Genomic DNA, 57,671 nt, shown 5'->3' with positions numbered 1-57,671 from the left:
CGTCAACTAATACTACTAAGCAAGCTGAGTCTTTATCATTGGCTTCTTTTTTTAGTATTTTTTGGGTATGAGTTTTTGGTAAATAATCAGTTAGTTTAATATTCATCTATTATTGTCCTTATTAGAATGTTTGATTTTTATGCTAGTTAAGCAATTACGGCAGTGTAGCATATCAAAACAGCAGTGCGCAGTCAGCAAGGGTTAGGTAATGATTTTGAACGTCTCTGTTGCACACTGCGACCATTATGGCGAGTCACATCCTAGTTATTAACCAAGTCATCAGTGGCTACTAAGGCTGCAAACCGATCTTGTAGCGCCGCCATAGCGGTATCGTGGACGATATTGGCAGCGATAGTTTCTCCTCTAACATTAGGCAAGTCGCGAGTGGCACAAGCATCATGACAAACAAAACTTTCAAAACCTAAGTCAAAAGCGGCTCTTACACTAGAGCTGATGCACATATGACTCATAAAGCCGGCAAAGATAATCTGTTGCTTACCAGTAGCTTCAATAAGGCTCTGTAGCGCAGTATCATAAAAAGCATTAGGGTGCTGCTTAGTAATAGTTTTTTCACTATCTAGTGGCTGCAAACTATCAACAATAGCTACGTTCGCGGATAAAGGGTCAAAAACATTGCCGTTAGCTGCGCCGTGATGGGCAATATGAAAAATAGGCACAGCATGGTCTCTAGCTTTGTGCAGTAGCAAACGTGCATTAGCAGTAGCAGCAGCGCCTAGCTCTCCTAGAGGCATGGCACCGTCCACATATTCATTCTGAAAATCGATCAATACTAGAGCACAGTTTGACCAGTCTAGTTTATTAAACTGACCGCCAGCCAATTCAAGTAGGGTGGCAGGGGCGAGGTTAGACATAATATTCTCCAGCAGTTAATAAGTGTTATGAAGCTAAATTCTAACAACTATTTATCAGCTTATCAGAGCTCGATACTAAGCATACACAAACCTTTTAAATGAACTACAGTACAAGCATTAGTAATGTTATTGAACATCTTTTACCGTCATATTTTTATAAAAATATGCTAGCATTAGCAGTCGCCGTTATTACTTATAATTGAAACGGTTTAATTTATACAAAATTCATTCTTGCTGGCTCTTAAATAAATATCCGTAACAATCAATATACACCCTATTATATATAGGTATGCTTTCTTATAATGGCATTATTGGTGCTATCCATTTACATTTTCTGAGCCTAGATCTCTGTTTATTCCTATTATTAATAGATAAGCAATTCACCGTACGACTGCCAACTATTAAGAGTAACTATTGTGATATTACGCCGCTACATGACTAATCAGGTTGCCTCAACCACCGCTTTAGTATTGGGGTTTTTGATAGTGATGATGCTGGGTGGACGTTTGATACGTTATTTCGGTATTGCTGCTGAAGGCCGCTTAGATATCAGTCTGTTATTTAGCATTATTGGCTATAATCTGCCTTATTTCTTAGAGCTTATCCTACCATTAGCCTTCTTTATTGCCTTGATGTTGGTATTCGGCCGACTCTATGTCGATCAAGAGATGGCCGTTATCAATGGTAGTGGTGTCTCACGTGGTAAGCTGGCGCGCTTGATGACCCCGCTTATTTTGGTATTATTTGTTGTTGAAGCAGGCTTATCAGTAGTAGGTAAGCCTTGGGGCGTGCGCTCCTCTGAGAGTGTCTGGCAGCAGCAAGCCTTGACTAGTGCCTTTGACTTAATCCGTCCTAAAGAGTTTATCAGCAGCGGTAATTATCATCTGTATGTAGGCAGTCTTAGCGATGATAAAAAACAGTTGCAAGATGTGGTGCTAATTCAAAGTAAAGACGATACTCAAGCTAGTGGTAAAACGGCTATATATGACAGTGCTGAGTTGGCAGATTCGCTTACTACTGAGGGGGCAGCGCAAGCGGCTGTCAGAGCGGTTAACAGCAACCAAGCTATCAGAAAGGATACGATCACCCTCGCCAAACGTGCTGAACAAGTCGATAATGGTGCTGACGGAATCACCCAATTGGACTTGTTCCAAGGGCGACGTTACGAAGTAGGTGCTGGCAGTCTCAAGTATAACCAAGTGGGCTTTGATCGTTATCGCATTACTTTGACTGAGTCATCGAAAGAAGTAGTGACCGAAAAAAATATTGAGACTCAAACGCTGCGCCCTTTATGGCAAGCAGCAACGGCTAGTGCGCAGGTTAACAGTACTAGCGCTATGTACGCCGCACAAGGCGAGTTGGGCTATCGATTTGCATTGCCTTGGTTGATGATAATTGCCCCTATGTTGGCAGTACCTTTGGCGCAAGTACGGCCACGACAAGGGCGCTGGCTACGCTTATTCCCCGCAGTGCTATTGTTTGTCAGCTGTGCTCTAGGTATCATTTCGCTAAAGAATCCGGTGAGTCAAGGTAGCATCAGTGTATGGTCTTATGCGTGGCTGATAGTAGGGTTTATAGCACTAGCGCTGTATATGAATTGGGGTAGTCGTATTCAACACCGATTGCGGGTCCGCCGAGAAGACAGTGATTCGATATCTAATAATCCTAATCAACAGGCCAATAGTAGTAATGGCTCAAATAGAGGGCAGTACTAATGCGCTCTTTGTTTAGCAACAGCGCCGCTAACGCGAATAAGTCTAACAGCTCGTATAGTAATCTAAAAGTGCTGAGTCGCTACGTCAAGCTCAATGCCTTATTAGCTATTATTGCCGCTATCATAGGATTGTGGGCACTACAAATAGTCTTCTCCTACTTATCTGAGCTTGACTCACTAAATGACAGCTATACGATGGCGGAGGCGCTCAAGTATATTCTGTATCGCTCACCTTATTTTTTAGAGGAGTTTATCCCGACTGGGGCGCTGCTAGGAGCAGTAGTAGGTTTAGGACTGTTAGCTAATAAGAGCGAGCTGGTGGTGATGCGCGCCTCAGGAGTCAGCGTCTATCGTATCGTTAGTTGGGTATTGCAGCCTGCCTTAGTATTTGTGCTGTTAGCCTTAATGATCAATCAGTTCATACTGCCTACCAGCAATCAGTTGGCCCACGAGATTAATAATAAAGACCATGACGTGTCGATTACTACTGTGCGTGGCTATTGGACAGTGCAGCCGCGATTTGCCACTAGTGATAGTAGCAGCGAAGACCGTAATTCGGACACTACAGACGCTCAGCCAGATGGCAGCGATATTCTATATATTGACTATGCTGATGCAAAAGGTAACATCGGTGAGGTCAAGCGTTGGCATCTAGATAATAATGGCAACCTACAAACCGCTATTCGTGCTGAAGGCGGCAAATATATTGGTCGTAAGCCTATCGATTCGAACAGCGATTCCCCTAAGAAGTACAATTATGAGTGGCAGCTGAATAATATGACTAAGCTGAATATCAGCCAAGGTTTTGAGGCTAGTCAAGCTAAGTCACCATCGGATACTCTAAGCTTACCTTTTGCCCCAGAGTCGGTTTATTTGCTGACTCGTGAGGCTGAAGATTTATCATTGACTCAGCTATATGAGCATAAGCAATTTATGCGTGGGCAAGGGCAGCGCTCATTAAATCATGAGCTAGCATTTTGGCAAAAGCTGCTATCACCGTTATCTATCTTATCTTTAGTGATTGTCGCTTGCTCATTTGTATTCGGTTCGCTACGTACTCATAGCTTAGGCTTGCGCATTGTCGTGGCCTTATTATTTGGCTTATTATTTAGCTACCTGCAAGACTTAGTCGGTTTTGTGTCTTTGGCTACTGGTTTCTCACCACTATTAATGGTGCTGTCACCGATCATCGCTAGTGCCTTGTTAGGGCTTTATTTGCTTAAACGCCAGATGTAGAGAGCTAGGTTGTACTAGAGTTAGACATAGAAAAGCACGCTAAGACTGAATTGTTTTAGCGTGCTTTTTTTGACTTAAAGTCACTCTTTTTACTACTCTATGGTTAGCAATTAGTCTTTGGTCGCCATAGTAATAGTATAAGTTTTGCCTTGCTTGATCTTTTCGCTGTTCCCGAATACTTCCGTGAATGAACGCTTCATAAATTGACGCAAGCCATTGATAGTTACTACATAAAAACGGCCGCCTTTATGCATGCGTGCATGGGCATCGAGAAAATACAGATAATGCTGCTCTTTACCTACTTTAGCCGGCAAGTTCGACATCACTAAGCTGAAGTTTTTATCTTTAGCCACATGATTAAAACCATTAGATAAATGTACATCGACGTTGTCTAAACCATTCTTCTCACAGTTAATACGAGCATATTCTACTGCCATAAAGTCTTTATCGATTAGCGTATGCTGACCATTCGGGCACTCGCGCGCTGCTGCCATACCTAGTACGCCATAACCACAGCCTAGATCTATCGAGTCATCATCCGCTTCAAAATCAATATAATCCAGCAGCATTAAGCTACCATCATCAATCTTTTGCGGTGAAAAAATACCCCAAGTAGTGGCAAAGTCAAAAGGCTTACCCAATACGTCTTGGCGAAAGTTAATATCTTCGCGCCAGTGTTTGGCTTTTTCTAACAGTTCAGCAGGAGGTCTATGGCTCATTGTATTCTCGGATATTGGCTATAAAAAGGGAGGCGTGCTGAGCTCATTATCATTAATAAACAACCAGCTCACAAGTTATGACCGCTATTGTAACGATAAAAAGGCAGTTTTGCAGCTACGTATTAAGAGAATTGCGTGGATAGAAGTTAATCTCGTCTAGCAGTGAGGTGAGTTAAAAGCTGGCAGTATGCTTAGTTATAAGTTATATAGCAGCTAATCGCGCCTTTCGCTTATATCTGCACCCCTAGGCAGGGCGGTCACTAGTGGCTGATGGCATTCCTGTATTCTCGATACTACCTTCAGCCAAGTGTCCGCAACCTGCCTAGAGGCACAGGATACCGCTGCAGTCACGGCTAAAATGCTCTTTAAGGCAGCGGTTATTTTATTTGCTTAAGCTTTAAATCTATAACTGAATATTCTGTTAGTGCTATAACCACGCTACCTACTGCATATCAAGTTAATTTTGATGTAGGCTGGGTTTTTAACCCAGCAAGATCTACGGATTAAACTTAAAGTCTTGATTAAAGCAGAATTTCCGCTCAGTGTCGTATGGGGTGATTTTTTTAGCTTAATTATTAATTCGCTGGGTTAAAAACCCAGCCTACGCGCTAATTCAATTCTCGGTAAGCCTCGCATCCGCGCTCTTCTTGATTCTCACAAGCTTTACCAAACCACTCTATAGCCTTGGTCTTATCCTGATCTAAACCCTTTCCATCATAGTACATTTTGCCAAGCCTAAATTGCGCAATTCCTTCTTGCATACCAGCTGCTTCTGTATACCATTCAAACGCCTTCTTATAATTCTGCTTAACACCACGACCCTCTTCATACATAGACCCGACAGTATATTGCGAAAATGTATTGCCTTGCTCGGCTGCTTTTTCATACCATTCAAATGCTTTTTTGTCGTCTTTAAGCACACCTTTTCCTTCATCATAAATTATACCAAGAGCTTTTTGAGAATTAAGGTCGCCTTGCTCAGCAGCTTTTCGATACCATTCAACTGCTTGATTGAAATCTTGAGAAACGCCTAAACCGCTAGCGTACATCCAACCAACAAAATATTGAGAATCTTCATTGCCTTGATAACCTGCTCTCTTGAACCATATAAGTGCATTGGTATAACTTTGAGTGACACCTTCACCAAAATAATAAGCTAAACCGACGCTTTTTTGTGCATCACTAAAACCTTGGTTAGCGGCGGTCTGATACCATTTAAATGCTTTAGCCTTATCCTTAGATACACTTATACCTTTATCATATGCTTCTGCAAGCTTGTACTGAGCCTCTACAAGCCCTTGATTAGCTGCTTTTTCAAACCACTCAAATGCCTTTTTATCATCCCTAGGAATACCTTCATTATCAAAATCGTCTCCAACATAGTTGTCTAACCCTTCAAGCTTGTTAGCCATTCTAATCATATCTCGTCTATTACCCTGACCTTCATAGTACATAGTTGCAAGACCAAGTTGAGCATAAGCATTACCTTGCTTTGCTAAAGATTCAACTGTTTGAAAGTATGTTGCCATGGAAGGAAGCGTAACTCCCAATGAGAAAACTATGACTAAAATTCTGTAAAAGGAAATATTTTTTAAAATTTTCATTATAGTTTCTCGTCCTTAGAAGCATTATTATGATGAAATATTTAATAAAATAAGAACCCTAACCCCGCGGATGATGTTCAGCATGCAACTTCTGCAATCTAGCGGTCGCCACATGAGTATAAATCTGGGTAGTCGATAAATCACTATGCCCTAGTAATAACTGGACGCTACGCAGATCTGCACCATGGTTTAATAAATGAGTTGCAAAGGCGTGGCGTAAAGTATGCGGAGACAAATCTTTATCGATACTGGCAATTTTGGCGTACTTCTTAATCAAATACCAAAAGTTTTGCCGGGTCATATAGCCCCCTTGAGCCGTCAAAAACACTGCTTGGCAATTGCCTGCTTTTAAATGAGCGATTAGGTCGCTACGACCATGAGTTAAATAATCCTCAAGGGCATCCGCCGCATATTCACCTAACGGTACTAAACGGGTTTTATTACCTTTACCAGTGATTTGTAGCCAGCCGGCATTTAAGTTGACTTGTTCTATTGATAAATTGACCAGTTCGCTAACTCGTAGACCACAAGCATAAAGCACCTCTAACATAGCCTTATCGCGCAGTCCCAGTGAAGTGCTGCTATCAGGCGCAGCCAGTAAGTTGTCGACATTAGCTTCCGACAAGTCTTTGGGTAGGGGACGGCCAATCTTCGGGGTTTTTATACGCTCGCAGGGATTATCTTCACGCAAGTTACTAGCAATCATCCATAGATAGAACTGACGTAGGCTGGAGAGCATACGGGCTTGAGTGCGTGGGGTTTTGCCCTCGACGGCCAGCACAGATAAGCAATGCAGCACTTCATCAGACTGCCAGCGAGTCAGGGCGCTATGACTAGTTTGTTCACAAGAGCGCAGATCACGGACATAAGCATTACGGGTGCGTGTCGCTAAACCACGCGCTAGCATCGCTTGACGAAATTCGGTGATATAAGTCGGTTCATCCTCTACGGCTAGCGCTTTTGGTTGGCGCTGCTGTACAGCGCGATCACGGCTCATAAGACAATACTCAGTGGGTGTAAAGACAGAATAGCATAGCTAAGGGCTTTAGAAGATTATCACTTAGCTATGCTAATAACACTAATGATGCATCGATGCTCAGCATGTTAATAGAGAATTGATAGCGTACTTATCATACTTTAGGAAAATTTTGTTAGATAGTATTTGCTAGATAGTATTTATGTTTTTTATAGTTTGTCACTGAGACTCTACGCAGGTTGCAAGCACCATAGTGAAGTAACTTCGCTACTGCGTGCAGCAAATAATGGATCAGTGTCGTCTTGACTACGGCCATGCTTAGGACGAGTATCGAGACGATACTTCACTGCTAAACCGGCAGCTGCAAACCAGCCTAATAACTCATCACGTGTTCGCAATTGCAAATGCTCCGCTAAGTCCGACAGAATCAGCCAAACCTCTCCTTGCGCAGCTAAGTGCTGTTTTGCACCCTGCAAAAACCCACGCAACATCGCACTATTAGCATCATAGACTGCATATTCTAATGGTGAGCTTGGCTTAGCGGGTAACCAAGGGGGATTACAGACAATCAGATTGGCCAAAGGTGCCGCAGTAGGGAACAAATCTGCTTGTTGTAACTGCACATTAGATAACCCTAAGCGCGTAAAGTTCTCACTGGCACAAGCCATAGCGCGCGGATTTAAGTCCGTCGCAATCACTTGCTTTAGTCCACGCTGCGCTAAGATAATAGCTAGTAAGCCTGTGCCGCTACCAATGTCAAAGGCCACATTACAACTAGCTGGCAGTGGGGCGTCGAGTAATAGCTGCACATACTCATGACGGGTTGGGGCAAAGACCCCATAATGCGGAAAAATCGATAAGTCCAAGCCCTTAATCGGGACTCCTTTGGCACGCCACTGTGCTGCCCCCAAAGCACCTTGCAGGTCACGAAACGATAATAAGCAAGGTTCATCTAGCTCACCAAAAGCAGCGGTACAAGCAGCCGTCAGATCAGGGGCCCGACGTAGCTGGCTGCTATAACCTGGAGCAAGCTCTAATAGCAAACGGCTTAATATTCGTGAGCGCTGGGCTTGTGCTTGGCGTTGCTGATGAAACAAGTTGGGTATCTGTTTTGCTGTTGCTAAGGATTGGTTTGTAGTGTCATCAGCATTATCAGCCGCAGTAGCTGCTTTTGCTTTGCTAGTTTTGCGCTGTTCAGAACGTTTATTAGTACGCTCAATACGCCGAGTGAGTGCTTGTAGTAATTGTCGGGCATTATGAAAGTCACCATTCCATAGCAGTGAAGTGCCTTCGCAAGCTAAACGGTAAGCCTGATCTGCGGTAGTCTTATCATCAACCAACACAATACGTGCAGGCGGTAGCTGATTGCTCTCAGATAACCAGCAAGCACTGCGTGAGTTTTGGTTTTGTTGCCAATGCACATACTGCTTTTCTGTTGCTAACACGCGGCCTACCTTTAACTGGTGAATGATTTATTGTCTATAGCACAAAGCTAGCTTGCTTCTATATGTGGCGCCGTAATTCAAGCGCGCCATAGCTAGCATTTATTACCTTAAATATCGGCAAGTTAATAAGCGCTAAATAGTAACTATTAAGCGCTCTTTTTCTTTACTAGATAGCGATAAGTTGGTGTGGTATCTAAGGTTTCTTGATGAACAAGGGTATGACCCAAATGGCGACAAAAATTAGGAATATCGCGAGTGGTTGCCGGATCAGTGGCGAGTATTTCGATAATATCACCAGCATCAGCTTTACGGATAGTTTTATGCAGCATCATCACCGGCTCAGGGCATATCAGCCCTTGAGTGTCCAAATGATGGTCAATAGCAGTGTCGGGGCTTAGAGTTGTCATAGTTTTAGTATTACAAATTAATTAGAATAAATAAGTTTAGAAAGTATTTTATAGCTGAGTTTTTTCAACCAATAGCATTATTAACTAGTATTTTATAGCACTTCTTCGGTATCTTCGAGCTCATCTTGCAAGGCTAAAAAATCAAAAAATCGCTTAAAGTTAGACTTGAATAAAAACGCAACGCCAAGCCAGCAAGACAGTCCTAACCAAGCAGTATCTGCAAAGATCAAGCCACCGACAAGAATGATAGCAGATACCCCGATGCTCATAATAACCATCGACGCTTGACTAAGTCGATAGCGATAGATAACCAACGCATCATAAAGGGTGATGGGGATAGTAAGGGCAATCAGCGCATAAGGTAGATTAAAAAATAGCCGATATAGTAGGGCACTGTCATGGAACATCTTGATGCTAGCAATAGTGCCAAACACCATAAAAGCGATAATCGCTGCGTACAGCAAATAGATCGCTATTTGATTGGCCCGTTGTGCGCCTTTGATGCGAGCTATGGCAAGTGGGGCAAAGCCATGCTGGGTTGCTTGCTCTGAAACAGTAGGCATAATTATTAGCAGTTTATCCGGTTAAGTAATGAGGCTTTAAAAGCTAGCTTATCGTTCTATTAATCGGCGTTATTGGTTGTTCTATTACTCAGCCTTAATAGTATCAATCGCCAGCGCACTATCAGGATCAGTAAAGTAAGTAGATAGCAGGATACAAGCTGAAATATCATCAATAGGATCGCGCTCATGCTTAATCCAGCCTTGTTCCCATGCTATTTCACGTGCTCCTACTGAGGTCAAACGCTCGTCACACATTTTTACCGTCACTGGCAAATGTTGCTCGACTAACCGATGCGCCAAGCGCCGAGCAAACTTATTCGCACGCTTGGACAGCATAGAGCTACTGCCATCCATATTTAATGGCAGACCAACGATCACTTGGGTCACGCCCCAAACTTTTATAATTCCTAATAGGTTATCCCAATCAGGTTGGCCATTGTTCATCACTAAAATATCAAAAGCTCTGGCGGTCTCAGTAATCGTATTACCAAGCGCCATGCCCATCTTTTTGACCCCATAATCTAAGCCTAAAACCAGATGGGGCTTAATAGTAGAGACATCTACACGTTGATCGATTGTTTCGGCGAGCACATTACTATCCAAAGGGCAGTCCTACGTTTCTATTATTAGTTTAATGCAATTCAGTTTAACTTACTTTTACTAACTGATATCAGCTATTTGGCAGTATCAATGGCAGCAATAGCTATTTTTACTGTTGCCTCAGGCATGACCAATATCACTACTGAGATAGTCAAAGTTAACGCCAATTTTATCAGCAGCTAAATGCCAACGCTCATCAAAGGGGGTATCGAATAATAGGGTTAAATCAGCAGGGCAGACTAACCAGTCGCCATTGTTTAACTCTTGCTCTAACTGCTTTCTACCCCAGCTGGCATGACCCAAGCACAGTTGATAATGTCCAACCCCTTGGCCAGCAGCAATACGCTTGAGAATATCTTGACTAGTAGTGATGCAGACATTCTCTGATATGGCGAATGAAGAGGCCCAATCAGGTTGACCAGTATGCAGTACAAAACCAATCTCAGGATACATAGGGCCACCTTCTAAGGCCAAGTCATCCATCACTTGTAAGTCAGTGACTTCAATATCTAAGTCTTCCAGCAGTTTACCCACACGAGACTGCTCAAGCGGACGATTGACCATCAAACCTAAGGCTCCATGCTTGTCATGACGACAAATATAGATCAGCGCTTGTTCAAACCTTGGGTCTGACAATTCTGGTGCTGCGATTAAGAAGTGATGAGTCAAATTGGCTTTAGACATAAGGACAGGCGCAACGTAAGTAAGAGAATGGAGACACTACTATATGGCGATAGTAACTAATAAATCAACATATGAAATGCTGGCTCAGCAGTAATTAATCAACTAGTAGCTTAGCTAAACGCTATTTAGCTAAAGTTAGCAATATTCGACATCAGCTAGTTATTTAACATCAGTGAGCAAACTACGAGCGTGATCACGAGTAACATCAGTAATGATCAGCCCACCTGACATACGTGCCAGCTCATCGACTTGCGCTTCTTCAGTCAGGATCACCAACTCGCTTTGGGTCTGCTCATGATGATGCTTTTGTACTAAAATATGCTGGTGCGCTTGGGCGGCTACTTGTGCTTGATGGGTGATGGCTAGTAGCTGTTGAGTTTGACCCAAAGTGCGCAGTAACTCGCCAACCACTTGCGCAGTACCACCACTGATACCGACATCGACTTCATCGAATACTAGCATAGGTTTAGCGGCATTATTGTCAGCATTAGTCACTTGTAGTACTTGCATCACTAGCGCCATGCGTGACAGCTCACCACCCGAGGCGATCTTATGCAGCGGTTGCATAGGCATGCCAACGTTAGCACTAAACAGCAGATCGATATCATAACAGCCTTGGGCATTGTACTGAGCAGAGTCTCTAGCAGTGAATACAAACTCACAGCGCGCATTAGGTAAGGCTAAAGGTTGTAGTTGCGCCACCAGCTGATCGCAAACAGTAGGCGCCGCTTTAGTACGCTTAGCATTGAGCTTATTCGCCAACTGCAGATACTGTTGCCAAGCCTCTTCAATCTGTGCAGCAAGCACATCGCTACTAGGCTCATTTTCTAATAGCTCTAACTGTTGTTGCCAAACTTTTGCTTCCACAATTAAGTCATTCGCCGGCAAGTTGTGCTTACGTGACAAGCGATGACCAAGACTAATCAGGCTATCTAGCTCCTGCAAGCGTTCAGGATCAGGTAATTGCTGCTCAGCATAATCAGAAAGTAATGTAGTCACCTCAGTGATCTGTTGCTGGGCCAAATGTAGCTGCTCTGAGACTTGTCCAAAGGTTTGACTAACGCTTATCTGATGGTCACAAAGCTTGATCGCTTGCCCAAGCAGAGTCATGACGTCAGGCTCATCGGTATCGTTATCGAGCAAGTGCAAACCATGGCTGGCCTCTTGCATTAAAGCCTCGATATTAGAAAGTTCTTCATGTTCTGACTCAATATCACGATAGTCGACACTTAATAGTGGGGCGATATCACTCAATTGGCTGTGTAGCAGTTGGATACGATCTTGGCGTTGGGCTTGGCGATTAGCGATATCTTCAGCTCGGCGTCTTAACTGTTGATACTGTTGGTAGCTGCTGGCAGTTTGTAACGCTAGAGCAGTTATCTGCGCCATTTCATCGAGCCATTGCACCACAAATTGCGGTTTGAGTAAGGCTTGTTGGGCGTGTTGACTATGAATATTTACTAGCAGAGCGCCTAAGCTCTTTAGCTCCGCCAAGCTAACTGGCGTGCCGTTGAGCCAAGCTTTTGAGCGACCATTGTTGCTAAGCTGACGCCTTATTAATATCTCTTGATCATCCAAAGTACGCTCATGATCTTTGAACCACTCGGCGACTACGCCATTGGCCGTGACGTCGAATTGGGCATAGATATCGGCGTGATCAGCTCCGTGCCTAACCATAGCACTATCGGCACGTTCGCCTATACACAGTGATAAAGCATCAAGTAATAGCGACTTGCCTGCACCTGTTTCACCAGTGATGACATTGAAGCCTTCAGCAACGCTTAACTCATGCTTAGCAATTAGCGCAAACTGGTATAAGGTTAATGATAAAAGCATCAAAGCCTCTCATGATGAGTTACTAATCTCTAATTAGTAGCTAAAATATTTAGGATGTTATGCAAAATAATATTACTAAAAAACTTAAGAAAAGATCAGTGCTTTATGGTGTCAAAGCGTGCCAAATACAAATCAGTTTTCTGTCAGGGTTGGTCTAAATTAAGATAAGGATAATTTGTGCATCAACCTACCGCTTACCTTGTAAAACATACCGTTCAACCTAGGTTTTTAGTATCAATCACTATAGTCATTAGCCAGTATTCTATAGATATAAACTAGAAATAGACAGTCATCTAATGGCAACATATAAGCCTTACTATGGTCGATTAGTCCTTGCTAAATCTACTTAGAAAACTATATTTTTAGTCACACAATAACAAACTTTACAGACGTAATGTGGTAGCATAATCTCACCTAATTGCAAAATAGTCACATAAATACTTCAGGCACCCTGTAGCTTAGTAAGCCGTATACAGCTTATATAGGTTACCCATAAAGTCATATTAAGTATATAAAACAGTAACTTAGTTTTGAAATATATAATATCCAAGTAGTAGATCATATAGACTCTATAACTTAAGCAGTTGCTATATAAAGTTTATTATTACAAGCCAGTTGTTATTTTGGAAATAGCCACTCAAGATGTTTTTTGATTGTGAGAATGATCAATAGCTATAACTTATTACCAAAGCTGAGTATTAAAACTAAGCATCAAAGCAAGACTTATTTTTTAGTTTAGCACTAATTATTTGATAAGGAAGCCACTATGACAGCGGCACAATTTACTAATGTAACCGTAAACACTCAGGCAAGCATATCGTATGACGGGCGTTGCTCAAGTCATACTGTTATGTTCGAAGATGGTCGTCACAAGACTTTAGGCGTTATTCTGCCGTCAGATACTACTGTCGAGCAATATCACTTTAGTACTAATACCTCAGAGCGTGTTGAGATTATCAGCGGAGAGTGTGAAGTCAAAATAAATGGCGACGAAGAATTTTCCTATTATCGCGCTGGCCAGTCGTTCGTAGTTGAGGGCAATAGTAGCTTCAATTTACGTACCGAAGAAATCGTACAATATGTCTGCCATTTAGAAGGCTAACTTTGGGCTTAGTTGCTGAAGTTACCTAGCTACTCTTACTTGGCTAGCTTAATGGCAAATAATTTTAGTCAAAATATTAAATTAACCGGAAACAAATAGGATTATTATGATCTTGTTTGTTTCTTTTTGATTGGTCTAGGCTAATAGTATTAGATTAAGCACCGTAGCAACTCCAACTTCTAATAGCAGTCACAAATTTTTAGCATCTCGCTTGTGCTACTCTCAATTATAACTTAATCAATCGGCAGGACTATTATGGCAAAACCCAGCTATTTCTACGGTATTCACGCTATCGATGCCTTACTTGACCATCGTCCTCTAGATGCCCTCAGCCTCTTTGTACAGCAAGGTCGTGAGAGCGACAGTAGTGTGCAAGCTATCATCGAGCAAGCGAAAAGCAATGGAGTGAGTATCCAGCCGACCCAAAAAGACAACTTGACTCAGCTGTGTGGCAGTCCTCAGCATCAAGGGGTCGTTCTGCATGCACGCCCTTTGGGTTTCGCTGACGAAGGATTATTAGATACTCTGTCCAAGCGTGACGATTGTTTATTATTAGTACTCGATCAAATCACTGATGCCCATAATTTTGGTGCTTGCTTACGCACTGCAGTGGCGATGGGTGTAGACGCAGTAGTTTGTCCTAAGCATCATGCTGCCAGCTTAACCCCAACTGTGGCCAAAGTATCAGTAGGAGCTGCTGAGATGATGCCTATTATTAGTGTGACTAATTTGGCGCGAACGCTAGCAAAAATCAAACAAGCGGGAGTCTTCGTCTTCGGTACCGCACTAGATGATAATGCTAAGCCCATTCACGCTGCTGATCTAACGGGTAAAACAGCGCTCATTATGGGTTCAGAAGGTGAGGGCATGCGTAGACTAACCACTGAGAGCTGCGACGAGCTAGTCTATATCCCTATGTCGGGCAATGAGTACGGCAACTTACAAAGCCTTAATGTCAGTGTCGCTACTGGCATGGCCTTATATGAAGTTAATCGGCAGCGCACCTTAGCTGCTGAGTAAGGGTCAAGTAAACTTGATGTAAGGGTTCTAGCTGTAGATGCAATGCAGCTAGATCATCATCATTAGTAACCACATCATCAGCATGGATATTACGCTGTTCACGACTAAGCTGATTAGCCATAATAGCTTTGATCTTCGGTACACTTTGAGTATCACGTAAGCTGGCGCGCGTTAGCTGGGTATCTTCTGTAGCATCAATCACCAAAATACGCTGGCATAAATTGGCCAATCCCGCTTCTGCAGCTTCTATTAATAGGGGTGCTGACAATACAACATAAGCGGAGTTACTAGCGGCCAGTTGCTCTTTTGCCGCCTCACGTATGGCCGGATGAGTGATAGACTCAAGCTCCATAAGTGCATCAGGGGAAGTAAAAACATGATTACGAACCGCTGCGCGATCCATATCTCCATTAGCATTAATCACCCAATCACCAAATTTTTTCTGGATTTTACGTAGGGTAGGACTGCCTCTTACTACTACTTGATGAGCAATGACATCAGCATCAATAATGTCGACACCTTGCGCTGCAAACCAAGCACTAGTAGCTGATTTACCACTACCAATCCCACCTGTCAAACCTACCACTAGCCTATTACTCTTAGCTTTGCTAATAGTTTGCGCAGGCGTTATTTGCTGACTTATATTGGACGCTGAAGAGGTACTATTTATGCTCATAAAGGTAACTTATTTGATAAATGAAGGGATAAGAGGCTGCTAACTATCAATGATAAAAATTTTAGCAACTAAGAGTGATAGTTAGCGTAATTTACCATAAATTTAGCTTGAAAAAGGGTTTAAGATTTTAGGTCTAGTAGTTATTAGCTTAACGCTTACATCTAAGAAGCTTGTGGGCATTCCATTATAATATTGTAAAGCACCGCTAGCTAATCATCAGCGCTTATCAGAGATACATATTTAAATACCAACTGGTAATATCATTACCATACAACAAAGCGATGATGCCAGCGATAGCAATATAAGGGCCAAACGCAAAAGGCTTACTTTCGCCATATTTTTTCAGCGAGACTATACCGACCACAGAGCCTAATAGTGATGACAGTAAGATAATAAATGGCAACATTATCGGTCCTAGCCAAGCACCCAAGACTGCTAATAGCTTAAAATCACCTTGCCCCATACCTTGTTTTTTGGTGATTAGATAAAATACTTTTACCACGATCCATAAAGACAAGAATCCCAATAGTAAGCCCCAAATTGATTGGGTTGGGGTGACGAACCAGCCTTGTGAGTTGACTGCTAGGCCCAGTCCAGCTAGTGGAAAAGTGAAGCGATCAGGCAACAGCTGAGTATCGAAGTCAATACCAGTTAGCGCTATCAGAGTCCATACTAGTATTAGTGCTGAGAGTCCAACGGCGCTAACACCAAAGTGATAAATAACCAACCCAGAGAGCAAGGCGGTGAGCAATTCAACGCTAGGGTAACGCAGGCTAATAGACGTTTTACAGTGAGAGCAGCGTCCACGCAACAGTAGCCAGCTAATAACAGGGATGTTTTCATACCACTGTATTTTATGGGTACAGCGAGGACAGTGTGATGCCGGTTTACTTAAAGTAATGGGTATATCTTTAGCAACTATCGAAGTTATAGTCGCGGCTTGATTCTGCGGCATGTCTGGCTGCTGAGCTAAAAATTGACTGCACTCTTGGCGCCACTCATATTGCATCATCAGCGGAATACGGTGGATAACCACGTTCAAAAAACTGCCTACACACAGCCCCAATATAGTGAATGTTATTAGGGCTACAGTCAGATTCAGTTGTAATAATTCGATCAGTTGCATCAAATGTCCAAGGTAAAGTGTCAAGCTTAAGGTTTTAGTTAACAAGCTTTTATTGTAAATAATAAAGCCTTTAGCCTATTACTGAACCCATCTGGAAGATTGGCAAGTACATGGCAATAACTAAGCCGCCCACGAGCACCCCCAGCACTGACATAATAAAAGGCTCCATCAAGCTAGTCAAACCATCAATCGCATTATCAACTTCGTTTTCGTAATAGACGGCTACTTTATCCAGCATTTCCTCTAAGCTACCGGACTCTTCGCCGATGCCGACCATCTGGATGGCCATACTAGGAAACAAATTGGTTGAGCGCATAGAGAACTGTAGCTGCTGACCCGTTGAAACGTCGTTTTTTATTTGCTGAGTAGCATTATAAAACACCACATTATTAGTGGCTCCAGCAGTAGACTGCAAAGCGTCAATCAACGGCACACCAGCAGCAAAAGTTGTCGATAGGGTACGTGAAAATCGCGCGATAACGGCTTGATAAGCAATTTTGCCAAATATTGGGGTTTTTAGGATAGCCCTATCCAAAAGATCGCGCAACTTTTTAGAGCGTTTTTTACCCTCAGAGAAACCGATAGTAGCGCCCCCAATTAGGATGATTAGCACAAACCACCATGCTTGCATCCACTCTGAAATACTGACTACTATTTGGGTAAAAGCCGGTAGCTCAGCACCAAAAGACTCAAATAAATCTGAAAATACCGGCACTACTTTGATCAATAAAATCATAGTAACAATAATCGCCACTACGACCACGGCTATCGGATACTTTATTGCTTTTTTGATTTTTGCTTTTAGGAGCTCGCTTTTTTCTTTATAAGTAGCAACGCGATCAAGCATAGTCTCCAGCGCTCCTGACTGTTCACCGGATTCGACTAAAGAGCAGAACAGGTTATCGAAATATCGGGGATGGCGGCGTAGTGCTGAAGAAAAGCTACTACCTGACTCAATATCAGCCTTAATTTGCAATACCAAAATTTTCATAGTGGGATTGTCTAATGAATCAGCAACGATTTCAAAAGATTGGGTCAATGGCACGCCAGCCTTCATCATAGTCGCCAGCTGGCGTGAAAAAATTGCAATATCGATGGCTTTGATAGGCTTTTTAAATTGGAAAAGTGCCTTGGGCTTTTTTTTGATAGCTTTGACAGTAATACCTTGTTTACGTAAGGTGGCTTTGGCCAGCTCTAAACTCTGACTGGTGGTTTCCCCTTTCACTTTTTGTCCGCGGCGATTTACTCCATCATAGACGAAATCTAGTAGCATATCGGTTTTAACTTTTGCCATCGCTCTGTCCTCGAATTGTGCTAAATAATCATAAGTTATAAGTTATAAGTTATTCCTGTTGAGCTATAAGTAGGCGCTAAACTTAATCAGAAGTAACTCGCATGATCTCCTGAATACTAGTCACTCCATGCAACACCTTCAAAATACCGGAATGACGCAAGTCACGAAAACCATTTTTAACAGCAGCATCTTTTATATCAATGGCGTTACCCTCTTCCATAATGATACGAGAGATATCTGGACTTACTTTCATTACTTCATAAATACCAACTCGACCCTTATAGCCCTCTCGACAGTCACTACAGCCTACTGGTTCATAGATAATATTTTCTGGCATCTCTAGCTGATCTTCAGTAAAGCCAAGCTCTAACAGACTTTTACGTGGCACATCGATGGGCTTTTTACAGTTTTTGCACAGTCGTCTTGCCAAGCGTTGGGCGATAACTAAGTTGACTGAAGTGGCAATATTGAATGAGGCTACCCCCATATTTTTGAGTCGTGTTAGGGTTTCAGGGGCAGAGTTGGTGTGCAAAGTCGATAATACTAAGTGACCTGTTTGCGCCGCCTTAATAGCAATTTCAGCGGTTTCTAAATCACGAATCTCGCCGACCATGACAATATCGGGATCTTGACGCAAAAATGACTTTAAAGCGTTAGCAAAAGTTAATCCTACTTTGGGATTGACGTTGACTTGGTTGATACCTTCTAGGTTAATCTCCACCGGATCTTCTGCTGTTGAAATATTAGTTTCGCCCGTATTAAGAATATTGATACCCGTATAAAGAGATACGGTTTTACCTGAACCAGTAGGACCGGTAATTAATAGCATGCCTTGAGGTTTGCTCAACGCCTCCATAAATAGACTTTTTTGGTCAGGTTCGTAGCCTAAAGCATCGATACCTAACATGGCTGACGAAGGATCTAAGATACGCAGGACAATTTTTTCGCCAAATAGCGTAGGTAAGGAGTTAACCCGAAAATCAATGGCCTTATTTTTGGATAGTTTTAGCTTGATGCGACCATCTTGTGGAACCCGGCGCTCGGAGATGTCCATTCGTGACATTACCTTTAAACGCGAAGCGATTTTATTAGCTAGTTCTACTGGTGGGTTAGCCATTTTTTGCATAATTCCGTCGACGCGAAAGCGTACTCTATAAGTCTTTTCATAAGGCTCGAAGTGTAGGTCGGATGCCCCCATGCGGATAGCATCAACTAGCATTTTATTGACGAATTTCACTACCGGAGCTTCATCGACACTATCGTTAATACGGGTTTCGTTATCGTCCTCTATATTTTTTTCAAAGTTAAGGTTTAGATCGCTATCAGCGAAGCTACTAAAACTTTGCATAGTATCGGCATAGAAACTGTCTATACACTTTTTTAGCTTATGGTCTTCAACTAGCACGGTTTCGATAGACAGCCGTGAGTTAAACGCTATAGCATCTATAGCATCAATGCGAGTAGGGTCACTTAGGGCAACAAAAAGACGCTGACCACGCTTAAAGATGGGCAAAGCGTTGAACTTACGGACGATTTTTTCATCGACTAGTCCTTTAGGGATAATGTCGCTGCTAATAGTATCAAGATCGAATAAAGGATCGCCAATAGACTCCGATAGTAAGCAAGCCAGTTGGTGAGCATCGGCCATCTTGTTATCTACTAAATAAGATACTAGTCCCATTTTTTGCTGTTGTGCTTCAGTTTGGGCACTATGCATATGGGCTTCAGTGACTAAGCCCGCATCTACCAACTGCTGAGCTAGTCCGCCAAATTTGTTAGTGGGAATAGTCATAAGCGCTTTCCTTCAATACAAGATATAGGTCAAGCATATTTATAAGGCTGTGTCTTATCATTTAACTTTTCATCATTTAACTATCGCAACGCTAGCGGTAACGGTATATTTCTAAGCGCAATCAAACGCCTTACTGTTATCGGCTAAATTAAAAGTAGTAGCTAGTAAAGTTATTAATATTTGCCATGCCAGCGCTTGTTTAAATAAGAGTGCTTTTAACTAACTCATATAGCAACTGACTCAGATAAAGCTATAGGCAAATATTAGACACAATATTAGAACTGGTATTATATAAATACATGCAAGAAACATGACAGTTTATAGCAGCAAGTATCGGCTCAGTTTTTGAGCTAATATGTTTTATAGTCAGTATCAGTATCAGTGAACCATATAAGCGATCTGCAGTAATTTCTCTAGAGTGATTCATACTAAAAACCGCTGATAACCGCTAACCACCTTACAAACCCCTGAGTTATATCTCGGCATCGTTACACTAGGCTATAGCAGTTGATAAATATTTGTTATACTGGCGCGCATACAGGTCAAATCGACGATGATACGTGACAGAAGGTAGATGAGTGATGCAAGCTTGGGTAATTGGAAACTGGAAACAAAATCCGGCCACGAATAATGATGTTAATAAGCTATTAGATAGTCTATTAGCTGTAAACGATACTGCCTCTACTAGCACAGCACAATGCCAACTAATGGTCGCGCCTAGTTGTGTGCATCTTGCCACAGTTAGTGCACGCTTGCAGGGTACCTCGATGTTATGTGCGGCACAAAATATTAGTGCTCATAGCGATAGTACTGGTGCTTATACTGGCGATTGCTCAGCGCAGCAAGTCGCTGATGCTGGTGCTACATGGACAATATTGGGGCACTCAGAGCGTCGTCAATATCACCGAGAATCTAATGACACCCTTATAAGTAAACTCTGTCATGCACTTACGCAAAATTTAGGTGCCGTGTTGTGCGTGGGTGAGACTCAAGAACAATATGATGCGCAACAGACTTTTGCAGTGCTTGATGAGCAATTAGCGGTCGTCAAAGACTTACTAACACAGCCAGTTTTGGAAGGTGATTCATCGCTGAGCTTAGCTGAGAGATTAATCATTGCCTATGAACCAGTTTGGGCGATAGGTACAGGTAAAGTGCCTACCGTTGCTGAAGTGACGGCTACTCATGCTTATATTAAGCAAACCTTAGCAAGTTTTGATACTAGCTTACCTGAGTTTGCGGTATTATATGGCGGTAGTGTCAATGCAGACAATGCTGATAGTTTTGCTGGTAGCCCTATGATTAATGGGGCGCTAGTTGGTGGGGCTGCATTGAAATCTGAGAGTTTTATGGCAATCGCTGCAGCCTTCAATCACGCTAAAGCCTAAGTTGCTCATTTCAATGAATAACTCCCAATTGGGGTACGGTTACCTAAGTTAGGTGATTGCGCAATAATAAGTCGATAAAAGTCACTTTAATAGTACCCTTGCAATCGTGTACAATGCGCCTTATTTAAACAACCTAGTTTTTAGCAAGCCTAACTTTTATAAAGGATAGCTTGTAGAAACCATGGTTTTATAAAGTCTAGTGCCATAAGGCTTTTTTATGGGCTTGGTTTTATTAGCGTTAAAAATTGCTTAGCTGCTAACTGGGTTTTTAACAAGCTTAGCTCGCTGTTATTATTAATTGAAGATTTAATTTCCGTTATCAGTCGTCATCAGGCGGCAAAAGAGGCCAGCATGTTTACGTTTATATTAGCCCTGCACATCATAGTGGCGATTGCCATGATTGGCTTGATTTTGATTCAGCATGGCAAAGGGGCAGACGCTGGGGCTTCTTTTGGGGCAGGTTCCTCGGGTACCGTATTCGGTGCTGCTGGTACTGCAAACTTTTTGACTCGCGCTACTGCGGTGTTAACGGTGGTGTTTTTTATTACTAGTATGACTCTGGCTGTGCATGCCCGCAAACAAGCAGAAGATCAGTTTCGTTTAGATGCACCAGTGTCAGCACCACAGACCCCACGTCCACTCACTCAGAATCCACAGTAATTAACGTGCTTGGCTTGGCTTATACAAGCATTGGACGGTATTAAATTAGGGTTTATTCTAAAGTTACGGTCATTTTTGTTTAAAGCCTTGCTATTTCGCCAAGTTCGTTTTACAATGCTCTCCTGTTTTCAGAGCTCAGCAGTTAGGATTACCATAGAAGCGTATAATAATATTACTTTTACTTCTATATGATTCGATGTCATCCTCATGACAGTATTTGCAGCTGATACCTACTCTAAAAGCAGTTAGCATATTTTACACAGTACTTAGCAGTAAGCGATTGTGGTGGAATTGGTAGACACGCCATCTTGAGGGGGTGGTGGCGCAAGCTGTGGGGGTTCAAGTCCCCCCAATCGCACCAAATTTTGACGTGGCATAGCGTCAATAAAGGCAGCAAATTGATAGAAGCGTTAGTTTGAAAGTTTATTTAAAATAAACGTTGACACTTCTATAAAAACTACCTATAATATGCATTCTAAATTGTTGCGGGGTGGAGCAGTCTGGTAGCTCGTCGGGCTCATAACCCGAAGGTCGTTGGTTCAAATCCAGCCCCCGCTACCACTTTTTTTAATACTGATTGTTGTACACTAAATTCTCAGTGTAAATTAGCCCACCATCATGTTTGTGGGTTTTTTTGTACCTGTTAGTCTGTATTACCGCGGTATCTATCTACTTATGTTAAGCTCTAAATCCACAGAGTACGACGATCATCACTATAGCGTAGTGAATGGACCATAGCATTCAGCTCTCTTTCGATTACTTACCGCATGAGTCATTTTTTGTTATAAACTATCTGTTGTAAACTTTTAAACGAGCGCAATATACAATGGAAGTAACTTAATAAAAAAATTTGCGCTAAAAATTAGTTAATGAAAGATAGTAATGTTAAATAAACTAGATTAAGCGATTAGATTAATAAGCAAATAGGAAAATATAAATAAATTATGAAACTTTCGACTAAAGTTGCAGAGTTAACTAATATTATTGCTCCAGCAGTAGCGGCATGCGATGTCGCACTGTGGGGCGTAGAATTTGTACCGCAAGGCCGTCGTTCATTGCTGCGTATCTATATTGAAGCTTTGCCTGAAGAGCAAGCGGAAGATAAGCAAGTAACTATCGAAAACTGTGCTGCGGTAAATCATCAAGTAAGTGGGATTCTAGAAGTTCACGATCCTATCGCTGGTGAGTATATTTTAGAAGTATCTTCACCTGGTTTTGATCGGGCGTTTTTCTCAGAAGAGCAAATGCGTGGCTATATTGGCGAAAACGTCAGCTTACGTTTGATACAAGCTATAGGTGAAGGCGATAAGAAGCGCCGTAAAGTCACTGGTAAGCTAGACAGTATGGATAGCTCATCACTACAGCTTACCGCTACTGATAACGAAACATTTGAAATTGACTTTAGTAACATTGATAAAGCTAATTTAATTTTTGAAGATACACCTTTTATCAATGCTTAATGATAGTTTCTGAAAGATTCGGTTAGTTATTAGTAGGTGAATTAGTACTGCTTAACAGAGTACTTCGGCTTAAACACTAAGTATTAGCGTTACCTTATAAGACTAGAAGGGTGTTAGCTGAGCAATTCTCTAGCTAACCCCTACTGCATAGCTATACAGGTATTAATAAATAATTGAAAGCAGTAGCTTAAAGTATTGTAAATTGTTAAATAGCCTATGGCTTGCGGTAACCACATAACGTTAGTACATAAATTATAAAATCTAAGCCAATTATAAAATGATAGGACGGGCATAGTATGAGTCGTGAAATTTTAACGGTAGTAGAAACCGTCAGTAATGAAAAGGGCTTAAATCCTGAAGATATCTTTGAAGCTATAGAAGACGCTTTAGTGGTTTCTACTAAGAAAAAAGTATACACCGAACAGCCAGAAGTAGCCGTACGTGTAGCTATTAACCGTGAGACTGGTGACTATGATACTTATCGTTACTGGACGGTAGTTGCTGATGAAGATCATGAGATGCCTGCTTGTCAATTAGCTATTACTGATCTTGATCAAGAACAATGGTCAATTGGTGATGTTAAAGAAGAGCAAATCGAATCGATCGAATTTGGTCGTATTGCGGCTACTCAAGCTAAGCAAGTTATCATCCAAAAAATCCGTGAAGCCGAACGTGCTTTAGTAGCAGATGCTTTTGAGCCACGCGTTGGCGAGATGATGTACGGCGAAGTCAAAAAACAAACCCGAGATGGTTATATTGTTGATTTGGGTGATAATGCTGAAGGCTATCTCTCTCGCGATCAAATGTTGCCGCGTGAACAGCTACGAGTAAAATCACGTATTAACGCTATTCTTTATCATGTGAATCGTGAAAACCGTGGCGCACAGTTATTGTTATCGCGTACTCATCCTGAAATGCTATCCGCTTTAATGCAAAAAGAAGTACCTGAGATTGCTGAGCAAATTATTGAGATTCGTAATGTCGCTCGCCTGCCTGGGACTCGTGCTAAAATATCAGTGAAAACCAACGATCATCGTATTGATCCAGTCGGTGCTTGTATTGGTATGCGTGGTACTCGTATTCAAGCAGTACAGCAAGAGCTTGATGGTGAGCGTATCGACGTCGTAGTTTGGTCAGATGATCCTGCACAATTCATCATTAGCTCGCTTGAGCCTGCTGATGTTAGTAGTATTATTTTAGATGAAGATACTAAGACTGCTGATATCGTCTTTAGTACTAATGATCAGTTAGCTCGTGCTATTGGCTCACAAGGTCAAAACGTTCGTCTAGCTTCTGAGCTGACCGGTTATAAGCTCAATATGATGCTAGAAGAAGAATATCAACAGCGTCAGAAAAATGAAACTAAAGCCTTTATCGATCTGTTCTATGAACGCTTAGAAGTAGATCAAGATTTAGCGCAAGCATTAGTTGATATCGGTTTTACTAGCATTGAAGAAGTCGCTTATGTACCAGTCGACACTTTTTATGATATTGATGGCCTAGACGATGAAGCTATCGATATGATTCAAGAACGTGCTAAAGAAGTCGTTATAGCTGACGAGTTAGTTAAACAACAGAACATGAAAGAGCCTAGTCAAGAACTACAAGATCTTGAAGGTATGACAGTAAGTTGGGCCTATAAAATGGCGCAAAAAGATATCATTACCGTCGATGATTTAGCTGAGCAAGCGGTATTTGATTTAGAAGATATTGAAGGCTTAGATACTGAAACAGCCGGCAAGCTCATCATGAAGGCTCGGGAATCTTGGTTCAATGAATAGGCGCTAACTGCATATCGCTGTCTTTTGGTGGTATGCTAGCGATTATTAAAAGCTAATAAAGGGTAAAACCAATATCAGCTTTAGCGCAATCATTTGTAGCCAACAACTGAATTGAACATATAGCAAACAATAGACAGTAGGTGATAATAAATGGCAGATAAGACCGTCAAAGAACTGGCAGATATGGTAGGCAAAACCGCTAGTGCTGTACAACAGCAACTACAGGATGCTGGGCTGCCCGCTCGAAACGAAGGTGATCCAGTCACTGAAGTTGAGCAAGAGAAGCTGGTGGCGTATTTAAAACAAAGTCATGGTCAGCAAGACAAGCGTCGTATTAGTCTAAAATCTAAGACGACTAGTATTGCTCGCGTGACTGGCTCTTCAGGCAAATCTAAGAGTGTCAATGTTGAAGTACGTAAAAAGAAAGTCTTTGATAAGCCTGATCCAGAGAAGATGGCTGAAGAATTAGCTGCGCGTGAGCAAGCGATGATTGAGTCGCAAACTCGTGCCGCTAAAGACTTAGAAGAGCGCTCTGAAGCTAAGAGAAAGTCTGAAGAACGTCAAGCTGCTACTTTAGCTGCTATGCGTACTAGTCTTGGTTCTAGCAAAAGCTCATCAGGCAAAAGTGCGAAAGTTGCTAATTCTTCAGTAGTAGTCAAAAAAGGTGGCAAAGCTACCGTTGAGATTATCACTAAAGAAAAAGAGAAAGAGAAGAAGAAAGTAGCAGCTACTAAGCCAAAAGTTGAAACAGCTATTGAGCGTAAAGTTCGTGAGACCCGCGAAGTAGAAGAAAATCGTTTGCGTCAAATCGAAACAGAAACTCGTCAAGCGCAAGCTAAAGAGGCGCAAAAGCGTACTCTTGAGCAGATGCGTAAAATGGCTGGTAAATATACCGATCAGCCAGTTGCTGAAGTTCGTAAAGACGAACCATTGGCCGAAGGTCTAGTGGGTGATGCGCTAGAAGAGTCGTTCGAAAAAGAGCGTCGTGAAATCAAGCGTGGAGCCAATAGTACTGGTGCTCGTGGTCGTCGTCGTAAGAACCAAGATGAGCGTGAGATCAAAAACCGTAAGAACGGTTTGCGTTCAGCACAAGCAGGTCAGCATAAATTTGAAAAACCAGTCGAAAAAATTATCTATGACGTTGAGATTAGCGAACAAATTGCTGTAGCAGATCTAGCTCAGCGTATGGCCGTTAAAGCTCGCGAAGTTACTAAATTGCTTATGAAAATGGGCGAGATTGTTACTGATTCAGATACTATTGATCAAGCGACAGCTAGTCTAATTGTAGAAGAGATGGGTCATAACCCAGTATTAGTAAGCGATACTAAAGTTGAAGATGATTTACATGATGCAGTTGATGAGCGTAGCAGTAACGTACAAACACGCCCACCAGTCGTTACTATCATGGGTCATGTCGATCACGGTAAGACTTCATTACTAGATAAGATTCGTGAAACCAAAGTCGCCACTGGCGAAGCTGGCGGTATTACTCAGCACATCGGTGCTTATCATGTAAAAACCAATCGCGGTGTTATTACTTTCCTTGATACTCCAGGTCACGCCGCCTTTAGTGCAATGCGTTCACGTGGTGCACAAGCGACAGACATCGTAGTATTAGTAGTTGCCGCTGATGATGGCATGATGCCACAGACTGAAGAAGCTATTGATCACGCCCGTGCTGCTGGTACGCCGATTATCGTAGCTATTAACAAGATGGATAAGCCTAGTGCTGATCCGGATCGTGTATTAAATGAATTGACTGCTAAGCAAGTAATTTCGGAAGAGTGGGGCGGCGATACTCCAATGGCTCGTATCTCAGCCAAGACTGGTGAAGGTATTGATGAGCTATTAGAATATATCAGCTTAACCGCTGAGCTAATGGAGCTTGAAGCGCCATTAGATGGTGCTGCGCAAGGTGTGGTTATTGAATCAAGACTTGAAAAAGGTCGTGGTCCGGTAGCTAGCGTACTAGTCAAAAAAGGTACTCTGAAACAAGGCGATTTAGTATTAGCTGGTGAGTATTATGGCCGTGTACGTGCCATGGTTGATGAACACGGTAAGCGTATTCAGACCGCAGGTCCTTCTATTCCTGTTGAGATCTTAGGATTACCTGATACCCCTGCAGCTGGTAGCGAGTTCTTAGTCGTAACTGATGAGAAAAAAGCCCGCGAAGTGGCAGACTTTAGAGCCAATCGTGAGCGTGAGCAGCAACTTGATCGTCAGAACAAAATGCGCTTAGAGAGTATGTTTGAGCAAATGGAACAAGGTGATGTGTCGTTCTTGAACATCGTTCTAAAAACCGATGTTCGTGGTTCGCTAGAAGCATTACTATCAGCCCTAAATGATTTGTCTACTGATGAAGTCAAAGTCAGAGTTATCAGTTCAGGTGTTGGTCCAATCTCTGAATCTGATGTTAGTCTCGCTGAATCTAGCGAAGCGGTATTATTAGGCTTCAACGTTCGTGCCGATACTACTGCACGCCGTAAAGCAGATGCTGCTGATATGGATATTCGTTATTACAGCGTTATCTATGGCTTGATTGATGATGTTAAAGCGGCTATGAGTGGCCTATTGGCACCAGAGCATCGTGAGAAAATCTTAGGTGTTGCGGATGTTCGTGAAGTGTTCCGCTCTAGTAAATTCGGTGCGGCGGCTGGTTGCATGGTGGTCGAAGGTACGATCTATCGTAACAAACCTATCCGTGTACTACGTAATGACCAAGTTATTTTCACCGGTCAATTACAATCATTACGTCGTTATAAAGAAGACGTCAATGAAGTACGTACTGGTATGGAATGTGGTCTAGCGGTTCGTGGTTATGACGTAGAAGCCGGCGATAAGATTGAAGTCTTTGAGATTCAAGAAGTCGAACGTACTATCTAAACCGACTGCTTAAGCATGCTATAAGCCTAATCCGCTGAATATACATCGCATTGCTTACTAATATCATGATGTATAGAGGCCTAACAGGTTAATCCTGCTAGGCCTTTTTTATGGTCACTTAACCCTTTATAGTATTAGCAATAATAAAACTTATTAGAATTAGGATAATAAAATGAATCAACGTCTACAACGCTTAGCTGATCAAATCCAGCGTGAACTCGCTGTGCTTATTCGTGATGAAGTCAATGATCCACGCTTGACTGGTTTCGTCACTATTTCTAGTGTAAAAGTCAGTCCCGATCTTGGCTATGCTGATGTCTATGTCACTATAATGGAACCTGGTCTTAATGACTCTATGACTATCACTAATCATGAAGAAAGTGTGAAAGTCCTTAATAATGCAGCTGGATTTTTGCGTACTGAGTTGAGTCATAGTCTCAAAACTCGTACTACGCCACGTCTGCGTTTTCATTATGATGAAGTCACTGCTCGTGGTAACTATATGATGGATCTAATCAGTAAGGCCGTTACTAAAACGGAGCAAAACGAAACTGATGAGCAAGAAACACAAGAGTAAATATTAGAGTATCCTTAAGAGCAAAAACTATTATGTCTACAGTCTCTAACAAAGTTGATCAGCCGCAAGCTGCTAAACAGCCAGTCAGTAAGCAAAAGGTATCTGGGGTAATCTTAATCGATAAACCTATAGGTATGACTTCGCAGCAAGTAGTATCGAAGGTCAAGTATCTGTTTAAGTCAGCTAGTCATGACAGCAAAAAAGCTGGTCATACTGGTACCCTTGATCCAATGGCTACTGGCTTGCTACCTATTTGCTTAGGAGAGGCGACTAAATTTAGTCATTATCAGTTAGATGCTGATAAGGGCTATCAAGCCACTATATTATTAGGTAGCCAGACAGATACCGGTGACGCTGATGGCAAAGTAACCGCTGAAATGGCTGTTGCGGAGATTGATGAAGCCCAGCTAAATAATATCGCTAAGCAGTTTATGGGAGCACAGCAGCAAATCCCACCGATGTACTCTGCATTAAAAAAAGATGGCAAAAAGCTTTATGAATATGCCCGTGCAGGTATAGAAGTTGAGCGGTCACCTAGAGATATTATTATCAAGGCACTAACTTTGACAGTGCTTGATCCGCAACATCTGCAACTGACGGTTACTTGTACTAAAGGCACTTATGTTCGAGTATTAGGTGAAGATATCGCCAAAGCGCTAGGCACCTTAGGGCATTTAGTTGCGCTAAGACGCTTACAAGTGGGTAAGTTCTCTATTGCGCAAGCCATGAGCTTGCCAGAGTTAGAGCAATTGGCATTTGACGAAAGGTTTGAGCCGTTATTAGCGATCGATGCGTGTGTCGATATTGATGCTGAATTAATTTTGGACTCTGAGCAATGCGAGCGCATAAAGATGGGTCAGCGTCTAAACGTCATTGAGCAGTTGACACCCACCTTACAACAATATATTTCTAGTAATATCCAGCAGGGCGTGCAGCTAACTGATGCAGTTACTACAGATATAGAAGCAGACAATGCTGATGTTGCAGAGTATGAATTGGCTGTTGATATTCGCTTAATCGATGATAACTATCAATTCTTAGGTCTAGGAGCGGTCAGTCTTAATGGACGCTTGCAGCCTAAAAAGATTATTCATCGCTAATCGGTAGCTATAGTTAACCTAATCGCCATACCTTTTACTAGGGTATTACACTAGTCACATAACGTCACATTTAATTGCAGGTTTCACCTATGGTGGAATCTGCTTTTTTTATATATTTATTGAGTAAGCTAAGAATAATTAAGTAAGCTAAGAAAAAGCTAATTAATAAAAGCGTAACTCACTTCAAGAGTTAACAAGATAAATAGTGATTATCCATTGATTAAAAAGTGATCATTAGTTATAAACGTTCGAATCACAAAGTGTTTTTAAAGCTGTATCTTAAAATAACATTTAGTTAAGTTGGATTTTTATAGCTATGCTTTTTATATCAGCACTTTGATAACAAGAGTTTCCCAATAATAAGGAATTTACTATGGCACAGCCTAATCCAAACGATACCAAACTTGAGCAACAACGTTCTGACGCTGCTGAAGCTTCGTTAAAGAATCAAACAGAAGGTAACTCTACTGAAGATAGCGAAGCGGCGGCAGATCGTATCGCTGAAAATGCTAAAGACAGTAAACAACAAAAGTAACAGTTAACTTTTTATAGTACTAAAGATGCTAACTATGATGGTTAGCATTTTTAGTATTAGCCTTACGATCATTTATAGTTCCTTCATAAATAGTTCCTTCATAAGTTGTAGGCTCTAATAGCTAGTCACTAACCCTTATTTATGAGCTATTGAGGTCATTACAATTTTAATGGATTAGGAGAGTTCAGATGAACAAGCCTCAAAAAGATATGGATCAGCAAGAACAACAGATACAGCGATTAGCTGATGATATTGACCCTAGTGGAGACATTGCTCCTGATAGTCTTGCTGAAGCAACAACTGCTCCTTTAAGCGATGATGCATTAGGCGGCAATGCTACTGAAGATGATGTTAAAAGATAATAGTAACTTAATTTTTCAATTATTTAGTCTTAATTGCAATAAATGTTTAAAGCTTGTGATGGGTAGTGAGTAGTTGCCACTTTATTATTTGCATGCATTAATTCATACTATAGTTAGACATTTATTTAAATTTTAGATAATTTTTTAGCCTAAAGCTATAGTCTATATGACCTTATTAATCTTACTAATAGTGCTAACTATACGGTTACTAGTAGTGTGTTATTGACTAAAGGGCTACTAAAAGTATTAGTGAAAACTACTGTTAGTTGAGTGGTTTTTTGCTATACTTGCGCCAAGCTACGGTAAGCGTTTTTTAATAGTTGTCACTATAATATTGTCACTATGAGAAACGTCTGCTGAGCTCACAAACAGCGTTTACGGTTCACTAGGTCAACTCTAGTAATGCAGGGTTATCCTGAATGGACAGTAAGCTATTTTTATTACCCTATTGTTCTACAACTATTCAAATAAATTGAAAATCTTGTAGAGCCTTTAGCATTGCTGGAGAAATTTATGTTAACTAATACTGATCGTGAAGCTATCATTGCCCAATACCAACGTGGCGAAAACGATACTGGATCCCCTGAAGTACAAGTTGCTTTATTAAGCGCGCGTATTAACGATCTACAAAACCATTTTAAAGCTCACAAAGCGGATCATCATAGTCGTCGTGGTCTTATTCGTATGGTTAATACTCGTCGTAAATTACTTGATTACCTAAAAGGTAAAGATTTAGGTCGTTATAGTACTTTGATTAGCCAATTAGGTCTACGTCGTTAATTCAACGCCTGTTGAATAAAAGAGTAGGGCGTCGATAATACTTAAGGTAAATTATGTTGTTATTGATGCCAGATAGTAGCTATTAGTAATTTAAAAACGGTGTGGAATAGTTTCACGCCGTTTTTTTATGGATATTCGATTATTGAACATTATTCAACTATCTCAGAAAAATAACTCATATATGCAGTTTTGCAATTAATTGGTCAAGGGCTATAAATCCCTGTAAAATAGGCCACGATATAGAAGTTATAAGCATAGCAATAGGTATTATAGTTGCCTACAGCAAAACAGAATACAGTACTAGATAGCCCTATATAGTCCTACGTAGATATATACAGACATAGATGTGGTAGCGATGACTCTTAGCTCTTTGGTGATTGTCCTACAGTAATTAACACATAATAATGAACTTTTAACGACTAATAACAGACTATTTATAGTGCTGTTGTTATTTTAGTCAGTCAACATTAGGAAAAAACTTATATGACAATGTTTAATACTATTACTCGTGAATTCCAGTACGGCGATCAACTAGTCGTTTTAGAAACTGGTCGCATAGCGCGTCAAGCTAACTCTATTATGGTTCATATGGGCGGCGTTTCTGTCCTAGTAGCAGCAGTCGTAAAATCTGAAGCTAGAGAAGGTCAGAACTTCTTTCCATTAACCGTTAACTATCAAGAAAAAATGTATGCCGCTGGTAAGATTCCAGGTGCTTATGGCAAACGCGAAGGTCGTGCGAGTGAATTCGAAACTTTAACCTCACGTCTAATTGACCGTCCTATTCGTCCATTATTCCCAGAAGGTTATTTGAACGAAATTCAGATTACCGCTACTGTTGTATCATCAGACAAAACTCAAAACGCTGATATCGCCGCTCTAATCGGTGCTTCAGCTGCATTAGCTATTTCTGATGCCCCATTCAATGGTCCTGTCGCTGGTGCACGTGTAGGCTTTATCAATGGCGAATACGTTCTTAACCCAACTATCGAGCAGCTTAAAGAAAGTGATCTTGACTTGATCGTTGCTGGTACAAAATCTGCAGTATTGATGGTTGAATCTGAAGCGGCAGAACTATCAGAAGATCAAATGTTAGGTGCGGTATTATATGGCCATCAACAACAGCAAATCGTTATTGATAACATCATCTCATTAGCAGCAGAAGTCGGTACTGCTAAACAACAATTCACTGCGCCTAAGCATGATGAAGCGTTAGAGAAAGGTATGAAGGAGCAGTTCGGCGCGCAAGTTGCTGACGCTTATACCCTTACTGATAAGCAACAGCGTTACGCTAAACTTGACGAAGTTAGACAAGCCGCTATCGATGCGCTTGCTGGTGATGCTGAGTCAGACAGTTATAGTAGCAACGTGTCTGAGCTTAAAGAAATCTATAACGATCTAAAATATCGTACCGTTCGTGACAACATCCTATCTGGTAAGCCACGTATCGATGGTCGTGATTTAGAAACTGTTCGCGCTATTGATGTGCAAGTAGGGGTATTGCCGTTCACTCATGGTTCAGCACTATTCACTCGTGGTGAGACCCAAGCGTTGGTAACTACTACTCTAGGTAACAGCCGTGACGTCAACATGATTGACTCGTTAGCGGGTACTATTCGTGACCATTTCATGCTGCATTATAACTTCCCGCATTTCTCAGTAGGTGAGACTGGCCGTGAAGGTATCCCTAAACGTCGCGAAATCGGTCATGGTCGTCTAGCACGCCGTGGTGTACAAGCGATGCTTCCAGATAGCGAACGCTTCCCGTATGTCATCCGTGTAGTATCAGAAATTACTGAATCAAACGGTTCGTCGTCTATGGCTTCTGTTTGTGGCGCAAGTTTGGCATTGATGGACGCTGGCGTACCAATCAAAGCACCAGTAGCTGGTATTGCGATGGGTCTAGTAAAAGAAGGCGAACGCTTTGCAGTATTGTCTGATATCTTAGGTGATGAAGATCATCTTGGTGATATGGACTTTAAAGTAGCCGGTTCAAAAGACGGTATCACTGCTTTACAGATGGATATCAAAATCGAAGGGATTACTCCAGACATCATGGAGCAAGCGCTTAAGCAAGCTCATGCTGGTCGTATTCATATCTTAGAGGCGATGAATAAAGTATTGCCTGAAAGCCGCACTGAAATCAATGCTCATGCGCCTAACTATGCAGTTATCCAAATCAATCCGGACAAAATCCGTGAAGTTATCGGTAAAGGCGGCGCAACTATCCGTCAGCTAACTGAAGAAACTGGTGCGGTTATTGATATTGATGACGGCGGTACTATCCGTATCTTTGGTGAAAACAAAGCGGCTACTAAAGCGGCTATCGGCAAAATCGAAGCTTTGACTGCTGAAGTTGAAGTAGGTAAAACTTACGAAGGTACTGTTGCTCGTATCGTTGATTTCGGTGCGTTCATTAATGTCTTACCAAATACGGATGGTTTAGTACATATCTCACAAATCGCTGAAGAGCGTGTAGAGAATGTTTCTGATTATCTAAAAGAAGGTCAAAAGGTCAATGTATTCGTACAAGACGTTGATAACCGTGGTCGCATTAAGTTGACTATGAAAGGTATTGATCAGGGTTCAACTGCTGAGTAAATGCTTTAGTCTGATATAAAAAACCGCTCTGAGCTGTTAGTTAATAGCACTCAGGGCGGTTTTTTTTGTTGTTATTTTTAGGTGATAAGTTTTAGTATAGGCATCTTATTTACGCAGGAGTTTTTAGCTATATTAATACTCTTGAGGATTTTTTAATAAAACCTTCTTTTAAATCATGTAGGTTGAGGATCGCAAGATTCGCCCAACCAATATCTGAATATTCCATAACAATGACAGGTGCCTTACCCTCAGAAGCATGAATGTATCTCTTTATTGTCATGTTGTCGTAGAATGTGGAGTCTCCAAAAGCTGCTATTTGATTCAGCTCAACCTATCCTAATAAAAATATAATTTTTCTATTATTAACCCCTTTTATTCAGTTAAGATCACTATTTTTCAATCACGCCTTAGAGATACGGTTACCCAACTAATATGCAAAAGATTCTTGATGATATTGCTGCCCAAATGGCGGCTGAAACGGATCGTGGAGAAGTGGCGGATTACATCCCGCAACTGGCGCATGTGGATCCAAACCAGTTTGGTATTGCGGTAGCGACACCTGACGGGCAAGTATATGCAGCAGGTGATGCCAGTACATTATTTTCGATCCAAAGTATCTCTAAGGTGTTTACTTTAACCATTGCTCTTGGCAAGTTAGGTGATGCGCTTTGGACCCATGTTGGCCGTGAGCCATCTGGCGACCCGTTTAACTCGATCACCATCTTGGAGTACGAATCTGGGCGACCGCGTAATCCATTTATCAATGCTGGTGCGATTGCAGTGGTAGATGCAATTATGATGGGGCATGAACCAAAAGAGATATTGGGTGAGATTCTGCAGTTTGTGCACTTTATTACAGACGATGATTCAATCCGTTTTGACCATAAAGTAGCGGCGTCTGAGATGGAGCACAGAGATCGAAATGCGGCATTAGCCCATTTCATGAAAGCCTTTGGCCATCTAAAGCACGACGTGGACAAAGTCCTAGGGGTTTATTTCCATCAATGTTCGATTGCGATGAGCTGCCAGCAGTTAGCTTGTGCTGGTCGCTTTTTGATGTCTAATGGTGTCAATCAACATACAGGGGTGAGCGTAATCAATCCACAACGGTCTCGACGGATCAATTCGTTGATGATGATGTGCGGTCATTATGATGGCTCTGGTGAGTTTGCCTACCGTGTTGGCCTACCGGGGAAAAGTGGTGTTGGTGGCGGTATTTTGACCATAGCACCAGGTAAAGGCTCAATCGCAGTATGGTCACCAGGGCTTGATCCTATAGGAAACTCCAAACTTGGGCTAAAGGCGTTAGAGCTGCTAGTACAAAAAACTGGCTGGTCGGTGTTTTCAAATTAACAGCTGGCAGTTAAGTTCGGTCAAAGGTCCTAGTGCTCGTAAGCTCCGCCCACTCTATAAGACAGTCGATACAAGGTAAAAGGTTCAATCTAGGGGTAGACAGCTTGGTCATAAACTCGCTATCAGTGCGCACAGCATAGCCTGTAAAAGCTAAACCGATTAGTCGCCTTTAATGGCATGTTTGCCTTTGGTTTTACCTAGAAACTACTAGCTATCAACTATTAGCTAGAGATCATTAGCTAAAGAAGCGGGCAAACTCTTTACGGCTACGCTGGCAGCTTCAATAGCACCAGCGGTATAACCGGGGAACTGTCGTGACCATTCACTACCGATACCAGTCAAGCACGCTGCCCAAACTCCCGATGCTGCTTTACAAGCAGGAGCTGAGGCATGTTGACCATCGCCATTAGCATCAGCAGTAGTGGCGGTGAATGGGTCTTGCGACCAATCTTTAAAATACTCTGCCTTCGGTGAGTCTGCTACTGCGCCAAACAGCCGTACTAATTGAGCACGGCAATGTGCCTTTAGCACTGCTTCAGAGACGCTTTGGCGTACAGCTGCTGACACGCCAAGGAAGCCAAATAATGCGCCATTACCGTCTATTATGGAAGCATCATGAATTTCAACTAGTGGCCCTAATGCGCTGCGAGCTTCCCCTGATAATCCTTGCTTGCGCCAAAAGGGCGTATCGTAAACGGCAAAGTATTTCGCATGAGGTGCCATCCAAGTAGCCGTTTTGCGCCATTGGCTTGCTAGCTCTGTCGGTAACGCCGGGGTAAACTCTATACTGTCTCTTACCAAGCGTGGTGGTAGCGCCAGCAGCACCTGTTGAGCTTGCCAAGTGGTCAGTTGCCCAAACGAGTTTTCACTGACAATCTCAATATATTCCGTAGTTTTATTTAGCCGAAGGACTATTTGATTAGTAATTATACTCGTGCTATCTAAGCGGCTATATAAAGCATTAATCAGTGCTGCCATGCCACCTTTTAGGCGCATTGAGGGTGATGAGCTTTTATAACCTTGGCTACGCATGGGCGGCTCATCAGCAGCGTGCTCGACCATCATGTCACCCTCTTCAAACTGAGCGAAGCTTGATAGCTGTAGCTCCTCGATAAGACTACCTAACTGCTGCTGAAAGTCAGGCCAAAACCAAGATGGGCCCAAATCAAAGCTGTCAGTACTGTTGATTAATGCTAATTCTGCTGCATTAGAGTCGGAGTGCTCAGCAGTTAATAGCTCAGCGGGTGTTTGTTGCTGAGACTGAGTAGTAACAATACGACCTCCCAGAGTAGGGCGAGCTTCTAACAGGATATAATCAATACCTTTTCGTTGTAATAATAGCGCTGCATATAAACCACTTAAACCACCGCCTACAATCGCTACGGGTACATTTTTCATCTCAAGATTTCCTTAACTAAAGCTTTAGTTAATAACTAACACTTTTAAAAATTATTGTAGGCTAAATCTACCAGCCTTGAAGACCAAAACCTTTTATATCGGCTAAATGTCCGGTCTTCAGATAGATCGTGACACCATTGCCACCAGCAGTGATGGTTGAGAGTTCAGCTACTGGTAAGCGCAGCCAACTGCCTGGTTGATAAGTCTGACCATCCTCAATCAACTCGCCCTCTAACACTAATAATTCTGCACCTGCTACTATCTCACTAGTGAATAGCAGTTGATTTGCATCCAGCTTTTGCAAGCTCACTCGTTCACTATTATCTGAGAACAAAGGACAGACTTGACCACTATCTTGCTGCTGCCAGTTTGCTGGATCTTGGGTATTGATGGCCACAGGCTGATCTTCAGCTGTAGACATCTGCCAGAGTTTAACAAAAATAACCGCACCTTCACGGCTATAAGGCCTATGACCTGAGGTTGGTGGATTACGCAAATACCAGCCAGCTGGATAATCGGTATCGTCAGCAGAAAAAGTGCCAGATAGCACCAAAATCTCCTCTCCACCGGGATGTAAATGATGGGGGAAATAAGAATCGGGGGCATAGCGCACAATACTAGTAGCCCGGGCTTTTTCGGCACCCACGCGGTCAAGCATAACGCGTTCAACGCCATTCTGTGGGGAATCAATCCAGCGGTAGTCTTCAAAGGCTAACGCTGCACGTTGTAAAAAATCGGCATTAATAAGCATAAGGTTGTTCCCAAAATAAGGTGGAAAGTGACAAACCAGCGTTATGGGAATTGCCAGCTCTGTCATTTTATAAGTAGAAGCTAGATACTTTTAAGCTAGATGCTATCTCTAAATCAGCGCCTAAAAATAGTAGCTGACGAAAAGGTATAAATACTGTGCTCGAATGGTCAACTTATCCTAAATTATCTACTGATTTACTTGTACTGACAAATCAGATAATATTTATGGCTCTAAAAGAAAATGTTTATCGCTATGACAAATCTTGTTCATTTAAATGCCTTGCGTGCTTTAGAAGCTAGTGCGCGTCATCAAAGCTTCTCTACCGCTGCTGAGGAATTAAAAGTCACACCTGCTGCGGTAGGTCAGCTGGTACGTACTTTAGAGCAATGGGTAGGGGCACCGTTGTTTTATAGGAAAACTAGTGGCAAAGCTCGATTGATAGCTACTGAAAATACTAAATTGGCTCTACCTGATATTAGGGCTGGCTTAGATAAGTTAAGTTTGGGGCTAGACAAGTTGCAGGCTGGATCAGATAGCGGGATACTTACCGTAACTGTAAGTCCAGCCTTTGCTGCTAAATGGTTATTGCCACGTATCGATAGTTTTCAGAGCAGCTGGCCAGATATCGATATGCGTTTAGACATTAGCGCTAAATCAGCTGATTTTGCCCTGCAAGCTGTTGATATAGGAGTGCGCTACGGAGCAGGGGATTGGTCAGGATTGATAAGCGAGAAGTTAATGACAGAAGATGTGTATCCTGTCTGTTCGCCACAACTATTAAAGCAGAATGGCGGGGTAGATTTAACGCAACAAACGCTCATTCATGACCTATCAATGACTGATTATAGTGGCTTGCCTTCGTGGGATGAGTGGCTTAAAAAAGCAGCTTTAATAGCAGTGGGCTTAACGGAGATAGATACCTCTCGTGGTATGCAAATTAATAATTCTGCGGCAGTGCTGCAAGCGGTTATTAACGGACATGGGGTAGCGCTGGCTCGTAGTGTTATGGCCCGTGATGATTTGGCGGCGGGCCGCTTAGTTCGACTATTCCCTGAGATTGAGTTTGTCTCTTCACTTGCTTATTATGTGGTCTATCGTCCTGAAAGCGCTGGCATACTCAAGCTACAAGCATTTCGTGATTGGTTGTTTACGCAGGCTTCAACAGATGATAGTTTTGAAATAAATAAGAATGTCGATAATGCTGGTGGCATTGAGTCGGTGATAAAAAATATTTCACAGGATTAAAAAGCGGTTACATCAATGTATAAGGAAGTTTTGATAGGTTAAATAATAGACTGCTTTGATTTATTAAAGAGAGTACTTTTTTCAGTATGTATTTTTGCCTAACGATTAAAAAATGGCTCTGATTTGCAGGGTTAGCTAACGCAAATTTTACCTAAGTTACTAGCTTAGCAACTTACGAGTAATTTGACCGTTCATCTATCCGACCAAGGGTAATTGATTGCTTACCTAAAAATCAATATGATGTAGGTCATTCAATAATTATTGAATAACCTGAGGAGTAGTTTATAAAGATCGAAGGGTTTGTAGTTCAAGCAATAGCAACCTGCCTATTAATCATTGCATTAACAGCTGCCATCATAATTAGATTAAATTTGTATCATTTTTCGGTTATATAGCAAAAATAAATAGACAGATCAAAGCCTTAGTAGGGCTTTTTTTATGTCTAAAATTAACTTCAGCGGCTGAGTGGTTAGCGGTAGGTCATGATGAAACTAAGCTTTCGCTGGTAATTGGCCCAACTAAACCAATAGCCAGCTAGCCAATGACTTTGGTGGCTACTTAGATAGTTATTTTCCTCAGCAATACTACAACAGTCATTAACGTTATAAATAACTATTATCGCAGCTGACCTCTCTACGGTTTACTTACTGTACAATTTAAACGATGATAGCTATAGAGGTAGAATGGTTTATTGCAACGACATCTAGTTTTTTGCGTGCAGTGCTTACTCGTTCGGTGGTTAGCTCAATGCTTAGCCTCAGTCATTAGCTCGGTTTATTAGCCATAATATAAGAGTAAATTCTATGAAGAAATCAATTATGATTTTGGCTATTGTGTTTTTAGGCCAGAGCACTATTGTCAATGCCATAACTGACTGGACACCGTATTTAAAACCAATGCTGTTAGGGTGTGATTATCCTGATCCAACGGATAAGTTACCAACCTATTATAAGGCATCGATTGTAAATAATAAAATAAAAGGCAATAAAAACAATGAGTTTGAAGAAATAGTAACTACTTATACCTTAAAAAATGCCACTACGTTTGGCTACCCTTTGGCAAAAGTTGAATATCTACAAGGACAAGAGTGGAGTCACTTAAAGTTATATTTTAAAGATAGTAAATTTACAGCGTTACGTCGGCAATTTAAATTACCAGAACTTAATAAAGATCCAGATTTAATCGCCAAAGTTATTAGAAATAGCCTTGAGGGCTACGAGGTGGATGATGGTATAGGCAGTTTAGTACTAGAATTTGATAGGGCAGAGAAAAGCATTAGTTGTTTTTGGGGGCACTAACTATTTATGAGCAAAAGCACGTTAGCTATTAGCTCTTTCACAGTGACTTATAACACTCATTAGCTACTATCCGTAATACTGGCAATCCATGCAATAAGAATTAGTAAAATAGCATTTTATCCGACAAAAAATTATAAAAACTCTCGTGTTATATTCATGATGCGTCCATCGACAGTGCGCTGTATTTTTTCTTCAATTTGACTACATAACGACTCAATCTTGCTTTTAGAGGGTGCTACTATCACTAAGGTCCATTCACTGGCCTCGTGCCTATCCAATTTGCCGCTCTCATAAACGGCCACCGCTGGATTACGTCCAAAGCGCTCGTGCAGGCCGCCCATACGTTGGCGTTTTTCTTTTAGAGAGCTACAACCTGATAAAGAAAAACTTACAGTCAAAATACCGATATGCATATTAGTCTCCTCGATATAATAGGGCTTCACTTACTATCTGGTCGTTTAAAGTCTGCTACTACAGTCGGTAGCTTTAGTTTGAAAATAGTTGTAAAACTATCAGTCTATATACAAGTTGGTTTTTTAGCAGCAGAAATTATATAGGCGCTATTCTATATACCTCGGATTCAAGGTAATTCTCTATTAGATTTTTTACTCTACAAAACTTGTTGAATACAGATAAGGCCTAAATCATCAGTAGCAGGGCTTGATAAGTTATCCTTTCTTTTTCTATTCTTTCATTTCAATACTTTTCTTTAAGCTATCTTTTAGTAAGTAATCGAATATAAATGGACCAAAAGGCAATAACGATCCGAGTACGCCTGCAGGCACAGCCCAAAGTGGCATTTTAATTTTGCTAGTGACTAATAGCAGTATTAACAGGTAGGCCATGAATAATATACCATGGGCCATCCCAGTATATTTGACCGCTTCGGGAATGCCCATCATATATTTTAACGGCATGGCGATACCGAGCAATAATAAGTAAGAAGTGCCTTCTAAATAGCCCATGATGGTGAGTCTTTTCAATGCGGCATCTTGTTGTTTTGTGAGAGGGAATGATGGTTGAATAGTTGGCTGAGCCTCTGTCACTTTATGCTCCTTTTACGATTAGTAGGTTTTAGTGAGATCACAACCATTATACTGGTTTTTACTAAAGTAAATTACCGCTGTGACGGTAGTCATTCTCACTCAGCAGCGAACTATTAGTCATTTTGTTGGTGGTATCACTAAGTAGCTACACCACTAAATAACTAAATCGTAGAGCATAAAAAATCCAATGCCAGACGTTTAGTTCAAACGTCTAACATTGGATTAGTAGTACCATAATCGAACTAACTAGAACTATGATTATTTATCTAGTTTATCGATCATACCTTGGTACTTTTCTTTTTTGCTAGCAATTTTTTCGCGTTGCTCTTCTGCGGTAGCTACTAGATTTTTAGCGACTTCTAAGCTCTTGTCAAAAGCTGCTAGTTCAAAATCGACAGCGTCTACTAATTTACCAAGAGTCATAGCGGCTGCTTTTTCAGTAACATCATGGGTCATGTCAGCAGCTTCAGACTTAAAGTCATCTTTTAGCTTAGAGGCCCATTGATAGATACCTGCCATAGTTATACCAGATTTATCTTCTTCAGAAGACTTATCTTTTTTACTAGCTTTTTCTTTTTTATCAGATTTATCTTCTTTATCAGACTTTTCGTCTTTGCTAGATTTATCTTCTTTTTTAGACTTACTGTCCTTCTCAGACTTATCGTCTTTTTCTTCTTTACTAGGCTTCTCAGACTTGTCATTTTTTTTGTCAGATTTTTCAGAGTCTGTGTTAACTTCATAATCTTTATCGGCATTATAATTTTCGAAATCACCGTCCTCATAGACTACAGTATCGTCTTTTACCACTTCTACAGCCGTTACAGCATCGTTCTTAATAGATTTCTTTTCGTTTTTAGCATTATTGTTATTAGAATCATTGTTTGACATTACGGCTTCCCTTTACTTAAGTTTTGGTTAACAGACATTTAATCTTAGTCTTGCTTGAGGTTAATATTAGGCTAGGGCCATTTATTAAGCAATAGGTAGATATAAATGTACTGCTTAAGCTCTACAGAAGAATACATTGTAGTGCTCGTCCCGCTACAAACAGCCCGCAAATGTTATCTAGCGTTAATGACAAGTAAACCATTAGCAAAGTATTTTAGCCATTAAATGGAGAAATAGTAGATTAGAGCTGCTCCCGCCATTGTAACCATAACCTAGTATCTAACTCGAACTGATGATATGCAGGTTCCATATGACAACATAATTGATAAAAAGATTTATCATGATCTTTTTCTTTAAAATGTGCTAACTCATGTACCACAATCATCCGCAAAAACTCAGGCGGCGCTTCTTTAAATAGACTCGCAACCGTAATGCTATTATGTGCTTTAAGCTTGTTACCTTGTACTCGTGATTGAAAAGTATGAATGCCAAGTGCCTGATTAAGCACTGCCAGCTTACTGTTATACGTCACTTGGGTCAGCGAGCTGGTTTTACGCATATACTGATTTTTTATCTGATTAATATACTGATATAAAGCCTTATCACTTTGTACTTGATGCTTAGTAGGGTAGTTTTTATCGATATAATCACCTAGCTTGCCTTGGCTAATTAATTCAGCTGCTTGGCTTTGAATATGCTCTGGATAATGAGCGATATACTTTAGAGTACTGGCTTGAGTCACGGAGTTTATCCTTGGTTCTTTTCTAATAGGGCTAGGGTTTCTATCTTATTTAATAACAACCGCTAATAACTATTAATGACCACTAATAACTATTAATGATCACTAATAACTATTAATGACCACTAATAACTATTAATGATCACTAATAACTATGCTTGGTTCGCTGACTCGTTATAAGCTGCTAAAGCCTTGTAGCGGTAAGGTTTAAATCTTAAACTTTACGGTGCCACTAGTACCAGTAGCCATCGCATCACGTGCTAGCTGATCCTCAAGGTGATTCTTAGCACTGATAGCGTCAGGATCGGGACGATGTTCTGTATGACCACACTTAGTGCATTCAATATACTCATCAAGGTTAGGCTCAGTGATATTTACTTGTACTACGGCATCTAAGGCTTGGCATTTAGGACAGCTGACGCCGGCCAAAAACCGACGTTTAGACTGAGTAGATTGATAGCGCATTTAGCTGGCCTCGCTATTACTTTTAGCTTCGCTATAAACGTTGGCTACTTTGATATCTTGAAAACCGCTATGACGTAGTAACGCCTCGATGTTGGCACTGCGCCCACGGAAGTTCTCAAAGTTGGTTTTAGCAGGTAAGCTACCACCGACTGACAGCACTGTATCGCGAAAGGCTTTACCAGTATTAGCATTAAAGATGCCTTCTTCTTCAAACTTACTAAAAGCATCGGCTGATAGTAGCTCGGCCCATTTATAAGAGTAATAGCCTGCTGCATAGCCCCCAGCGAAGATGTGACTAAAGCCATTAGCAAAACGGTTATAGTCAGGAGTTTCCATAATAGCAATATCGTTACGTACGGTATCTAAGGTCGCTAAGATACCAGCATAATCAAGCGCTGATGACTGCGCATGAATCATTAAATCGAACAATGAAAATTCAATTTGACGCAAAGTTTGCATGCCGCTTTGGAAGTTCTTAGCCGCTAGTAGCGCATCGAGCTTATCTTTAGGTAACGGCTCGCCAGTCTCAACATGGCTACTAATCAAGGCAATACCTTCAGCATCCCACGCCCAGTTCTCCATAAACTGACTAGGTAATTCAACAGCGTCCCACTCAACCCCATTGACACCAGCGACATCTCCAACGCTCACTTGAGTTAACAGATGATGCAGACCATGACCAAACTCATGGAACAAAGTTAACACTTCATCATGGGTCAATAAACTAGGCTTGCCTGCTAGCGCTGGGGTAAAGTTACCGACCATAAAGCATACTGGTAACTGCTGATAACCGGTTTCATCATGACGATAGCGTGCCTGAAAGCCACTCATCCAAGCGCCACCACGTTTGCCAGTGCGTGCAAATAAGTCAAAGTAAAAACCACCAATTAAGCTATCGTCAGTATCGAATAACTGATAAAAGCTCACATCCTCGTGCCAAAGTGAAGCGTAGGCATTAGTAGCTGTCTCTTTATCCTGCTTCTGCTCCACTGGTTGCTGTTTTACCGTTATACCATATAACCGCTTGACGATAGCAAATAGACCGTCGACGACTTTTGGTAGTGGGAAGTAAGGACGAATTTCTTCTTGCGACAAGCTAAACTGGTTTTGTTTAACTTTTTCAGCGATATAAGCACTGTCCCAAGGTTGTAATTTAGCTATGCCATACTGTTGGGCACAAGCTTGCAATTGCGCTAAATCTTGCTTGGCGGTCGGTGTTGCTTGTGCCGCTAGATCGCGTAAGAAGCGCTCAACTTCTGGCACATCTTCCGCCATCTTAGTCGATAACGACACTTCAGAATAATTATTAAAGCCTAATAGCTTGGCTTTTTGTTCACGCAATTGCAGGATTTTGCTCATGATATCAGCGTTATTGAACGACTTACCTTCAGTACCTTTACCAGCAGTCTGGCTGTCAAATTCAGAGGCGCGAGTCACATAAGCGTGATACAAGGTTTCGCGTAGCTCACGGTCATCCGCGTGCGTCATCACCGCAATATACAAGGGAATATTTAGGCTAGCCACATAATAGGGGCTAGGTAGCGCATCGATTTCAGCTTGGCTCAAAGTGCCTTTTGATAACGCTTGCGCTTTATATTGTTCACCATTATCAGCCAATAGCGCCAAACCGCTCTCAGTCAGACCTGCTAGCTGTTCTGGTTGTAGTGGGTGCGCAAACGCTTGAGTGGCATCTAAAATATTATCTGAAAAAGTTGCTGATAGGGTAGAGAGTTCGCTTTGGATAGCCGCAAACTTATCTTGCTGGGCTTTAGGTAATGCCACCCCAGATAGCTCAAAATTTTGGATAGCAAGCTCGATAGCCCGAGCTCTTGCAGGCTCAAGCTGTGCAAAAAACGCCTCATCAGCGACGATAGCTTTATAACAGTTAAACAGTGCCTGATGTTGGCCAACGCGAGTACCGTAGGCTGATAAAGTAGGCAATAGCTCATGATGAATATGGCGAATCTCATCGTTACTCATCACCCCATTAAGATGCGACAGTACACCCCAACTACGTTCCAAACCCAAATTGATATGATCAAAGGCTATGACATCTTGCAGCGCTTGCTCAGCACTTATAGAGGTAGGCTCTTTGTCTTGGCGTGCTGTCAGATTATCCAAAAAACCATTGGCTTGATCTATTGCTTGAATAACTTGTGTTTTTAAGGTGTCTGGCGCTGTTTGCAAAAAGTCAACGAGGTGTAGATTAGGATCTAAAGTTGGCATAAGTATTTCCAGTAGGTAAAAATTTAATAAGTGAATATCTAATAGGTAACGCTAAATCAGATTTATTATAGTTTTAACAATTTGTTCAACTCAAAGCGGTCCTATAGCTAGACCATACTTTCAGGGTTTGACTAATTCATACTAGTTACCTAAAAGATGGGTATGGCCGAGTGAAAATACAAGCTAATAGCAAAGGTATAGAGTGACAGTAGCTTGTATGAGCTACTATTTTAAATGACTCACTTACAAAGCGTTATCATTTGCTTGCAAACTAACCCTATAGCCGAGATGCCTAAGTTGGTAGGCTAATAGAGATGATGTAGTGATTTATAAAATAACAATATTATTCGATTAATTTTGTTCTACTAAAGTTAATTGTACTGAGTAGTATTGAAGAAGTAATATCGGATGAGTAGCATTAGATAATTAGTATCGAGCTAAGCTAGTATCGAGATAAGTCATAATCACTACAATAATCGTTAGTTTTACTGTTCAACCCCAAAAATCAATGATAATAAAACAAGGAGTGTCCTTTATGAAAGCAACTCTCAAAAGTTTACGTGAGACTAAAGCTGACCCAGCCGTTAGTATCTTTGTTAAAACTCATCGTGAGCATCCTGCTAATGACCAAGATCCTATTGCTCTGAAAAATCAATTAAAAGTAGCCGAAGAGCGTCTGATTAAAGAGTATGATAAGCGTACGGCAACTACTATTCTTGATAACATCCATGCTAAGACTAAAGAGCTAAATCATAATTATAACTTAGACACTTTAGCTATTTTTGCTAGTACTGATGATGTGCAAATTGTTCGTATGCCTTTAGATACTACCGAGCGCGTGGTTATTTCTTATCGCTTTGCTACTCGTGACCTAGTGCGTGATATGGCCAGTGCCGTACATTACTATATTGTGGTATTGACCCGTGATGGTGCGCGCTTGATCGAAGCTTCTAATGACCGTGTGGTTGCAGAGTTCGACAAAGATAACGATAAGCAAAACAATATGGAAAGTATCCCTTTTCCTATCGATAATAACGGCTTATATACTACAGGTGATGGCGGCTCTGACCGCTCATCTAATAACGAAAGTAGCTATCTAAAAGAGTTCTTTAACCAAGTAGATAAGAGTGTGCAAGAGCTGTGGGGCGAACATAAAATGCCTCTAGTAATCGTTGGCGATATTCGTAACATCGGCTACTATAAAGATGTTTGTGATCGTCTAGAGAACATCATTGCAACAGTATCTAACGTTACAGAGTTAGAAGAAGGCAGTGCGCAGCATATCGTTGATAGTGTGCAAGAAGCAGTAGAGAAGTATCGTACGTCATTACATGAAGCTGCTCTAGGCGAGATTGATAAAGCTCGCGGTGCCAATATGCTACGTACAGACTTACAAGATGTCTATCGTGCCGCTTTCCAAGGTGCAGGTGAGACTCTGTATGTGCGTCGTGGTTATATCCAATCTGCTAAGATTGATGAGACAGCACAAACGCTAACCCTAGTGGATGCTGCTGCTGAAGGCGTCACTGATGATGCAGTTGGTGAGATCATCGAACACGTAATACATAATGGTGGTAAAGCGGTATTTATGCCACAAGATATTATGAGTGCCGATCAACCTATTGCTCTAGTAACTCGCTACTAGTACAGTATGATGACTACTGATAAAAGTACTGATAAGAAGTATAGATAAGAAGTATAGATAAACAGTACGGATAGATTGGTATTAGTATTAGTAGATATAAAGTAGAGCATTGGTTCGTTACGGATCAATGCTCTTTTACCTTTACCGCAGCCATTTATATGGGCAACTTAGGACTAGATAATGATTATTCCCAATAACGCTCTAGGTCATAAACTCAAAAGTGCCCAAGCTTTTACCTCGCTATTGCTACGTGGTGGACGTGGAGTCATGGGCACGCCAAAACCTATGCAGCTAGAGCAAGCACTAGTATTATATGAGTATGAGGCTTGTCCTTATTCACGTCGGGTACGAGAAGTGATGACTTTGCTTAATTTAGACTTCGAGAGTCGCCCAAGTCCCCATAAAGGCCAGCTTTATCGTGATGAGTTAAAAGAGCTGGCGGGAAAAGCGCAAGTCCCTTTTTTACTTGATCAGAACTTTGCTGATGAGCACGAAAATAATAAGATACTGGACTCGCAAGCTATTATCGATCATCTATTTGCTAACTATTCCAAAAAAGGGTCTACACCCGCTAAATATCAGCGTCAAACCAAAAGAGATAATGCATCCGTAGCCAATAAGGCAGCTAGTATGGTCTCGATGATGCGTGGTGCTACAGCTGACCATCCTAAAAAGAACCATGCTCGTGGTAAGCCGGAGCAATTACTGCATCTATACGGTTTTGAGGCCAGTCCTTTCTGTCGTTTAGTACGCGAAAAACTTAGCGAGCTGGAATTGGGTTATATCAATCATAACGTTGCTCGTGAGCGTCTACAGGATATTGGTGCTTTTGGTTTTCATCTCACCTTAAATGAGTATCAGCCTATCAAAGGCGGCAAGAGAGATCGTCTTATGAATGAGCAGATTAAGGGCAAGCTACTGTTCCCCTATCTGGTAGACCCTAATACAGATACTAAGATGTACGAGTCGCAAGATATTATTGATTATTTAGATATACATTATGCTTGATACGATTCTAGTAGGATGGCTCTAAAAAGCTTATATAATAATTCTCGCTAGCCTCTGTTATTGGGTTAAGCTGTTATGATTTGATTCTATAACTTTAGTCGGCATGATTTTAATCATCACTATCTATTTTGTCCGACCCCTTATTCTATGACTATAAGCCTATGACTAATACTAAATCCTTTGTTCTAACTAGCTATAACATCCACAAAGGCATGTCACCATTAAACCGCCAAGTCAAAATGCAAGGTATTGCGCAAGCATTAGAAACGGTCGGCGCAGATATCTTATGCCTGCAAGAAGTGCAAGGACAGAATTTAAAACGTAACATGCAATATAACGAATACCCAGATCAGTCGCAACATGAGTGGTTTGGAGAGTTTTTACAGTTGCAAAATAGCTATGGTAAAAATTCAGAGTATGAGAACGGCCATCATGGCAATGCGGTACTGAGCCGCTTTCCTCTTGATCCTAAACACAATGTCAATATCAGCGTCAATAAGCTTGAACAGCGCGGGGTATTGCATTGTGAAGTTCAGCCGATAGGATGGGAGAGACCAGTAGTAGTATTGTGCGCACACCTTAATTTATTTGAGCATGATCGAGTCAAACAGTACCAAGCTATTACTGATTACGTGCGTCATGAAATTAGTGATGATCAGCCCTTGATCTTAGCAGGGGATTTTAATGACTGGAAAAAAATGTCTTGTGATAAGTTGGCTAATAGCTTGGGGCTGATAGAAGCTTTTAAACACCATCATGGCAAGCTATTACCGACTTTTCCAGCCAAGTTGCCAGTACTGAGTTTAGATCGTATTTATGTGCGCAATTTGATAGTCAAAAATGCTTGGGTGCATACTGGAAAACCTTGGTCTACTTTGTCAGATCATTTGCCGATAAGTGCTGAGCTGGCTTTACTGTAGATAGCTCATTTGCTGGCAAGCTATTACCACACTGAAGTTTTTATAACGAAGCTTTTCAATAATGGCCAAATAATGCCATTTCAAATAGTGATTAATAACTATAAGGATGACTATTTATGTCTGCCACTACTAACAATCTACCTAATCAGCAACAGGCCGTTCTTATCACCGAGTTTGGTGCCCCTGAGGTTATGACGTATCAAGATGATATGGCCATTCCAGAGTTGATGGCTGAACAGGTATTAATAAAAGTGGCCTACGCCGGAATCAATCCTGTTGATTATAAAACCCGTCAAGGTAAAGGCTGGGGCGCTGACAATATTCGTAAAGATAAATTCGAGAAAAATCAAGCTGCAGGATTAGGGTTCGATGTCTCCGGTACTGTGGTCAAGAGTAATAGTGATCAATTTGCCGTCGGTGCTAGGGTGGCTGCGCTGAATTTTGGCGGGGCTTGTTATGCGCAGTACGTGGCCGTCGATGCAAAGTTGTTAGCTACTGTCCCTGAAGCAGTAAGCTTAGAGCAAGCTGGAGCACTGCCTTGCGTGGGTCAGACAGCATTACAATTCGTTGACTTTGCCGGTATCCAAGCCGGTGAGCAAGTAGTGATGAATGCGCCAGCAGGGGGCGTTGGCCAGTTAGTAATTCAGCTGTTGATGGTTAAAGCTGCTGAGGATGATGTAAAAGTTACGGTTATTTGCTCGCCAGAAAAATATGATCAGCTCGATCAGTTAATCGATAAGGATAAGCTGGCTGGTTGGATTGACTACACTCAAGACCAAGCCTTTCCAAAGTTGCAAGCGGATGTGCTATTAGACTTGGTTGGTGATGAGGCGGGCGTAAGGGCACTAGAGACTCTTAAGTCTGATGGTCGAGTTTATGTGCTGCCCTCAATCTGGGTTGATAAACTCAAAGCAGCTGGTAGTGATAAGTTGACTATAGAGGGTTATACGGTCAAACCTAACGGGAACGATATGGCAAAAGTGTTAGCTCAAGTCGCTGACGGCACTCTTAAATTGCATATCCAACACACTTATCCTTTGTCAGAAGTGGTTACCGCTCATACTGAACTACAAAAAGGCAATACTTTTGGCAAAATAGTATTAGCGGTTTGATTATATTTTTTAGAGTATTAGCAGTGACAGTATTCTAGCTAATAGTCTAGCTGGCAAGATGGCAAGATGGCTTTATGGTTAAGCTCGCTTCTTTTAATTTGCTATTATTTTAAAAGTAGCGCTTAAAAAACAGTTTCTGTCAGTGTTTTACTGGTTGATCCAACAGACTTTAAATTAAAGATAAGATAAAACGCAAAATAGAGCTATGCTTTAAGTTGCGTTTTTTTATGGCTAAAATTTTTGTATAGTAGTATTTTTGAATTAGCAAAGCCGCTAAATATTTATCATACGTCGAAAAGTTAAGCTAATACGGCCTTCATTGACAGTCGTCGTCTTGGCGATGCTATGCTTCCAATACTGTTGGGTAACACCAGCCATCACTATTAGCTGTCCTGAATTCAGATAGAGATCTAATTTATCTGAGCTGCTGCTAGCTCTAACTGTTTTGTGCCTAAACAGCATTTTGCGGGTAGCACCTAGAGATAAAGCGGCGATTAATGGTTGTTCACCCAGTTCTTTTTCGTCATCAGCATGGTAGCCCATACCTTCAGAGCCTGAAGGATAATAATTGAGCAAGCATGCGTTAAAGTATGAGCACTGTTGTTTGTTATTAGTTTTTCGGTCGGTATCATTAACAGCAGAATAATTATTAATAGCAGCGCCAAAATCACTATTAACCAGCAAATCACTGATATTATCTTCGACAATCTGTTTCACGTGAAACACGATGGGATGCCAGTCATGAGCGTTATGAGTGTGTCCAGCATAACGATAGCTTAAGCCTTGATCGCCCATCCATACTATTTGACGCTTAGTGATATGAGTGTTGCCGAACAAAGTCACTATGTCAGATTGCCAAGGTAGAGTGGTTAATAGCTGCTGATATAATTGTTTATCACTAGCTGCTATGGTGTCTAAGGCTGGACTACCCAAGTCATAGAGCTGACCATCATAGGGCAGTAAATTATCAATAGCATCATTGCCAAATAAGTCATTCATAGCGCGGGCTCACAGTTAGATTTTGGCGTTACTTTGATCTAGAGGATAGCCTGAATCAAGAGACTGGCTTTAATCATCAGTATCATTAGCCAAAGCAAAGATAGTGTCCGCGCATAATTTTGGTGCTTCAATCGGCAGTAGATGCCCGTAATCTGTCAAAGATACTAAGCGCTCAGTCGGCACAAACTTGCGCCAGTTATTGCGAACTTCATCGCTAATGAATAAAGTAGGTTTGCCAGTGATTAAGGTATAAGGTAAGTTGAGCCTATTCAAGCTCTTTAGCGCCTTATCGATATAGGGAGTGCCGAAATAGTTAGCCATCTCTTGCTCAGGGCTAAACATTAAAGTATAACTGCCGTCCTGTTGTTGAGTGAGACTGTTCTGAGCAAATATCTGCAAGTGCTCATCACTAATACGGCGATAGGCACGCAGCTCGCGTAGATGGGCATAAAAGTCTGCTACCGTTGACCAGTGGGCTTGTTTAGTAGCCGTGCTTTTGAAAGGTTCACGGTTTAGTTTTAGCGAGCGTGGTAGTAAGTTATAAAGCAAGGTTTGGGCTTTAGTAAAAGTTACCGGCTCTATCAGATACAACTGTGAAAACAAATCAGGACGTTTGGCAGCAGCAATAGCGGTAGCAGTAGCCCCTTGTGAATGGCCGATAGCAACGATAGGAGCTTTTTGCGTACGCTCTAAAAACTCAATTAGCATATCGGCATCTTGCTCACGAGTTAGGCATTCAGCAGTCGGCTTGTCATACCAGTAGCCACGCATAGCAAGCGAAGACAGATCAAAGTTTCTCGCAAGTTCAGTTAATAGTGGGGTATAAACACCTACCGTAAAGCCATTGCCCCCATAAAAATGCGCTGGCTGACGAGTATCAGCTGCTCCCGACTTATCAAGCGGCTTTAGTTGATAGTAGCGTGCTTGTTTACCATTAATTTCGATACTTTTTGCTAAGGGTTGCATACAGCTACTCATCCTAGTATTCTTCAAATTAAGGCAGCTAATAGCTGATTAAGTCCGTTTAAGGCAGTTGCTACTGAGTAGTTAGCTAATAACTAATACTCAGCTGATCTTATTCAGACTCACCTAAGAAGCCACCGCTTTGACGATGCCACAATCCAGCATAAATGCCATTCATATCTAGTAATTCTCCATGGCTGCCTTGTTCGATGATACGACCTTGATCCATTACTACTAGTCTATCCAGGGCGGCAATAGTAGACAGACGATGGGCGATAGCGATAACGGTTTTGCCAGTCATAATGTCATTGAGGCTCTCAGTAATAGCAAACTCAATCTCAGAATCGAGAGCACTAGTAGCTTCATCGAGTAATAAAATAGGCGCATTTTTAAGCATGACTCGTGAGATAGCAATACGTTGACGCTGACCGCCAGATAATTTTACCCCACGTTCGCCAACTTGAGTATCTAGACCTTTATTGCCTTTATCGTCATATAAGTCTTTGATAAAGCTCCATGCTTGTGCTTGCTTGGCAGCAAAGATGATCTCTTCATCGCTCGCATCAGGACGACCATAAGCGATGTTTTCGCGTACGGTACGATGCAATAACGACGTATCTTGAGTCACCATACCGATCTGCTGGCGTAACGACTCTTGAGTAACCTCGTCAATAGCTTGACCATCGATAATGATCTTACCGCTATCGACATCGAAGAAGCGTAACAGTAAGTTAACTAAGGTCGATTTACCGGCACCAGAGCGTCCGACTAAGCCTATTTTTTCGCCTGCTTTGATATCTAAATAAAAGTTATCTAACAGTCTTGTTTGTGAGCTGATAGGCGCTGATTCGACAGTTTGCACTTCATCGACTAGTTCACCTTCTACATCAACGGCCTCTACATGACCCTCGTAGCTAAAATTGACATGATCAAAGACAATATGACCAGCACTGACTTCTAGCTCTGGAGCATTAGGAATATCAACGATAGTTTGCGGTGCAGAAAGAGTACGCATACCGTCTTGTACAGTACCTATGCTCTCGAACAAGCTAGCAGTTTGCCACATAATCCAACGGGTTAGACCGTTGAGACGGAGCGCCATCGCTGTCGCAGCGGCAATAGCACCCACTCCAACGGCACCTTGTTGCCATAGATATAAGGCAATACCGGCAGTACTGCTAACCAAAATAACACTAATAAGGTGGGTTGAAACCTCAAGATAGCTGACCCAACGCATTTGCGCATGTACAGTGCCTAAGAACTGGCCCATAGCATTTTTGGCATAGCCCAACTCACGTCGCGAATGACTAAATAGCTTGACCGTCATGATATTGGCATAAGCATCAGTGATGCGTCCGACCATCAGCGCCCGTGCATCAGCTTGTACAATAGCGGTTAGTTTGAGCTTAGGAATAAAATACCACATGGTCAGGCCAACCAGCACGAACCAAATGATAAAGGGTATAAGCAGCAGGCTATCTAGATTGAATAAAATAACCCCTGTAGTAATAAAATAAACCGTGACATACATAAACATGTCAGTGACGGTCATCACCGTGTCGCGGACTGCAAGTGCAGTTTGCATGACCTTGGCGGAGACCCGACCAGAGAACTCATCTTGATAAAACTGCATCGACTGACCAAGCATACGCTGATGGAACCGCCAGCGCATCTGCATTGGAAATACGCCTTGAATAGTCTGAAAGTGAATGAATGACGACAAGGCAATCCAAAAAGGACTGACTATCATGACTGCTAACATCAACAGCATAATATCGCCTTTTTCGGCCCATAAGTTCTGTGGGGTATAAGTACCCAACCAATCAACTATGTTGCCGATCCAAGCGAACAGCATTGCCTCATAAATTCCTATCCCTGCGGATAGAATCATGAACACTAGCAGCCAACCACGTAGACCTTTAGTACAAGCCCACAAAAACTTCAACAGACCATCACGAGATGAAGGCAGCGCCATAGGCGTGTCAGGAAAAGCAGACAAACGGTTTTCAAAAAAACGAAATAGAGCATTCATAGGCAATAGCAGTACATCAATAGCAGAACGTCAAGATAAACACCAATATAGGTTATCTTGCGCTGTAACTTGTGGGGTTAAAATAGCTTCTATTTTAACAAAATCTCGAAACTAGTCCTGCATGCTAATTGTAATTTGCACAAGATAAAGGTTATATAGGTAGCATACAGCTTAATACTCATGGTTATGACCAAGGCTCCTATTACTGATCAAAAAGTGTGCGCATTAGTATTGAACGGAGAAATATAACCATTGATATTTAAGACATATCTTGTTACATTTGATGGCTTTTTATTGGATATATCGATCTTATATTTAGTAGTAAATAACAGTAGCTAAAAAAATTATAATTTATAAGGTGAGGTTTTATGCTGTATCTAACGATTGCGGTACTTTGTAGTGTCGCCGTCTCCATACTGTTAAAAGTGCTGCGTCAACGCAATATAGATATTCGCCAGACTATTGTAGCTGGTTATCCAGTGGCTTTTTTACTGACTTGGGTGTTATTAAAACCTGATCTTAGCAGTATCGATACTCTTGGTAGCGCTTGGGGCATTATCATCGCTTTGGCTATATTATTACCTTTGGTGTTTGTCATTCTGGGTCGGGCGATCGCAGCAGTGGGCATGGTGGCCACTGATGCAGCTCAACGGCTATCGTTAATTATTCCTATTATTGCTGCCTTTCTGTTATTTGGCGAAGTGCTGACGGGAATCCGCATATTCGGTCTAGTATTAGGGTTGTTAGCGTTAGCGGCATTAGTCTATCGGCCACAGCAACCATCAAATAATAACAATATTAGTAGTCATGCTACAACGATCAAGACGATCAATAAACAGGTGCTACGTACCCCTCTATGGCTATTTGGGGTGTGGATAGGCTATGGGGTCATTGATATTTTGTTTAAACAAGTGGCCAAGCAAGGTGCTGCATTTCCGCTAACGTTATTCGTTAGCTTTGGCTTGGCAGGCTTGCTATTACTCATTTATTTACTGATCACTCGGGTGCGTTGGCAAGGCAATGCTTTAGCAGCAGGACTGTTATTAGGTATACTGAATATGGGCAACATTTATGCGTACGTACGCGCTCATCAGTTGCTATCTGAGTCACCAAGTATCGTATTTACTGGCATGAATGTTGGGGTCATCACCGTAGCGACGCTTATTGGTGTCGGTATATTTAAAGAACAGCTCAATCGTATTAATATGCTTGGCATACTGTTAGCTATTAGCTGTGTGATAGTCTTATTCTTAGCTTAAGATGAGCTGATTATATTAATATACTAATGTCTGTTTGTTTGCTTTTAACTATATTGTATATAGGCACATTACGCATCATATGGTAAGGTGATTTACAAATGTGGGATAGTAGCTATTGGCATACTTGCAGCTCTTTAAATTAACAGTTTAAGCTAAATTTTTTTATTATGATAATAGGATAATTATTCAATGGAATACCAAAAGCAATTACAACGTATAAAAGTAGGTTCAGGATTTATTGCAGCGCTAGATCAAAGTGGCGGCAGTACGCCTAAAGCGCTAGAGAGTTATGGGGTTACTAGTGAAGATTATGATAATGACGAGGCGATGTTTGGTCAAGTACATGAGATGCGCACTCGTATTATGACTTGTGAATGCTTCGATAGTACTCGTGTGCTTGGAGCAATCTTATTTGAAGATACTATGGAGCGTGAAGTCGAGGGCAAGCCTACCGCTAACTATCTTTGGGAAGATAAAAATATTGTACCTTTTTTAAAGGTAGATAAAGGTTTAGCAGAGCGGATGAGTGGCGTACAAGTGATGCGCCCAATACCTAATTTAGACTTATTATTAGACAAAGCTAAACAATACCCGGTATTCGGTACTAAAATGCGCTCAGTCATTTATGAGCCAAATGTTGATGGTATTGAATTAGTAGTGCAGCAGCAATTTGATGTTGCCAAGCAAATCATCTCTAAAGGTCTGATGCCAATCGTTGAGCCAGAGGTTGATATTAACACCGCTGATAAACATGATTGTGAACTGTTATTAAAAACCAATCTTTTGCATAATTTGGATCGTTTGGCTGAGGATAAGCAAGTGATACTTAAGCTCACTCTGCCAGAAGAAGCAGGCTTCTATCAAGAGTTGATTGACCATCCAAAAGTGTTAAAAGTGGTTGCTCTATCAGGTGGTTACAGTCGTAGCGATGCTTGTGATAAGCTCAAGCAAAACCCAGGGATGATTGCCAGCTTCTCGCGTGCCTTTACTCAAGGCTTAAGCAAGCAGCAGAGTGATAAGGAGTTTGCTGATACGATCGATACTTCGATTGCTGAGATCTATGAAGCTTCGAGAGTTTAGAGTTAACTTAGTAAGCTTAAAATTGATTTTTAAATAAAAAACACTCGTTGCTCAGGCAGCGGGTGTTTTTTTATGCACAAATGATAGTTTATTAATTCACTATATTCAAAAGCCTTTGATTAATTAAGGGCTATAAAAAAGCTTGAACCTAGGATGACTAGGTTCAAGCTTTGGATTTTATAACAGTATTAATTAATAACGATGTTTATGATTAGAACTTCGTTTGTAAGGCAATGCTTGCGCCTTGATCGTCGTAATTGTCACGCCACTCACCGCGATAGCCGACGGACAGCTTAGTATTGATCGTTGGCATATAGCTTAGACCAATACCTGCAATACCAATCTCACGACCGACTTCTTGACCGACAGTCGTAAACTTATTATTAGGCATACTAACGAAGCTTGCCGTAATATCTGAGTATTTATCGCCATTTTCAATAGCAGCTGCTAGCTGACCGGTAATAGCCAGTTTTGGGGTTATTAGCTGTGACATATTTAACCCTGCTGTCCAGCGCATAGACTCATATTTGTTCTCATCAACGTTTAAGTTATAAACGCCTGCACCCGTTTCGCGATACCCATCACTTTTCGCATGAGCGTAGTTGACTTGTGTAAAGGGTGACACATTGCGCTGCTCACTACCGATGCGATGACTAATACCCAAACCTGCTTGTAGGGTATCAACATCATACTCCGAATTTGCAGTAGCGGTGGTCAAGATAGATAAGTTACGCGTACCCTCGACAGAACTACTACCAGCACCAGCATGGAAATTGACATGCGTAGCGTCGCTTGCTGCATAATTACCATATCCTAGTACCTGCCAGCTCTTAGCTTTTAGCTCATGATCTAAGCGGCTATCAGCAGTATCAGCATCACTTTGGATATAAGATACGGCTAGCCCTAGATTTAGGTTGTTACTAACAGGGCTGTCTAAACCAACGATAGCTCCGTAGCCTTCAGAATCATAACCTGTAACACCGTTTTCGGCATCATGACTGCTGTCATTGCCAATTATTTTTGCCCAGACATTACGTTCAGCGGTGGTCGCACGGTGCTCACTGATAGCCTCGGTTACCGCATAGTTGGCATCGGTAATGATACGGTTGACGCCGCCCATGAATAATGGCTGTAATTGATCTGCTGCGCCAGAGAGCTGCGCTTGAGTAAAGTTTAGAGTATTGCTAACTAGCTTATCGCCTAAGGCATTCTCATTTTCGTTGAGACGGTCTTGCATTGCTTGATCTAACACTTGAGCCAAACTAAGAGCAGATTTATTCGATTGGCTATTGACAGCATTTACGAAGACTGTGTAATCATCCGTTGGCGTTGGCGTTGGCGTTGGCGTTGGCGTTGGCGTTGGCGTTGGCGTTGGCGTTGGCGTTGGCGTTGGCGTTGGCGTTGGCGTTGGCGTTGGCGTTGGCGTTGGCGTTGGCGTTGGCGTTGGCGTTGGC

At 41.7% G+C, this 57,671-nt stretch carries 51 protein-coding genes and 2 tRNA genes (1 of these 53 only partly in view); 26 read left to right on the top strand and 27 right to left on the bottom strand.

Going from position 1 to position 57,671, the window contains the following annotated elements; genetic code table 11:
* Both KPY62_RS08225 and KPY62_RS08220 read right to left on the bottom strand, forming a co-directional pair.
* Positions 1–106, bottom strand: the beginning of a protein-coding gene (locus KPY62_RS08225) for a leucyl aminopeptidase (protein WP_216581569.1). Its footprint begins 1,532 nt before the window's first position; the window shows 106 of its 1,638 coding nt (coding positions 1–106); the start codon lies at positions 104–106; its stop codon lies off the left edge, out of view.
* Between the two features lie 154 nt (positions 107–260).
* Complete coding sequence (locus tag KPY62_RS08220; RefSeq protein ID WP_216581568.1) at positions 261–872, bottom strand: cysteine hydrolase family protein; 612 nt, start codon at positions 870–872, stop codon at positions 261–263.
* Positions 873–1,306: 434 nt separating this feature from the next.
* On the opposite strand from KPY62_RS08220, the gene KPY62_RS08215 reads away from it, so the two are divergent.
* Together KPY62_RS08215 and lptG are read left to right on the top strand one after the other, a co-directional pair.
* A complete protein-coding gene (locus tag KPY62_RS08215) occupies positions 1,307–2,587 on the top strand; it encodes an LPS export ABC transporter permease LptF (RefSeq protein ID WP_216581567.1) in 1,281 nt (426 codons plus the stop codon).
* Positions 2,587–3,822 carry an LPS export ABC transporter permease LptG gene (lptG, locus tag KPY62_RS08210; RefSeq protein ID WP_216581566.1) on the top strand — a complete coding sequence of 412 codons (1,236 nt, stop codon included), beginning with the start codon at positions 2,587–2,589 and terminating at the stop codon, positions 3,820–3,822. Before KPY62_RS08215 ends, lptG begins: the two co-directional genes overlap by 1 nt.
* Before the next feature lie 110 nt (positions 3,823–3,932).
* On the opposite strand, the gene KPY62_RS08205 is transcribed toward lptG, so the two are convergent.
* The 9 genes from KPY62_RS08205 to recN form a co-directional block, all read right to left on the bottom strand.
* Positions 3,933–4,541 (bottom strand): class I SAM-dependent methyltransferase, encoded by a 609-nt coding sequence (locus KPY62_RS08205; RefSeq protein WP_216581565.1) that lies wholly within the window; start codon positions 4,539–4,541, stop codon positions 3,933–3,935.
* A 608-nt stretch (positions 4,542–5,149) separates the two neighbouring features.
* Positions 5,150–6,145, bottom strand: coding sequence for an SEL1-like repeat protein (locus KPY62_RS08200; protein ID WP_216581564.1), 996 nt, complete (start codon positions 6,143–6,145; stop codon positions 5,150–5,152).
* Between the two features lie 58 nt (positions 6,146–6,203).
* On the bottom strand, positions 6,204–7,142 hold the full coding sequence (gene xerD / locus KPY62_RS08195) for a site-specific tyrosine recombinase XerD (protein WP_216581563.1): 939 nt from the start codon (positions 7,140–7,142) through the stop codon (positions 6,204–6,206).
* A 209-nt stretch (positions 7,143–7,351) separates the two neighbouring features.
* Positions 7,352–8,566, bottom strand: a complete 1,215-nt coding sequence (locus tag KPY62_RS08190; protein ID WP_216581562.1) for a methyltransferase — start codon at positions 8,564–8,566, stop codon at positions 7,352–7,354.
* A 146-nt stretch (positions 8,567–8,712) separates the two neighbouring features.
* Positions 8,713–8,973: a sulfurtransferase TusA gene (gene tusA, locus KPY62_RS08185; RefSeq protein ID WP_216581561.1), complete on the bottom strand. Its 261-nt coding sequence runs from the start codon at positions 8,971–8,973 to the stop codon at positions 8,713–8,715.
* Between the two features lie 92 nt (positions 8,974–9,065).
* Positions 9,066–9,536, bottom strand: a complete 471-nt coding sequence (locus tag KPY62_RS08180; protein WP_216581560.1) for a hypothetical protein — start codon at positions 9,534–9,536, stop codon at positions 9,066–9,068.
* An 84-nt stretch (positions 9,537–9,620) separates the two neighbouring features.
* The gene (ruvX, locus tag KPY62_RS08175; RefSeq protein WP_324033916.1) at positions 9,621–10,127 is read right to left on the bottom strand and encodes a Holliday junction resolvase RuvX; all 507 of its coding nucleotides are present in this window, start codon (positions 10,125–10,127) and stop codon (positions 9,621–9,623) included.
* A 129-nt stretch (positions 10,128–10,256) separates the two neighbouring features.
* Positions 10,257–10,820 carry a YqgE/AlgH family protein gene (locus tag KPY62_RS08170; protein ID WP_201623449.1) on the bottom strand — a complete coding sequence of 188 codons (564 nt, stop codon included), beginning with the start codon at positions 10,818–10,820 and terminating at the stop codon, positions 10,257–10,259.
* Between the two features lie 159 nt (positions 10,821–10,979).
* A complete protein-coding gene (gene recN / locus KPY62_RS08165) occupies positions 10,980–12,656 on the bottom strand; it encodes a DNA repair protein RecN (protein ID WP_216581558.1) in 1,677 nt (558 codons plus the stop codon).
* A 766-nt stretch (positions 12,657–13,422) separates the two neighbouring features.
* On the opposite strand from recN, the gene KPY62_RS08160 reads away from it, so the two are divergent.
* Together KPY62_RS08160 and rlmB are read left to right on the top strand one after the other, a co-directional pair.
* Positions 13,423–13,758, top strand: a complete 336-nt coding sequence (locus tag KPY62_RS08160) for a pyrimidine/purine nucleoside phosphorylase (RefSeq protein ID WP_216581557.1) — start codon at positions 13,423–13,425, stop codon at positions 13,756–13,758.
* Positions 13,759–14,013: 255 nt separating this feature from the next.
* Entirely contained in the window at positions 14,014–14,778 is a 765-nt protein-coding gene (gene rlmB, locus KPY62_RS08155; RefSeq protein WP_216581556.1) for a 23S rRNA (guanosine(2251)-2'-O)-methyltransferase RlmB, read from the top strand.
* Here rlmB and coaE read toward each other — a convergent pair.
* From coaE to pilB, 4 genes are all read right to left on the bottom strand, one after another.
* Positions 14,747–15,454, bottom strand: a complete 708-nt coding sequence (coaE, locus tag KPY62_RS08150; RefSeq protein ID WP_216581555.1) for a dephospho-CoA kinase — start codon at positions 15,452–15,454, stop codon at positions 14,747–14,749. The two genes, rlmB and coaE, sit on opposite strands and share 32 nt — an antisense overlap.
* Positions 15,455–15,680: 226 nt before the next feature.
* Positions 15,681–16,580: a prepilin peptidase gene (locus KPY62_RS08145; RefSeq protein WP_216581554.1), complete on the bottom strand. Its 900-nt coding sequence runs from the start codon at positions 16,578–16,580 to the stop codon at positions 15,681–15,683.
* A gap of 70 nt (positions 16,581–16,650) precedes the next feature.
* The gene (locus KPY62_RS08140; protein WP_216581553.1) at positions 16,651–17,874 is read right to left on the bottom strand and encodes a type II secretion system F family protein; all 1,224 of its coding nucleotides are present in this window, start codon (positions 17,872–17,874) and stop codon (positions 16,651–16,653) included.
* An 82-nt stretch (positions 17,875–17,956) separates the two neighbouring features.
* Entirely contained in the window at positions 17,957–19,666 is a 1,710-nt protein-coding gene (pilB, locus tag KPY62_RS08135) for a type IV-A pilus assembly ATPase PilB (protein WP_216581552.1), read from the bottom strand.
* Between the two features lie 581 nt (positions 19,667–20,247).
* On the opposite strand from pilB, the gene tpiA reads away from it, so the two are divergent.
* The 14 genes from tpiA (at position 20,248) to KPY62_RS08065 (ending at position 35,143) form a co-directional block, all read left to right on the top strand.
* Positions 20,248–21,054, top strand: coding sequence for a triose-phosphate isomerase (tpiA, locus tag KPY62_RS08130; protein ID WP_216581551.1), 807 nt, complete (start codon positions 20,248–20,250; stop codon positions 21,052–21,054).
* Between the two features lie 351 nt (positions 21,055–21,405).
* Positions 21,406–21,714 (top strand): preprotein translocase subunit SecG, encoded by a 309-nt coding sequence (gene secG, locus KPY62_RS08125; protein WP_201617119.1) that lies wholly within the window; start codon positions 21,406–21,408, stop codon positions 21,712–21,714.
* A 276-nt stretch (positions 21,715–21,990) separates the two neighbouring features.
* A tRNA-Leu gene (locus KPY62_RS08120) sits at positions 21,991–22,075 on the top strand.
* Positions 22,076–22,198: 123 nt separating this feature from the next.
* Positions 22,199–22,275 (top strand) — tRNA-Met (locus KPY62_RS08115).
* A 383-nt stretch (positions 22,276–22,658) separates the two neighbouring features.
* Entirely contained in the window at positions 22,659–23,174 is a 516-nt protein-coding gene (rimP, locus tag KPY62_RS08110) for a ribosome maturation factor RimP (RefSeq protein ID WP_201623457.1), read from the top strand.
* A 296-nt stretch (positions 23,175–23,470) separates the two neighbouring features.
* On the top strand, positions 23,471–24,955 hold the full coding sequence (gene nusA, locus KPY62_RS08105; RefSeq protein ID WP_216581550.1) for a transcription termination factor NusA: 1,485 nt from the start codon (positions 23,471–23,473) through the stop codon (positions 24,953–24,955).
* A 150-nt stretch (positions 24,956–25,105) separates the two neighbouring features.
* Positions 25,106–27,838 (top strand): translation initiation factor IF-2, encoded by a 2,733-nt coding sequence (gene infB, locus KPY62_RS08100; RefSeq protein ID WP_216581549.1) that lies wholly within the window; start codon positions 25,106–25,108, stop codon positions 27,836–27,838.
* 172 nt (positions 27,839–28,010) lie between these two features.
* Positions 28,011–28,415 carry a ribosome-binding factor A gene (locus tag KPY62_RS08095; RefSeq protein ID WP_201623460.1) on the top strand — a complete coding sequence of 135 codons (405 nt, stop codon included), beginning with the start codon at positions 28,011–28,013 and terminating at the stop codon, positions 28,413–28,415.
* A gap of 32 nt (positions 28,416–28,447) precedes the next feature.
* Positions 28,448–29,515: a tRNA pseudouridine(55) synthase TruB gene (truB, locus tag KPY62_RS08090; protein WP_216581548.1), complete on the top strand. Its 1,068-nt coding sequence runs from the start codon at positions 28,448–28,450 to the stop codon at positions 29,513–29,515.
* Positions 29,516–29,888: 373 nt separating this feature from the next.
* Positions 29,889–30,050 (top strand): hypothetical protein, encoded by a 162-nt coding sequence (locus tag KPY62_RS08085; RefSeq protein WP_216581547.1) that lies wholly within the window; start codon positions 29,889–29,891, stop codon positions 30,048–30,050.
* A gap of 188 nt (positions 30,051–30,238) precedes the next feature.
* Positions 30,239–30,412, top strand: a complete 174-nt coding sequence (locus tag KPY62_RS08080) for a hypothetical protein (protein WP_216581546.1) — start codon at positions 30,239–30,241, stop codon at positions 30,410–30,412.
* A gap of 513 nt (positions 30,413–30,925) precedes the next feature.
* Positions 30,926–31,192, top strand: a complete 267-nt coding sequence (gene rpsO / locus KPY62_RS08075) for a 30S ribosomal protein S15 (protein WP_201623464.1) — start codon at positions 30,926–30,928, stop codon at positions 31,190–31,192.
* A gap of 483 nt (positions 31,193–31,675) precedes the next feature.
* On the top strand, positions 31,676–33,790 hold the full coding sequence (pnp, locus tag KPY62_RS08070) for a polyribonucleotide nucleotidyltransferase (protein WP_201623465.1): 2,115 nt from the start codon (positions 31,676–31,678) through the stop codon (positions 33,788–33,790).
* 432 nt (positions 33,791–34,222) lie between these two features.
* The gene (locus KPY62_RS08065) at positions 34,223–35,143 is read left to right on the top strand and encodes a glutaminase (RefSeq protein ID WP_216581545.1); all 921 of its coding nucleotides are present in this window, start codon (positions 34,223–34,225) and stop codon (positions 35,141–35,143) included.
* 225 nt (positions 35,144–35,368) lie between these two features.
* Here KPY62_RS08065 and KPY62_RS08060 read toward each other — a convergent pair whose 3' ends face one another.
* Together KPY62_RS08060 and KPY62_RS08055 are read right to left on the bottom strand one after the other, a co-directional pair.
* Positions 35,369–36,541 (bottom strand): flavin monoamine oxidase family protein, encoded by a 1,173-nt coding sequence (locus tag KPY62_RS08060; protein WP_216581544.1) that lies wholly within the window; start codon positions 36,539–36,541, stop codon positions 35,369–35,371.
* A gap of 67 nt (positions 36,542–36,608) precedes the next feature.
* Complete coding sequence (locus tag KPY62_RS08055) at positions 36,609–37,292, bottom strand: cupin domain-containing protein (protein ID WP_216581543.1); 684 nt, start codon at positions 37,290–37,292, stop codon at positions 36,609–36,611.
* Positions 37,293–37,544: 252 nt separating this feature from the next.
* Between KPY62_RS08055 and KPY62_RS08050 the strand changes: the two genes are divergently transcribed.
* Together KPY62_RS08050 and KPY62_RS08045 are read left to right on the top strand one after the other, a co-directional pair.
* On the top strand, positions 37,545–38,537 hold the full coding sequence (locus KPY62_RS08050) for a LysR substrate-binding domain-containing protein (RefSeq protein ID WP_216581542.1): 993 nt from the start codon (positions 37,545–37,547) through the stop codon (positions 38,535–38,537).
* An 803-nt stretch (positions 38,538–39,340) separates the two neighbouring features.
* Positions 39,341–39,835, top strand: a complete 495-nt coding sequence (locus KPY62_RS08045) for a hypothetical protein (protein ID WP_216581541.1) — start codon at positions 39,341–39,343, stop codon at positions 39,833–39,835.
* A gap of 131 nt (positions 39,836–39,966) precedes the next feature.
* Here the strand turns inward: KPY62_RS08045 and KPY62_RS08040 are convergent, their stop codons facing one another.
* The 6 genes from KPY62_RS08040 to KPY62_RS08015 form a co-directional block, all read right to left on the bottom strand.
* Positions 39,967–40,248 (bottom strand): DUF503 domain-containing protein, encoded by a 282-nt coding sequence (locus tag KPY62_RS08040; RefSeq protein ID WP_216581540.1) that lies wholly within the window; start codon positions 40,246–40,248, stop codon positions 39,967–39,969.
* A gap of 270 nt (positions 40,249–40,518) precedes the next feature.
* Positions 40,519–40,881 (bottom strand): DUF3817 domain-containing protein, encoded by a 363-nt coding sequence (locus KPY62_RS08035; RefSeq protein ID WP_216581539.1) that lies wholly within the window; start codon positions 40,879–40,881, stop codon positions 40,519–40,521.
* 258 nt (positions 40,882–41,139) lie between these two features.
* Positions 41,140–41,769, bottom strand: a complete 630-nt coding sequence (locus tag KPY62_RS08030) for a hypothetical protein (protein ID WP_216581538.1) — start codon at positions 41,767–41,769, stop codon at positions 41,140–41,142.
* Between the two features lie 241 nt (positions 41,770–42,010).
* The gene (locus tag KPY62_RS08025) at positions 42,011–42,511 is read right to left on the bottom strand and encodes a M48 family metallopeptidase (RefSeq protein WP_201621553.1); all 501 of its coding nucleotides are present in this window, start codon (positions 42,509–42,511) and stop codon (positions 42,011–42,013) included.
* A 204-nt stretch (positions 42,512–42,715) separates the two neighbouring features.
* The gene (locus KPY62_RS08020; protein WP_216581537.1) at positions 42,716–42,973 is read right to left on the bottom strand and encodes a YheV family putative metal-binding protein; all 258 of its coding nucleotides are present in this window, start codon (positions 42,971–42,973) and stop codon (positions 42,716–42,718) included.
* Entirely contained in the window at positions 42,974–45,199 is a 2,226-nt protein-coding gene (locus tag KPY62_RS08015) for a M3 family metallopeptidase (RefSeq protein WP_216581536.1), read from the bottom strand.
* A gap of 535 nt (positions 45,200–45,734) precedes the next feature.
* Here KPY62_RS08015 and KPY62_RS08010 point away from each other — a divergent pair.
* From KPY62_RS08010 to KPY62_RS07995, 4 genes are all read left to right on the top strand, one after another.
* On the top strand, positions 45,735–46,844 hold the full coding sequence (locus KPY62_RS08010) for a hypothetical protein (RefSeq protein WP_216581535.1): 1,110 nt from the start codon (positions 45,735–45,737) through the stop codon (positions 46,842–46,844).
* Between the two features lie 180 nt (positions 46,845–47,024).
* On the top strand, positions 47,025–47,852 hold the full coding sequence (locus KPY62_RS08005) for a glutathione S-transferase N-terminal domain-containing protein (RefSeq protein WP_216581534.1): 828 nt from the start codon (positions 47,025–47,027) through the stop codon (positions 47,850–47,852).
* Between the two features lie 161 nt (positions 47,853–48,013).
* Entirely contained in the window at positions 48,014–48,772 is a 759-nt protein-coding gene (locus KPY62_RS08000) for an endonuclease/exonuclease/phosphatase family protein (RefSeq protein ID WP_216581533.1), read from the top strand.
* Between the two features lie 116 nt (positions 48,773–48,888).
* Positions 48,889–49,884: an NADP-dependent oxidoreductase gene (locus KPY62_RS07995; protein ID WP_216581532.1), complete on the top strand. Its 996-nt coding sequence runs from the start codon at positions 48,889–48,891 to the stop codon at positions 49,882–49,884.
* A gap of 273 nt (positions 49,885–50,157) precedes the next feature.
* Here KPY62_RS07995 and KPY62_RS07990 read toward each other — a convergent pair whose 3' ends face one another.
* The 3 genes from KPY62_RS07990 to KPY62_RS07980 all read right to left on the bottom strand — a co-directional run bounded on the left by KPY62_RS07990 (position 50,158) and on the right by KPY62_RS07980 (position 53,878).
* A complete protein-coding gene (locus KPY62_RS07990) occupies positions 50,158–50,883 on the bottom strand; it encodes an alpha-ketoglutarate-dependent dioxygenase AlkB family protein (protein WP_216581531.1) in 726 nt (241 codons plus the stop codon).
* Positions 50,884–50,952: 69 nt separating this feature from the next.
* Positions 50,953–51,849 (bottom strand): alpha/beta fold hydrolase, encoded by an 897-nt coding sequence (locus KPY62_RS07985; protein ID WP_216581530.1) that lies wholly within the window; start codon positions 51,847–51,849, stop codon positions 50,953–50,955.
* Between the two features lie 109 nt (positions 51,850–51,958).
* On the bottom strand, positions 51,959–53,878 hold the full coding sequence (locus KPY62_RS07980) for an ABC transporter ATP-binding protein (RefSeq protein WP_216581529.1): 1,920 nt from the start codon (positions 53,876–53,878) through the stop codon (positions 51,959–51,961).
* A 368-nt stretch (positions 53,879–54,246) separates the two neighbouring features.
* Between KPY62_RS07980 and KPY62_RS07975 the strand changes: the two genes are divergently transcribed.
* Both KPY62_RS07975 and KPY62_RS07970 read left to right on the top strand, forming a co-directional pair.
* The gene (locus KPY62_RS07975) at positions 54,247–55,137 is read left to right on the top strand and encodes an EamA/RhaT family transporter (protein WP_216581528.1); all 891 of its coding nucleotides are present in this window, start codon (positions 54,247–54,249) and stop codon (positions 55,135–55,137) included.
* 189 nt (positions 55,138–55,326) lie between these two features.
* Positions 55,327–56,217 (top strand): fructose bisphosphate aldolase, encoded by an 891-nt coding sequence (locus tag KPY62_RS07970; RefSeq protein WP_216581527.1) that lies wholly within the window; start codon positions 55,327–55,329, stop codon positions 56,215–56,217.
* A 211-nt stretch (positions 56,218–56,428) separates the two neighbouring features.
* Here KPY62_RS07970 and KPY62_RS07965 read toward each other — a convergent pair.
* A partial coding sequence (locus tag KPY62_RS07965) for an autotransporter outer membrane beta-barrel domain-containing protein (RefSeq protein ID WP_216581526.1) occupies positions 56,429–57,671 on the bottom strand: 1,243 nt, incomplete at its 5' end.

Origin of the sequence: Psychrobacter sp. TAE2020, from assembly GCF_018919485.1 — a bacterium.
Taxonomy (GTDB): Bacteria; Pseudomonadota; Gammaproteobacteria; order Pseudomonadales; family Moraxellaceae; genus Psychrobacter.
This window is presented reverse-complemented; position numbering and strand designations above follow the sequence as displayed.

What these genes read in the sequence shown, in the direction of transcription:
- KPY62_RS08040 (WP_216581540.1), bottom strand. Translation starts at nt 40,248, where the DNA reads ATGCATATCGGTATTTTGACTGTAAGTTTTTCTTTATCAGGTTGTAGC.
- pnp (WP_201623465.1), top strand. Translation starts at nt 31,676, where the DNA reads ATGACAATGTTTAATACTATTACTCGTGAATTCCAGTACGGCGATCAA.
- xerD (WP_216581563.1), bottom strand. Translation starts at nt 7,142, where the DNA reads ATGAGCCGTGATCGCGCTGTACAGCAGCGCCAACCAAAAGCGCTAGCC.
- rimP (WP_201623457.1), top strand. Translation starts at nt 22,659, where the DNA reads ATGAAACTTTCGACTAAAGTTGCAGAGTTAACTAATATTATTGCTCCA.
- coaE (WP_216581555.1), bottom strand. Translation starts at nt 15,454, where the DNA reads ATGAGCATAAATAGTACCTCTTCAGCGTCCAATATAAGTCAGCAAATA.
- KPY62_RS08010 (WP_216581535.1), top strand. Translation starts at nt 45,735, where the DNA reads ATGAAAGCAACTCTCAAAAGTTTACGTGAGACTAAAGCTGACCCAGCC.
- lptG (WP_216581566.1), top strand. Translation starts at nt 2,587, where the DNA reads ATGCGCTCTTTGTTTAGCAACAGCGCCGCTAACGCGAATAAGTCTAAC.
- KPY62_RS08145 (WP_216581554.1), bottom strand. Translation starts at nt 16,580, where the DNA reads ATGCAACTGATCGAATTATTACAACTGAATCTGACTGTAGCCCTAATA.
- KPY62_RS08180 (WP_216581560.1), bottom strand. Translation starts at nt 9,536, where the DNA reads ATGCCTACTGTTTCAGAGCAAGCAACCCAGCATGGCTTTGCCCCACTT.
- KPY62_RS08080 (WP_216581546.1), top strand. Translation starts at nt 30,239, where the DNA reads ATGAACAAGCCTCAAAAAGATATGGATCAGCAAGAACAACAGATACAG.
- recN (WP_216581558.1), bottom strand. Translation starts at nt 12,656, where the DNA reads ATGCTTTTATCATTAACCTTATACCAGTTTGCGCTAATTGCTAAGCAT.
- KPY62_RS08060 (WP_216581544.1), bottom strand. Translation starts at nt 36,541, where the DNA reads ATGAAAAATGTACCCGTAGCGATTGTAGGCGGTGGTTTAAGTGGTTTA.
- KPY62_RS08215 (WP_216581567.1), top strand. Translation starts at nt 1,307, where the DNA reads ATGACTAATCAGGTTGCCTCAACCACCGCTTTAGTATTGGGGTTTTTG.
- KPY62_RS08065 (WP_216581545.1), top strand. Translation starts at nt 34,223, where the DNA reads ATGCAAAAGATTCTTGATGATATTGCTGCCCAAATGGCGGCTGAAACG.
- pilB (WP_216581552.1), bottom strand. Translation starts at nt 19,666, where the DNA reads ATGACTATTCCCACTAACAAATTTGGCGGACTAGCTCAGCAGTTGGTA.
- KPY62_RS08015 (WP_216581536.1), bottom strand. Translation starts at nt 45,199, where the DNA reads ATGCCAACTTTAGATCCTAATCTACACCTCGTTGACTTTTTGCAAACA.
- rlmB (WP_216581556.1), top strand. Translation starts at nt 14,014, where the DNA reads ATGGCAAAACCCAGCTATTTCTACGGTATTCACGCTATCGATGCCTTA.
- tusA (WP_216581561.1), bottom strand. Translation starts at nt 8,973, where the DNA reads ATGACAACTCTAAGCCCCGACACTGCTATTGACCATCATTTGGACACT.
- KPY62_RS08030 (WP_216581538.1), bottom strand. Translation starts at nt 41,769, where the DNA reads ATGTCAAACAATGATTCTAATAACAATAATGCTAAAAACGAAAAGAAA.
- KPY62_RS08020 (WP_216581537.1), bottom strand. Translation starts at nt 42,973, where the DNA reads ATGCGCTATCAATCTACTCAGTCTAAACGTCGGTTTTTGGCCGGCGTC.
- KPY62_RS08055 (WP_216581543.1), bottom strand. Translation starts at nt 37,292, where the DNA reads ATGCTTATTAATGCCGATTTTTTACAACGTGCAGCGTTAGCCTTTGAA.
- KPY62_RS08095 (WP_201623460.1), top strand. Translation starts at nt 28,011, where the DNA reads ATGAATCAACGTCTACAACGCTTAGCTGATCAAATCCAGCGTGAACTC.
- KPY62_RS08200 (WP_216581564.1), bottom strand. Translation starts at nt 6,145, where the DNA reads ATGAAAATTTTAAAAAATATTTCCTTTTACAGAATTTTAGTCATAGTT.
- KPY62_RS07970 (WP_216581527.1), top strand. Translation starts at nt 55,327, where the DNA reads ATGGAATACCAAAAGCAATTACAACGTATAAAAGTAGGTTCAGGATTT.
- KPY62_RS08170 (WP_201623449.1), bottom strand. Translation starts at nt 10,820, where the DNA reads ATGTCTAAAGCCAATTTGACTCATCACTTCTTAATCGCAGCACCAGAA.
- KPY62_RS08050 (WP_216581542.1), top strand. Translation starts at nt 37,545, where the DNA reads ATGACAAATCTTGTTCATTTAAATGCCTTGCGTGCTTTAGAAGCTAGT.
- KPY62_RS07975 (WP_216581528.1), top strand. Translation starts at nt 54,247, where the DNA reads ATGCTGTATCTAACGATTGCGGTACTTTGTAGTGTCGCCGTCTCCATA.
- KPY62_RS08085 (WP_216581547.1), top strand. Translation starts at nt 29,889, where the DNA reads ATGGCACAGCCTAATCCAAACGATACCAAACTTGAGCAACAACGTTCT.
- KPY62_RS08000 (WP_216581533.1), top strand. Translation starts at nt 48,014, where the DNA reads ATGACTAATACTAAATCCTTTGTTCTAACTAGCTATAACATCCACAAA.
- KPY62_RS08140 (WP_216581553.1), bottom strand. Translation starts at nt 17,874, where the DNA reads ATGGCAAAAGTTAAAACCGATATGCTACTAGATTTCGTCTATGATGGA.
- infB (WP_216581549.1), top strand. Translation starts at nt 25,106, where the DNA reads ATGGCAGATAAGACCGTCAAAGAACTGGCAGATATGGTAGGCAAAACC.
- KPY62_RS07985 (WP_216581530.1), bottom strand. Translation starts at nt 51,849, where the DNA reads ATGCAACCCTTAGCAAAAAGTATCGAAATTAATGGTAAACAAGCACGC.
- KPY62_RS07995 (WP_216581532.1), top strand. Translation starts at nt 48,889, where the DNA reads ATGTCTGCCACTACTAACAATCTACCTAATCAGCAACAGGCCGTTCTT.
- KPY62_RS08205 (WP_216581565.1), bottom strand. Translation starts at nt 4,541, where the DNA reads ATGAGCCATAGACCTCCTGCTGAACTGTTAGAAAAAGCCAAACACTGG.
- nusA (WP_216581550.1), top strand. Translation starts at nt 23,471, where the DNA reads ATGAGTCGTGAAATTTTAACGGTAGTAGAAACCGTCAGTAATGAAAAG.
- KPY62_RS07980 (WP_216581529.1), bottom strand. Translation starts at nt 53,878, where the DNA reads ATGAATGCTCTATTTCGTTTTTTTGAAAACCGTTTGTCTGCTTTTCCT.
- tpiA (WP_216581551.1), top strand. Translation starts at nt 20,248, where the DNA reads ATGCAAGCTTGGGTAATTGGAAACTGGAAACAAAATCCGGCCACGAAT.
- KPY62_RS08045 (WP_216581541.1), top strand. Translation starts at nt 39,341, where the DNA reads ATGAAGAAATCAATTATGATTTTGGCTATTGTGTTTTTAGGCCAGAGC.
- KPY62_RS08220 (WP_216581568.1), bottom strand. Translation starts at nt 872, where the DNA reads ATGTCTAACCTCGCCCCTGCCACCCTACTTGAATTGGCTGGCGGTCAG.
- KPY62_RS07990 (WP_216581531.1), bottom strand. Translation starts at nt 50,883, where the DNA reads ATGAATGACTTATTTGGCAATGATGCTATTGATAATTTACTGCCCTAT.
- KPY62_RS08160 (WP_216581557.1), top strand. Translation starts at nt 13,423, where the DNA reads ATGACAGCGGCACAATTTACTAATGTAACCGTAAACACTCAGGCAAGC.
- truB (WP_216581548.1), top strand. Translation starts at nt 28,448, where the DNA reads ATGTCTACAGTCTCTAACAAAGTTGATCAGCCGCAAGCTGCTAAACAG.
- secG (WP_201617119.1), top strand. Translation starts at nt 21,406, where the DNA reads ATGTTTACGTTTATATTAGCCCTGCACATCATAGTGGCGATTGCCATG.
- rpsO (WP_201623464.1), top strand. Translation starts at nt 30,926, where the DNA reads ATGTTAACTAATACTGATCGTGAAGCTATCATTGCCCAATACCAACGT.
- KPY62_RS08005 (WP_216581534.1), top strand. Translation starts at nt 47,025, where the DNA reads ATGATTATTCCCAATAACGCTCTAGGTCATAAACTCAAAAGTGCCCAA.